We start from the raw sequence: 50478 nt of genomic DNA on the forward strand, positions 1-50478 counted from the left end.
ATAAAATCACGTACGTTAATTTCTCCTTGCCATTGTTTTCCTTTAAATCCTTGCCAAGCGTTTGTCTGTAAATCTACTGTCTTTTGCATTTGTCAATACTCCTTTATTTTTAAATAATTCCCATTACACTTGCGACAATTGGAACTACCGCGGCTGTTGTAATTCCGACAACGACAACGGAAATACTTGCCATCGCTGTTTCTGTTTCCCCCATCTCCATACTAACGGCAACCCCTAAAGCATGACCCGCCGCGCCGAGTGCTAAGCCTTTAGCGATTGGATTTTTAACTTTAAACCATTTCAAAGCAATAGCACCTAATGCATAAACTAAAACACCATTAAAGATAACCGAAAAAGCTGCGATAGAAGCGATACCACCAACTGAAGTAGCAACAGGAACCGCAATTGCTGTTGTTGCCGCTTGGGGAAGTAAAGAGGCAATGAGTTGGGGATGCATCTTAATTATGTAACCAGCTAAAACCACAGAACCGGCTGAAACGACCGACCCAATTGTAATGGCTACCATAATTTCCATAAAGTATTTTTTTAAGATATCGCGTTTTTTATATAAGGGAATGGCAAAGGCGATTGTGGCAGGTTCTAAAAAGAACATGATAATTTTGCCACCTTCATTGTAGTCGTCATAGCTGATACCTGTGATTTCTAGAACTATAACACCTAATATCATCGCGACAAACAACGGAGTAAATAAGAAGAAGCCTTTGCTTTTTTTAAATAAAAATGTACCGATACCAAAAACGACTAGAGAAATGATAATACCAACATATGGTGTCATATTAAGAAACCTCCTTTAAACCTTTGTTAAGTGATTTTTCTTCATCTGCTTGTGCATGGCGATCTTTAATACCCAATAATAAACTTGAGCCCCAACCTGTCGCTGCCATTAAAGCTAAAGTTGCAATGAGAATGACCACTAGAATTTGGATGCCAGAGCTTTTCATAATCCCTAATGAATTAACAAGCGAAATACCTGATGGCACAAATAAGAAAGTAATCACACTTGATAAGCTGTTAGCTAATCCTTCAATTTGTTCTAATTTAACAATGCCCGTACATAAAGCACCAAATAAAAGTAGCATCCCGATTAATGAAGGTGGAATTGCAAGAGGTAATACTTTAGCAATACCATTTGAAATGAGCATAATTAGTGCAAATACGAAAGCCTGTTGTAAGAATGAATAAACTTTTTTTTCCATGTTTTTTCGCTCCTTTGTTTTGTTTACATGCTTAGTATACGAGAATTCCCAACTTTGTTACCGCTTTCTTCATAAGTTGCGTCATTTGAATCATGAAATGCAAAAAAAGGCACATGACTTACACCGTCATGTGTCCTCTTTACAAATGCACCGCGTTTCATCAGTTTCTACAACCTTTTATCGCGATTTTTCACACCTATTTATTCTAAGTTTAACCGCTCTTTAAACGCTTTTAAATAGGAGCGGCTAACAGGAACTTTTTCCCCATTTTCCATCGTAACTTGCAATGTATGATTAAACCAAGGCTGGATTTCCTTTACCTTTGTCACATTAATAATAAAACTACGCTGCGTTTTAATAAAAAGGGCTGGCGGTAATTTTTGTTCAATCCCACTTAAGGTTCCTGTTGTCACGTACTGTTTTTCATCGGTAAAAATGCTGAGACTGCGTTCATCCACTGAAACCATTTGAACAGTTTCAGGATTAATTAAAAAAATACGATCGTCGCTATGAATGGGGAACGTTGAAAATTGTTCTACGCTTTTGGTTGTTGTTCTTTGGTTTTTATTCACCTGTTTTTTTGCTTTATCAATAATTTCCATCACTCTTTTTTCTTCAAAGGGCTTTAATAAATAGTCACTCGCGTTGACTTGAAACGCCTGCAATGCGTAATCATCATAGGCTGTGGCAAAAACCAAGTAAGGTGGATCACTGAGGGTGACGAGTTTTTCTGCTAATTCAAAACCACTTTCGTCAGTTAAATGAATATCTAAAAATAGAATATCTGGTTTTTGTTCCATCATTTTAGTCATCGCCTCTAACACACTTTCTGCCTGCGCCACACTGGTCACAGCAGGATGTTGACTGACCAAATAATTTAACTCTTCTCTTGCTAAGGGTTCATCATCAACTAAAAGCACATGCATTATTCATTTCCTCCTTCAAGCTCCAATGGTAGGCTAATGGTAAAGACCGCACCATCAGCTGCTTTATTTTCCGCTTTTAACTGACCGGCATCGCCATATAAGCTGTGTAAACGTCGATTCAAATTTTCCAACGCTGTCCCCGTTCCTTTTTCAGAAACAACAGCTTGTTTGCCTAATTGCGACAATAACGCAGCTTTTATTCCCACACCATTGTCTTCCACTTGTAAAATTAAAACATCTTTTTTACTGGTAATGGTTACGTGAACATGATTATTTTCTTTACGATTAGAAAAAGCATGTTTAATCGCATTTTCAACCAAAATCTGGACAGCATATGACGGAATCAAAGCTGATTGAAGCTCGTCTTTTATTTTCACATCGATTTGGTAACGATTAGGAAATCGAGCTTGTTCTAATTGTAAATAGGCTGCTAAATGTTGCAATTCTTGGCTTAAAAGTAGCTTTGTTTGGCGTGCACCAGTCAAATTCCCCCGAAAATACGTACTCAGCTGTAATAATAAACTGCGAGCCTGATTGGTATCACGGCGCATTAAAGCGGAAATTGTATTAATGGCGTTAAAGAAAAAGTGGGGATTTACTTGAGCTTGCAGCGATTTAATTTCGGCATCCTTTAACAGTTGACTTCTTTCTTCTGCTTCCCCTAGCTCGATTTGAGAAGAAAAAATCGTTGCTAGACCCTCTGCCAGCTCTTCTTCCACATAAGTCAATTTTGTTTCATCGGTAAAGTACATTTTCAGAGTGCCCACAACTTTTTCATGAGCAAAAAGTGGAATAACAATCGCAGCAGCCAAAGGACAATTAGGATTTTTACACCCAATTTGTTCTTTACTATGGGCAATTAGCATACTTCCAGATTGCAAAACTTTTTTAGAAAGTTCAGTAATCACTTCAATTTCTGGAATATGGTGATCGCTGCCTGCCCCCACATGGGCTAGAATTTGATGTTTATCGGTAATACTGATTGCGGCTAATTTGGTATAGCGTTGAATAATTTCTGCTGCTGCTTGGCTGGACTCCCGCTTTAACCCTGCCCGAAAATACGGTAAAGTTTGAGCTGCTAAATTTAATACATCATGAGTTTGAACCGCTTTGGCTTGTTCTTCTTGTTTTAGGGTGATATTAATAATGGACATGAAAATAAACGTCCCAATGCCATTAATCATAATCATTGGTCCAGCAATCATTTGCGCTAATGCTGGTCCGCTAAAAAAAGCCACGAAGACCATTTGAATGGATTCCATCAAAATACCCACCATCGCATAGACCCAAGCTTTATTTTGCCACTGCTTTTTAATTAGTAGTAATCGGATTAAGCCTGAAACAAGACCAATCAAAAAAGAAGAAAAGATATAAAAGCTACCTTGCCCGCTACCTTGGAAAAAGCGATGAATCCCTGCAATCCCACCCACGGTTGCGCCAACACTTGGGCCGCCCACTAAACCGGCAACACTGATCACTAGCGTACGGGCGTTGGCGATGGAGGTGTTCTCTGAAATATGGGTTAAAAAATTGCTTGGTACAATCTTATTACCCGCAATTTCAATTCCGGTAAAATTCGTTAAAATGGCAAACAGCCCGAAAACAACAATCAAAATGACTTTAGAAGAAAACTGTTCCCGATTTTCTAGTAGGCGCTTAAAATAGGAGACATTTACTAATAAAAAGGCTAATAAAATAATTAAGCCTACTCGCTCCATCATCAAAATAAATAAATCCAACATATGTATGCCCTCTTTTATTTTCCATTTTCCTAATAGTAGTGGTGAAGGACCCTGATTGTCAATTTTCAATAAAATAAAAATAGCCCATTAGCTCGCATCAATTTCAGAAAAACACAAAACAAACCGCCCTAAGCCGTAGCTCAAAGCGGTTTGTTTTCCTGTTTTTAATACAACTCTAAATATTGTTCTCTTTCCCATTCAGAAACAGTTTGACGGAACGATGCCCATTCCAAACGTTTTGCTTCGACAAAATTTTGGTAGATATGATTCCCTAAAGCATCAACCATTACTTCATCTTTGCGTAACGCTTTAATCGCGTTGTGTAATGTTGAAGGTAAATCTTTAATTTGCGCTTCTTCTCTTTCTGTTTCATTCATGACATAAATATTGCGATCAACTGCTGGTGGCGGCGTCAATTCACGACGAATACCGTCAAGACCGGCTTCTAATAATACTGCCATTGCTAAATATGGATTAGCTGACGGATCAACTGAACGTAACTCCAAACGTGTTGATAGACCACGAGATTCTGGCACACGAATTAACGGTGAACGATTGCGACCAGACCAAGCTACGTAAACCGGAGCTTCATAGCCGGGAACAAGACGTTTGTATGAATTGACGATTGGATTGCAGACAGCTGTATAGGCCCGGGCATGTTCAATTAATCCGCCTAAGAAATGATATGCAGTTTGGCTCAAGCCCATTTCTCCAGCTTCATCATAAAAAGCATTTTCTTTACCTTTAAACAAGGACATATTACAGTGCATCCCTGAACCATTAATCCCAAATAATGGTTTTGGCATGAAGGTCGCGTGTAGACCGTGTTTGCGGGCAATTGTTTTTACTACTAATTTAAAGGTTTGGATATTATCACAGGCATCGACAACGTCGGCATATTTAAAGTCGATTTCATGTTGTCCAGGAGCCACTTCATGGTGAGATGCTTCCACTTCAAAGCCTAGACTTTCTAATTCCAACACAATATCCCGGCGGCAATTTTCACCTAAGTCTGTCGGGGCAAAATCAAAATAACCACCAGCATCATTTAATTCCGTTGTAATTTCACCATCTTCATCTAGTTTGAATAAGAAGAATTCTGGCTCTGGCCCTAAATTAAACGAAGTGAAACCTAATTGTCTCATGTTTTCCATAGCGCGCTTCAAGTTACCACGGGGATCGCCAGCAAACGGTGTACCATCAGGATTATAAATATCACAAATCAAACGTGCGACTTTACCATGTTCACTTTCCCAAGGGAAGATCATCCAAGTAGATAAATCTGGATACAAATACATATCGCTTTCTTCGATGCGGACAAAACCTTCAATCGAAGAACCATCAAACATCATTTTGTTATCCAAAACTTTTTCCAATTGACTTACTGGAACTTCAACATTTTTGATTGTTCCCATAATGTCTGTGAACATTAGACGTAAGAAACGAACATTTTCTTCTTCGACAATACGTTTGATATCTGTTGCTGTGTAATTTACGCGAGGCATATAATCCCACCCTTAATTAGTTTTTTTATTTTCAAACAACGCCTACATTCGTGGACCCTGCTTAAATGGATTTTGTTGTGTTAAACCACCTTGGCTTAGTAGTTCATCATAAAAAATTTGTCGAACATCTTGGTCAGTCAGCGGTTTTTTATTTTTTGCAATTTTTTCCTGCTGCTTTTGCATTTCATAGGCATGTTTGATCCCTGCCATATTTAAACCTTCAGACAAGTAATCCTTGATTTCAAGTAAAATGTCAATATCATTCAAAGAATACATACGACGATTGCCTTCACTTCTTTCGGGATGAATTAAATCTTGCTCTTCGTAATAACGAATTTGTCGCGCAGTAAGATCTGTTAGCTTCATTACCGTCCCAATCGGAAAAACTGACATTGATCGGCGCAACTCTTTTTCTCGCATGAAACTACTCCTTTCCGGTTGGTTTTTTAACTTGGGATAACTATACCAATCCCATTTTTGAAAGTCAAGGCTATATGTTAGCTTTTCTGACATAAATAATAAAAAATTTTCTGACAAATAAAAAGAACCTTGAATTAACAAGGTTCAGTTGAAATTAAAAAAACTAAAATTATTTTTTATTTTGATGAAAAACAGCATTTACTGCGTTAGCGACTGCAATTTTAACATGTTCATAAGTTAGACCACCTTGAACGTACAATGAAAACGGTTCCCGCAAAGGACCATCTGCACTTAACTCAATACTCGCACCTTGAACAAAAGTTCCTGCTGCCATAATAATATCGTCTTCATAACCCGGCATATAAGAAGGTACCGGGGCAACAAAGGCATCTACTGGTGAAAAACGTTGAATAGCTTGTGCGAAGGTAATCATCGCATCTTTTTCTTTAAGTTCGACTAATTGAATCAAATCTGTTCTAGGATCGTCCCACTTAGGGGTTGACGCAATAGCATATTCTGCTAATAACGCTGATGTGAAAACTGCACCTTGAATAGCCTGGCTAACGACATGAGGGGCTAAGAAAAAACCTTGGAGCATATCGTATACATTGCCTAACATGGCGCCGCCTTCTGCCCCTACACCTGGTGTAGTTAAACGATAAGCACACTTTTCAATTAAATCTTTTTTCCCAACTAAGTAGCCACCCGTTTTGGCAATACCACCGCCAGGATTTTTAATCAAAGAGCCTGCCATTAAATCAGCTCCTACTTGTGTTGGTTCTAATAATTCAGCAAATTCGCCATAACAATTATCAACAAAGATAGTGACATCTGGCGCAATTGTTTTAACAAAATCACACATTTCCTTAATTTTTGCAATGGTAAATGAAGGTCTGGCAGCATAGCCACGGGAACGCTGAATAGCAACCACTTTGGTTTTTTGATTAATTTTTGCTTTTACAGCATCAAAGTCGACTTCCCCTGAGTCTGTCAAATCAGCTTGACGGTATGAAATGTCATACTCTTTCATTGAACCAATTCCATTTCCGGCTAAACCGATTACCTCAAGCAAGGTATCATAAGGTGTCCCCGTAATATAAAGTAGTTCATCCCCAGGACGTAACACCCCAAATAAAGCCGTAGCAATTGCGTGGGTTCCCGAAACAATTTGTGGGCGCACTAATGCTGCCTGTGTACCAAACGTTTCTGCATAAACGGCTTCTAAAGCACCCCGTCCCATATCATCATTTCCATATCCTGTTGAAGGTAAAAAATGCGTTTCTGAAATATGCTGATTTGAAAATGCGCGTAAAACTTTATTTTGATTGCTCAAAGCAATTTGCCGTAACTCTTCTTGTCGTGGCGCAATTTTTTGCTCAACTCGCTCAATTGCGGCTACCAAAGACGGATCAAATTCATCTGTCCAATTCATCTTCCATTCTCCTTATCACACTGGCTTCAGGTAATGCAAAACCTTTGACCAAGTATTTTTCTGATTCTGGCAAAAACTCTTCGTGCACCAGTAACGTTTCACTTTTCAGTTGTGCCAGTAATTTTCCTTCATTTTGTTTTAAATAAACATTGTAAGGTTCTAAGTTTTCCATCAGTTGCAAGCGCACAGCCGCAGTCAATTCAGCTTTACTGCGGCTACTCTTAGCTGAAATTAATACGTTGGGAAATAGGGTTGGCACAAATTGTGCTTTATCAATTTTATCAGCCTTATTGTAGACCGTTAAAATCGGGGTTTTATCAAAATCCAATTCTTTCATCAGCTCTAAAACCGTCTGCTCTTGTTGGGTACGATCAGGTGAACTGGCATCAACAACGTGCAACAACAAGTCCATATCGCGACTTTCCTCTAACGTAGAGTGAAAAGCATCAATCAACTGCGTTGGTAAATCTTGAATAAAACCAACCGTATCCGTTAACGTAACCTCAAAACCTTCCGGCAGTTTCCAGCGTTTTGTCAAAGGATCTAATGTTGCAAAAAGTTCATCTTGTTCATAAGTTTTTGCTTCTGTTAATACATTCATAATCGTGGATTTGCCAGCGTTGGTATAACCAATTAAACCAATTTGAAAGCGATTGTTTTTTCTTCTTTGACGCGTACGTTCCCGATGGGCCGCCACGTCTTTTAATTCTCGCTTAATCGCTGTTATCTTATTACGAATATGGCGTCGATCTGTTTCTAACTTGGTTTCACCAGGCCCTCTTGTACCAATCCCTCCACCTAAGCGAGATAAATATTTACCTTGGCCCACTAAACGGGGCAATAAATATTCTAATTGCGCTAATTCTACTTGCAGTTTTCCCGCCTTAGACCGTGCCCGCAAAGCAAAAATATCTAAAATTAACTGCACGCGGTCAATAACTGGCACTGCCACAAAATCGGCAATGGTTTGGCTTTGACGTGGTGTCAGTTCATGGTTAAAAATTACCAAATCTGCTTCATAACTTTCGACTAAATTTTTTAATTCCGTCAATTTTCCTTTTCCGATAATTGTTTGACGATCCACTTGGGGCCTTTTTTGAATTAACGAAAAACAAACTTCTCCTTTAGCCGTTTTGGTCAAACCTTTTAATTCTTGCATAGATTCACCAAAATTTTTCCAAGTCTCTTCGGTTTCTACCCCGACTAAAATAACTTTTTCTTGTTCCATGCTACTCCTCCAACCACGCTTGTATTTTCTGCTGCAAAGCTTCAATTGCTTCAGGTTGCGTAATCAAATCGACCCAAGTTGTCACTTCCATTCGGTTACGAAACCACGTTAATTGTCGTTTTGCGTAACGTCTTGAATCTAATTTAATTGCCTCTTTCACCTCATCCAGACTAATTTCACCTTTAAAATAAGGGAAAAATTCGCGGTAACCAATCCCTTTTGCCGCTTGGACATCTTCATAATCTTCTAAAAGGGTTGCTTCTTTTGCTAATCCAGCAGCAAACATCAACTCTACCCGCTGATTAATACGCTCATAAAGTACCTCTCGCTCTGTGGTTAAAGCGATTAAAAAATCATCGTAAAGCTTTTGCGGTTCATCTTTAGGTTTTGTAATGCTATGACCGGTTAAATCAAAGACTTCTAATGCACGGATGACTTTTCGCTCATTATTAAAATGAATTTTTTCAGCGGCTAGTGGATCTTTTTTTAAAAGCAGCTGCCACAAAGCCACTCTCCCCTCTTTTTGGGCGTAAGCCTGATATTTTTGTCGCAAATGCTCCCCTTGTTGCCCGAAATCTTCTGACGCGCCTAATTTATAATCATAAAGCAGTGCCTGGATATAAAGACCTGTTCCGCCAACAACAATGGGCAGTTTACCTTTGGCTGAGATTGCCGCAATTTTTGCTCGCGCTTGTTTTTGAAAATCAGCAGCTGAATACGCTGCCGTAAAATCACAAATATCAATCAGGTGATGGGGAATGTCCGCGGCTTCTTTTTTGGTTACTTTGGCTGTCCCAATATCCAATTGACGATAAACTTGTAATGAATCCCCGCTAATAATCTCACCATTGAATTTTTGGGCTAGCTTAATACTTAGTGCTGTTTTTCCCACACCAGTTGGCCCTGCAATCACTAATACTTTCATTTTTATCCTCATTTATTTGGCTTATTTCGTGCATTTTTTACATATTGCTGTACTTTTTCTGGAAAATTGGTAATAATTCCTGCCGTATTTAACGCAACACATTCTTTCACTAGGGTTTCATCATCAATCGTCCAAGGACGCACAGCTAATGGTAAATCAGGTAATGTTGCTTTGTTTTTCAAAACCCAGTCGATTTTAGGATGGATACCTTCAATATATGGCCGATCCAGTGCTTGAAGTACCTTTTTATCACTGGTGCTTAAAATCAAATCCAGTTGTGTGTCAGGTTCTAATTTATGAATAATATCTAAGGAATCAATATTAAAACTACAATACCAATGTTTAAAAGGCCAAAGACGACTTGTCATTAAAGTAGCTGTTTTCATTTCGATTTCAGGATAATGGTAGTGATCGGTTTTTAGTTCAATTAACAATACTCCTCGGAAATTGCGCATGACTAATAAATCCAACACTTCTTTTAAGGTTGGTACTTTAGTATTTTGATAGCTTTCAGAAAACCAACTACCGGCATTTAATTTTTTTATTTCAGCCAGGTTTTTTTCTCGAATCAAGCCTTTTCCATTTGTCGTTCGCTCAACGTCTTCATCATGCATCACAATTAAGTGACCGTCTTTTGACAAATGAACATCTAACTCAATCACGTCACTATCTACCCGCACTGCTTCGGCAAAAGAAGGTAGTGTATTTTCCGGTCGGCTACCACTGGCACCGCGATGGGCTACGATTTGTGTCATCACCGTTGCCTCCTTATCTTTTTCTTCATTAGTAATTGTACCACTTCTATCTGTATTTTATGTACCAGACAGCTACTCTAACATGAAAGAAATACCGCAAAAAAGATGAGAAGACACCTTGCATCAGCTTCTCATCTTTTTTTAAAATTATTACGCGCTAAAATAGGTCAACGTACTATCTGAAAGTCGCTTTAACTCTGTTTTTCTTTCATTGATCAATTCTGTTAAATCGTCGGAAAAATGCTCCATAATCACACGACCACCCTTATAAGCGTAACCTCCAACTTTAATCGTTTCATCTGGTGACAAAATAACTTTTCGTTGCGCAATATTTTTGAAAAATTCTTCTAAAATGTAGTTTGGTAAATAAAAATTATTTTGAGCTGCAAATGATTGCAAGTAAGCATAGTCATCAATTGTGATATAACAATCATCAAAGGCATCAAAGCTGACATATTCTTCCATTAAGACGCTACGCTTTTGTAAAATTTCATTGATTTTTTTATTTAATTGGTTTAAGGTTTCAATTTCTTTTACTTTGTGTTCCAAAGTTCGTCTTTTTTGCTCTTTTTTCTCGTCATAACGAATACGTAAATTAAAAGCAATGGTAACGATTAAAGCACCCACCAAAACACCAAAAAAACCGGCTGCTGCTACTGCTATCATATTTTTCCTCCTTAAATTCTCTTGTCTTTTATTTTAGCATAACTTCTGTGGGATTCGCATTTTTTAACTGTTTTTAGCCACCCTTTTGTTATCTATTTTGATCTGCTATTTTTGTTAGCAAAAAAATATTCATTCTCCGAGTTTTTCATTTGACCTATTTTGACCTATTGGTTATACTTCTTTTTAGAGGTTATCGCTTAAATGTGCTAAACTTGAGACGTACAATAATTAACGTCGATTTGATTAAAGGAGGACTTTACATTATGAATTTAATTCCAACAGTCATTGAACAATCATCCCGCGGCGAAAGAGCGTATGACATCTACTCACGTTTATTAAAAGACCGCATTATTATGCTAAGCGGTCAAGTTACTGACGACTTAGCAAACTCAATCATCGCCCAATTACTTTTCTTGGACGCACAAGATTCTGAAAAAGATATCTATGTATACATCAACTCACCAGGTGGTAGCGTAACAGCTGGGATGGCAATTTACGATACAATGAACTTTGTTAAAGCCGATGTGCAAACAATTGTAATGGGCATGGCTGCTTCAATGGGCTCATTTTTATTAACAGCTGGCGAAAAAGGCAAACGTTTTGCTTTGCCAAATGCCGAAATCATGATTCACCAACCATTAGGTGGTGCACAAGGCCAAGCAACTGAAATCGAAATTGCAGCGCGTCACATCTTACAAACCCGTGATCGTTTGAACCATATCTTAGCCGAACGCACAGGTCAACCACTAGAAGTCATTGAAAAAGATACTGATCGTGATAACTTTATGACCGCTGAACAAGCGAAAGAATACGGTTTGATTGACGAAATTATGGTGACAAAATAATTGATAAAAAAAAGAATTGAGACTTTTGTCTCAATTCTTTTTTTGTTTACCTTTTATTATAGTCACCAAAAATTCAATTTGTTAGATTACTTGTGCTGTTTTCTTTTTTTAATTAAAAGAGTGCCCTTTTATCATTTAGGATTGGGCGATAACAATTTTGCCAGCAGCTGGATGACCCGCAATTTTTTCGTGAGCCAAAATGACGCTGCGCAATTCAAAAGGCAAAACTTCTGCAATATTAACAACCAATTTGCCATCCCCATAAGCATTTAGCAAATATTCAAAAGCAGTTTGGTCCTGGTATTCTTTTTTAGGGGCAAAACTTAAATACGTCCCATCTTTACGATCTGCTGGATTTGGCAGCTCATTTAAAGCAACGTATGTTCCGCCAGGTTTTAAAATTTTCAGACCTAGATCTGCACTTTTACTCCCTTTTGTCGCGTCAATTACAATATCCGCCTGTTCAAAAAATGTTTTTGCCGGACTCGCTGTATCATAGGCAACAAACTCATCTGCTCCCCAGTTTTTAATTTTCGCTTCATTTTTTTGGGCCGCACTTGCTAGAATATGATTTTTATTTTGATGCAACATTTGTACAAGTAAAGACCCCACTCCACCAGAAGCACCTAACACCATCACGGTTTGACTACTATCAACCTGTAGGAGTTCAAAAAGTAAATTGTACGCTGTGATTCCGGTTGTAACTATGCTTGCTGCTTTGGGAAAACTCATTGTCTCAGGGATTTTTGCCGCTTTTTTATTTGGCAAAACGACCTCTTGCCCATAGGTTCCGCTAATTGGGTGAATCACTACGCGATCGCCAACAGCAAAATCTGTTTCACCAGGAAAAATTTCTGTCACGATTCCAGCCGCATCATTGCCCATTACATAAGGAAATTTCAAACTGCGAAATTCTTGCTGCGCCCCACTTCGCAAAGAAATATCGTAAGGATTAACGGCAAAAGCCTGCACTGCTACTCGGATATGGCCTGGGGTAATTTCTCTTGGTTGGTCTGTAATTGTTTCAAATACATCATGGGGCTTTCCATAACCAGTTATAGCAAAACGTTTCATCAAAAATTCCTCCTTTTTACCTTTGTCTAAAGTGTAGCGAGGAAAGAAAAAAAGCGCAACGATTTGCGCTTTAACTGCTTTCACAAAAGATGAGTCAAATTTGATCTCCAAACTTGCAATAAGATCTCAGCTTTCGTTTAAATATTGAAACTTTGTTAAAAGAGCCCTTATCTTTACTGACTTACCTCTGAATATTTTCCTGCTTGAAATTCTTGGCCCAATTGACAATAGTGGGTGATATTGGCTTTATTTTTAGCAATTTCAGCTTGTGTTAAAGGGCGGATAACTTTGGCTGGTCGTCCAAAAGCCAAAACATTTGGTGGGATAACCATACCTTGTGTTACCAAAGAACCTGCGCCGATTAAACTATTTTCACCGATAACGGCGTGATTTAATACAATCGAACTCATGCCAATTAGTGCACCTTGCTCAATTTTGCAGCCATGAAGCATGCATTGATGTCCCACTGTAACATCCTTTGCAATTTCTGTCGGTGCGTCATGGTCAACATGAATAATCGTACCGTCTTGAATATTGGTGCGATCACCAATCTTGATAAAATTACTATCCCCACGAATCACGCTGTTAAACCAAACAGTGACATCATTGCCCAAGGTTACATCCCCAATGACAACAGCATTTTTTGCGATAAAGTTTTTCATAATTTTCTTGTCATCTCCAAAAATTTTTCTACATTATATCATAAGCAACTCCCGCTAACGCGAAAGATAATGAAAGCTTATATAAACCAAAATAAGAGCAGGTCTACTTGCTTTACTTTTCAAATGACGCGGTGAAAATCTATACATTTTTTATAAAAATACCGACCGGATTTCTCCAGTCGGTAGTGATCTAACGATGAGCATTCACTTCATGCTCTCATTTTTTATTTAATCGTAATCTCCATCTTCAGCAAACTGACTTTGATAGAGCTTGCTATAAAAGCCGCCTTCAGCTAATAAGCTTTCATGGGTGCCTTTTTCAATAATTGAACCTTGGTTCATCACTAAAATTAAATCAGCATCACGAATAGTAGATAGACGGTGGGCAATAACAAAACTTGTGCGCCCTTCCATGACTTTGTCCATTGCCTTTTGAATTAAAGCTTCCAAACGGGTATCGACAGAACTTGTCGCTTCATCCAAAATTAAAATCTTCGGATCTGAAATAACTGCCCGCGCGATGGTCAACAATTGTTTTTGCCCCAAGGAAACATTATTTCCTTCTGCATTAATCATCATTTCATAACCGTCTGGCATCGTGCGGATAAAATGATCCACGTTAGCCGTCTTAGCGGCATCCACTATTTCATAATCCGTTGCATCTAATTTCCCAAAACGAATGTTTTCACCGATAGTTCCTTCATAAAGCCAAGCATCTTGCAATACCATCCCAAAAACCGAACGGACATCGCTACGCTTCATTTTTTGCGTATCGACACCGTCAATTTTGATGGCACCAGCATTTACATCATAAAAACGCATCAATAAATTAATTAGCGTTGTTTTCCCAGCTCCGGTTGGCCCAACAATTGCCACCGTTTGCCCTGCTTTTACAGTAAAATTCAAATCTTTAATCAACGGTTTATCTAACGCGTAACTAAATGAAACATGGTCAAATTCCACATCACCTTTTACCACTGCTGGTAAAGGAATATCAGCATCATTTAATACTTCTTCTGCTTCATCTAAAATTTCAAAAACGCGGGTTGAAGCAGCTGATGCGCTTTGTAAAACAGAAGAAAGCTGTGTGATATTACCTAAAGGCTGACTGATTTGCCAAATATATTGAATAAAGGCTTGCAGTTGTCCAACAACAATTACACCGCCAATAACGTAATAGCTTCCTAAGACCGCCATTACAATATACGTGATATACGCAGTCAGCGAAACAAGCGGCATCATAAGCCCCGAAATAAAGGACGCTTTAAACCCAAAATGTTTTAATCGGTGATTGACCGTTTTAAATCCGTCTAAGGTTTCTTTTTCCCGACCGTATACTTTTAGCACACTAAAACCGGTCATATTTTCTTGGACGTAACCATTTAAATCTCCCAAAGCATTTTGCATTCCTTGGAAATATTTTTGGGACATTTTAATAATTCCTCGTGAAATCAGCATTGAAGCCGGAATCATAATAATCGATATCAAGGCCATTGGAACGTTGATGTAAAACATCATTGCAAGTGCCATAATAATTCCCAAAACCGCGTTGACAATTCCGATTAAGGCTTGTTGCATCGCACCACTAACCGCATCGACGTCATTGGTTACACGGGATAAAATATTTCCTTGTTGATTTTTATCAAAGTATGAAACTGGCAGACGATTAATTTTTTCATCAATATCTTGCCGCAGGTCATACATTGCACTTTGGACCACATTGGTTATCAGCAATCCTGACAGCAATTGGGCGATACAATAGCCCACCCCCACTGCAGTAATCCAAATCAAACATTTAAAGACATAATCAAAGTTAATCTTTTGTCCCTCTGCAATATTTTTAGCAACTTCTGTTGTGGGCAAACCTGCAACATAGGGCATTGCCGCATTTAAGGCCACCGTCAAGACGACAAAAAATAAAACGAAAAGAGCCGTAATTTTATAAGGGCTCAAGTAACGAGCCAAACGTTTTAAAGAAGAGAATGATTTCATTGTGCCAATTCCTCCTCTGACAGCTGAGAAGCTGCAATATCATAATAAATACTGCAATTTTTCAGAAGTTCTTGGTGCGTTCCCATTCCAACAACATTGCCTTCATCTAAAACAATGATTTTGTCAGCATGCATAATTGTCCCAACTCGTTGCGCAACAATTAGAACTGTCGCGTGGGTCGTTTCTTTTTTCAAACGAGCCCGTAATTTGGCATCTGTTTGATAGTCCAGTGCCGAGAAACTATCGTCAAAAATATAAATTTCTGGATCGCGAATAATCGCGCGGGCAATCGCTAAACGTTGCTTTTGACCACCAGAAAAATTAGTGCCGCCTTCTGACAATTCGGCATCAAAGCCCTTTGGTGTTTGGCTAATAAAATCGGCAGCTTGCGCAATATCAACTGCCCGCTGCATATCAGCTTGGGTAGCGTCTAATTTTCCATAACGTAAGTTTTCAGCAATCGTTCCAGTAAATAAGAGCGCCTTTTGGGGAATGTAACCAATTTTTTGCCGTAAACTTTTTAAGCGGTAATCCTTTACATTGACCCCATCAATGACCACTTCTCCTTCACTTACATCGTAAAAACGCGGAATTAATTGAATTAAAGTGGATTTACCAGAACCAGTACTGCCGATAAAAGCAACTGTTTCACCGGGTTGTGCGGTAAAACTCACATTACGAATCACTGGGCTTTGGGCATGCCCCGGATAAGCAAAGGTAACATTTTTAAATTCGACATAACCCTTTGTTGCTGTTGTAGTGACGCCATCTTCTTTTTCAACAATTTCAGAAGTTGCATCTAACGCTTCTTGAATACGGCGAGCAGAGACAGCTGCTCTTGGATACATCATAAAGACAGAAGCAAACAGCATGAAAGAAAATAAGGCATGGAAAATATATTCGATAAAAGCAATTAAGTCCCCAATTTGCAGACTGCCTTGGTCAATTTTGATTGTCCCATTCCAAATAATTAAAACCATCACGATATTAAATAAGAAGAAAAATCCTGGTTGTGCTACTGCCATTAAGCGAAACAAACTTTTTGAGCTAGATGCATAAGCCTTATTTACTTTTTCAAATCGATTTTCTTCAAATTTTTCATTAACAAAAGCACGAATTACCCGCAAACCAGACAAATTTTCTCGTAAAATAGCGTTGATTTTATCCAAATTTCCTTGTTGTTTTGTCGATAAAGGATCAGAGAATTTAGCAATTGCAATCACCGCTAAAAGTAAAATCGGTAAAGCCGCTAACACGTACCAGCTTAAAGATGGGCTCGTTCGAAAAATCATATATAAACTGACAATAAACATCATAGGTGTCATAAAACCAGTTCGCAAAATATTTTGCATGAATAACATAATTTGATAAGCGTCATTAGTCACTCTGGTAATTAAAGAAGACACCCCGATTTGTTCGTATTCATAATGGGAATATCCTTGTGTTTTTTCAAATAGATCATCGCGAATATCCGCCGTAATGTTGGTTGTAATACGGGTCGTGAAGTAGCCCAAGAGAATATTCATCACCACTCCCAACACAGTAATAATAACCATTAACAGCCCCAACTGCTGTACTTGACTAAAACTTTTGGCTGGAATAGCTGCATCAATCATCCGCGCTAAAATAGTTGGTAAACCCAGCTCAATGATAATAAAACCAAAGACACAGATGAAATCAAAAAGTAATAGTTTTTTGTAGCGCATTGTATAATGCCACATCAATTTCATTTCTTTTCCCCCTTTATTAAAATGAAGACAGGCACTGCCTGTAAACGCGTAAAATTAAAACAGATAGCTAATGAAAGAAAAATGGACACCCCTTTTAAAAACCTCAAAGGGTGTACCTGAGCATGAATAAATTTTCGCATTACCTTCACTATACCACAGTGAAATTTTTAATTGTAGATAAAATCAGCAGAAATTTACTGAATGTAACCCCTTTATGCCCTTTGCCTTTTCTATACTTATTGAAAAATCTATGCTAAAATATCAGTAATTGGGCGCAAAAAACGCCAAAGGAACGGTTGAATTAAAAAATAAGCGGAAAGTAAAGACGAGACTTTCTCTTTTTGAAAATCAGCTGATTTTCAAAAAGCATCCAAAATTTAGCGGAGAATTTGCTGACAATAAAAAGTTATTTGCTTTATCTATGCAAAAATTTTTTTCAAAAGTTGCTCCCCTATTTTTTGATTGCCATAATTCTCGTATTTGCCATCATTTAGATGCCATTTTTATACCGTTTAATTAATAATAAAGGAGTCAAACAGATGATCTACAAAATTTATTATCAAGAAACAAAAGTACGCAATCCAAAAAGAGAACAAACCCTATCGATTTACGTAGAGGCAGCCGATGAAGTCACTGCCCGCGCATTAGTTGAAGAACATACCCCATACAACATCGAATTTATTCAAGGACTAGACGAAAATCATCTAGCTTATGAAAAAGAAAATGCCGACTTCAAATTGACGGAGTTTTAAAATGAAAGTCTCTTTAAAGAACAACGAAACCGGCGTCTTCGGAATCGGTGGTCTCGGTGAGATTGGAAAAAACTGTTATGGGGTACAATTCCAAGATGAAATCATCATCATTGACGCTGGGATCAAATTTCCAGAAGATGAATTACTTGGAATTGACTATGTCATTTCCGATTATAGTTACATCGTGCAAAACTTGCCAAAAGTTAAAGCCCTTGTAATTACTCACGGTCACGAAGACCATATTGGGGGAATCCCCTACTTATTGCGCCAAGCCAATATTCCAATATACGCTGGCCCACTTGCTTTAGCTTTAATTACCAACAAATTGGATGAACACGGACTACTGCGTGATGCCAAACTTCATGAAATTAATGAAGATACGATCATTCGTTTCCGTAAAACTTCCGTTAGCTTTTTCCGCACGACACATAGCATTCCAGATGCTTTAGGGATTGTGGTAAAAACACCATCTGGTAATATCGTTCAAACGGGTGATTTTAAGTTTGACTTTACACCCGTAGGAGAACCTGCAAACTTGCACAAAATGGCACGAATTGGGGAAGAAGGCGTTTTATGCCTTTTATCTGATAGTACCAATGCGGAAATTCCAACTTTTACCAAATCAGAGAAAATTATTGGTACGTCAATTTTAAAAATCTTTGAAAAAATTGAAGGACGAATCATTTTCGCCTCTTTTGCTTCCAACATTTTTCGACTGCAACAAGCTGCTGATGCTGCCGTTGCAACCGGACGCAAAATTGCAGTCTTTGGTCGGAGTATGGAAAATGCCATGATTAACGGTCAGAAATTAGGCTATATAAAAGTTCCCGATGGCACTTTTATTGATGCCCATGAAGTTAATCGCTTGCCAGCAAATGAAGTTTTAATTTTATGTACCGGCTCCCAAGGTGAACCCATGGCAGCTTTAAGTCGCATTGCCAATGGTACTCACCGACAAATTCAAATTCAGCCAGAGGATACCGTGATTTTTTCAAGTTCACCAATTCCAGGAAATACAACGAGTGTTAACCACTTAATCAACTTGTTGATGGAAGCTGGCGCAGAAGTAATTCATGGTAAAATCAACAACATTCATACTTCTGGTCATGGCGGCCAAGAAGAACAAAAATTAATGTTACGTTTAATGAAACCAAAATACTTCATGCCTATTCATGGGGAATATCGGATGTTAAAAATCCATACGCAATTGGCCCAAGATACTGGTGTACCAAAAGAAAATTGTTTCTTAATGGAAAATGGTGATATGCTAGCTTTAACTGCAGACAGTGCCCGTATTTGTGGTCATTTCAATGCTGGAGATGTCTATGTTGACGGTAGTGGTATCGGTGATATCGGAAATGTTGTCTTGCGCGATCGCCATATCTTATCAGAAGAAGGATTAGTTTTAGCCGTTGCAACGGTTGATCTTGCTAAAAAAGAAATTTTAGCTGGTCCAGATATTTTATCCCGCGGTTTTGTTTATATGCGGGAATCCGGTGAAATGATTAACGAAGGTCAAACACTGCTTTTCAAAGCCTTAAGAGAAGCCATGAATCAGCCTGATTGTAATGAGTTCAAATTAAGAGAAGCAATGTCGAATGCTTTGCAACCTTATTTATTTGAAAAAACCGAGCGTCATCCGATGATTTTATCCATGATTATGACACCGGAAAATTAATTTAAAGTAACGACTACGGCACAGTTTAATATTTAAAATACCCCAGTACAAAAGAAAGAGCAAAGCTTAACACAGCTTATTCTTCTTTTAGTACTGGGGTATTTTTATTTAGCCTTAAAATAAGCCCTCCAACTCACCATTATTAAATAAAAAAATCCTCAGAATAAATTCTGAGGATAAAATGCCTATTTAAAAATAGTTTAGGCTTTTTCTACGTTAGTAGCTTGAGGACCGCGGTCTGATTCTTCAACGTCGAAAGTCACTGCTTGACCTTCTTCTAAAGTTTTGAAACCGTCGCCTTGGATTGCAGAGAAATGTACGAATACATCGCTGCCATCTTCACGTGAAATGAAGCCAAAACCTTTTTCTGCGTTAAACCATTTTACTGTACCATGTTCCATGGGTGAAAACCTCCTTGTGCTTTGCACGAATTGATGTGTAACGTTGTTGGCAAAGAATAGAGGTGACCCAAATGTTTCAACTTCTATCGCTAAACCGCTAAACAAAATTACACTAATATTTTACACTTGCCCGATTTTTTTTGCAAGCCTGCTAATTCCATAAACCTTCTTCCCGCAAGCTAATGTATTCGCTACCACCAATCACCAAATGATCCAATAATTCAATTCCCATCATTTCACCACATTCCTTTAGTCTTTTAGTAAAAACGATATCATTATGAGAAGGGGTTGGACTACCAGAAGGATGATTGTGGCAAATCACTATCCGGGCAGCCGCAATTTTAACTGCTATTTTAAAAATCTCACGGGGATGGGCAATCGATTGATTTAACGATCCAATAAAAATTGTCTTTTTTTGTAAAATTTGATTTTTTGTATTTAAATAAATACACAATAAATGTTCCTGCTCGTAATCTTTCATCTCCTCGGCTAACATACAACCCAATTCATAACTTGAAGAAACATGCCCGATTTTAGGACATGACGCCTTTCCTATTCGCTGTCCCAATTCAATTGCAGCCAGTAATTCTGCTGCCTTTGCTTCTCCAATTCCTGAAATTTTAGTTAATTCCTGTAGTTCTGCTCTTTTAAATTGATATAAATCACCAAAGTAATGCAATATTTCTGCAGCAAGCTCTCCTGCAGTGGCGCCTTTATAACCTGTTCGCAAAATAATAGCTAATAATTCTTGTTCTGAAAGCACTTTTGCTCCTTTTTCCTTTAAACGTTCTCGTGGACGCATACTAAGTGGTAATACTTTTTTTCCCATCAAAAAACTCCTTTGCACTCTTTTAAATAAGATACGCAAAGGAGTTGTTATTCATTTTTAACTTAGATAGTTTTTTACTTCATGTAAAGAAGGTAAAACAGCGCGTGTCTTTGCTGCTAACACTTCATCTGGAGGAAGTAAATCCGGAATCATAATTACCGGAATATTCGCTTGAAATGCGGCTAAAACGCCATTTTGTGAATCTTCTAAAACTAATGTTTCTGCCTTTTTGGTCCCTAGAATAGCTTGTGCTGCTAAAAAAATTGCCGGATCAGGTTTAGCCCGCAGTACATCTTCACACGAGACAATCTTAGGAAAATGCTTGCTTAAATCGGCTCGAAACAATAATTCATCGATTACTTTACGTTGATTACTAGAAGCGATGATCCAGTCTATTTTTGCCGCTTGCAGATAAGCTAACAGCTCCATGACCCCCGGCTTTAAAACCGCCTGACCACTAGCAAACATCATTTTCGTATTCTCATAGGAAGCTGCAATAAAATCTGACACTTTTGTTTTACCGAATTTGTGATCAAACATTTCGTGATAGCGTTTTATTACTTCTTCATCTGAAATGCCGAGTAAATCTAGATACAAGTCTTTATCATAGGGAATGCCAAATTTATCAGCCGCTTTTTGGGCACCGGCATAATAAAGTTGCTCTGTATCAAAAATTAATCCGTCCATATCAAAGATAACACCTTTAACTTGCATGTGCGCCCCCCATTTCTAGCAATAAGCTTCTTACCTCTGAAACAAAATACAATGAGCCAGTTACAAGTAACAACGATTCATCATCCATTTTTTCTAAAATCTCGGCCAAGCCAAATTGCCATAAAGAAACAATCGACACCCGCTTATCATCGATATTGACAAAATCATCATCTAATTTGATTGCTCTGGGGTAATCAAATGTCGTTAAATAAATATGACCATTTTTTAGTTTTAGTAATTCTTGTAGCATTTCAGTGACATTTTTTGTCTCTAAAGCTGAAAACAAAATTTGCAATTTGCGACCTTTGAATTCATCTTGCATGGATTCAACTAAGCGCTTCATAGCATGGGTATTATGTGCGCCATCTAAAATAATTAATGGTTCTGAGCTAAGTCGCTCCATGCGAGCTGGCCAAAACGTCTGTTGCAAAGCTTTTTTAATTTCTTTTTCCTGCCAATTAATCTTGTTTAATGCACAATACAATTCAAATAACTGAATTGCAACCCCCGCATTTTCCGGCTGATGACGTCCAATTAGCGCTGTTTTTAAATTTTTTAATTTTCCGTTTTGATTACGAAAATCAAACCATTCGCCCCATTTATCATCTGGATGCAAATAAGTGACCGCGTATTCTTTACCAAAGCGATAAATTTCGGCATTATTTTTTGTGGCGGTATCTATAATGACACCTAATGCATTATCTGCAATATTCCCTGTTACAACTGGAATGTTTGGTTTAATAATCCCGGCTTTTTGCGCTGCAATCTCCTCTAAGGTGTCTCCTAGGATTTCGGTATGGTCATAACCAATCGTCGTTATCCCAGTCAACATCGGCTCCACGATATTGGTAGAATCTAACAATCCGCCTAGACCTACTTCAATAATTGCAACATCGACTTTACCGACAAAGTAATCCAAAGCCAGCGCTGTTAATACTTCAAATTCCGTAATGCCGCTAACTGCCTCTTGCTGATCTAATTTTTCAACTAATGGTTGGTACTTATTTACCAATGTGACCAATTCTTCATCCGTGATAAATTTGCCATTAATGGCAATTCTTTCGTGGAAACTTTCAATATAAGGTGACGTGAAAGTGCCAACGACAATCCCTGCTTCTTGTAACATTTCTTTTAAATAGCTAACAGTTGAACCTTTCCCATTGGTACCGGCAATATGAATTGTTGGTACTTTTTTTTCAGGATGATCAACTAAAGCTAATAATGCTTTAACGCGCTCTAACCCTGGTCTTTGGCCAAAGGGTCTGCGACTGTGAATCCATTCAATTGCTTTACTTCCCGTTTCTACCATTTTTCCCACCTCACCGCTTCATTATAACAAACTCCTAGGTAAAGAAAAAAACAAATCGTTGCCATTAGAAAATACAGCTTAGTTTCATCTCACATTTTTACAACTAAAACCATTGCATCACCAGACACTTATTTTGTCTAATTTCATCACTGAACTTTCATTGACCATAGTGCTACTCCTTTTTAATCTCGATAAAAAGAGAGTAAGGACCTGTGCCCTTACTCTCTTATTTATTTGACGCCGTATTTTTCGTTCTTTTAAAAATAAGCGATTTATTCAAATAGGTATAAAAATCACCTTAGCTTTTTTATTGCTAAAACAAAACACCCATTTCTAATTTAGCTTGATAATACCAAGTGCTTTACTTAATCGTCCGCAATTGTTCAATTCGTTCACTAACTGCCTTTTGTTTATCCAAATAATCGGCTTCTTTGGCCCGCTCTTCTGCTACGACAGCCTCAGGAGCATTTGAAACAAAACGTTCGTTAGCAAGTTTACCTTGGACGCGTTTTACTTCATTGTTCCATTTTGACAATTCTTTTTCTAAACGTTGCAATTCTTCATCAATATTGATTAGACCTGTTAGTGGCAAGTAGATTTTTGCTCCCGTTAAAACAGCAGACATCGCAAGTTCTGGCGCGTCAACTTCCCCTGAGATCACCAACTCTTCTGGGTTGCAGAAGCGTTCAATATAGTTTTTATTGGCAACTAGAAATTCATCAATTTCAGCATCTGTGGTATGAATTAACAAAGTAATTGGTTTAGATAATGGTGTATTCACCTCGGCGCGAATATTTCGTACCGCACGAATCAATTCAATTAAGAATTCCATGCCTTTTACAGCTGCTGCATCGTTAAATTCTGGTTGAACAACTGGATAAGCTGCTGTTACTAGTGACGTTCCTTCATGAGGTAATTTGCTCCAAATCTCTTCTGTTACAAATGGCATGATTGGGTGCAACAAACGCAAGATTTGATCTAGTGTGTAGACCAAAATACTCTTGTTCATTTGTTTAGAACCTTCATCTTCTCCGTATAAAACTTCTTTACTCATTTCAATATACCAATCACAGAAATCATCCCAAATGAAATTGTATAATTGACGACCAGCTTCACCAAATTCAAAGCGATCAAACAAGTCGGTTACTTTTTCAACTGTCTCATTTAAACGGGTTAAAATCCAGCGGTCTGCCACTGTTTTTTCCCCATTTAGATTAATATCTGCAGCGGTCATGCCTTCGACATTCATCAAAACAAAACGAGCAGCATTCCAAATTTTATTGATAAAATTCCAGGCAGCATCCATTTTTTCATAACTAAAACGCACATCTTGACCAGGAGCAGAACCATTGGATAAGAACCAACGCAGGGCATCTGCCCCATATTTGTCAATGACATCCATTGGATCAATCCCGTTACCAAGCGACTTACTCATCTTCCGCCCTTGTTCATCCCGAATTAGCCCATGAATTAAAACGTTGTTAAATGGACGTTCACCAGTAAATTCCAAACTTTGGAAAATCATCCGGCTAACCCAGAAAAAGATAATATCATATCCGGTAACTAATGTATTGGTTGGGAAATAGCGCTTGTAATCTTCACTATCTGTATTAGGCCAACCCATAGTTGAAAATGGCCACAAAGCAGAAGAGAACCACGTGTCCAATACATCTGGATCTTGAACCCAGTTTTCACTATCGCTAGGTTCTTGCATACCGACATACATTTCTCCGGTTTCTTTGTGATACCAGGCTGGGATTTGATGTCCCCACCACAATTGGCGCGAAATTACCCAGTCATGAACATTATCCATCCAACGCAAGAATGTTTGATTAAAGCGGGGTGGGTAAAATTCAACGGCATCTTCTGTTGCTTGGTTTTCAATTGCTTCTTTGGCAAGAGGTGCCATCTTCACAAACCATTGTGTTGATAAGCGGGGTTCCACCACTACGCCGGTCCGTTCTGAATGCCCAACATTATGATTCATTTTTTCAATTTTAACCAAGCGACCGATTTCTTCTAAATCTGAAACGATTAATTTTCGAGCAGCAAAACGATCCATACCAGCATATTTTCCTGCTAAGTCATTCATCGTCCCGTCATCGTTCATGACATTTACCCGTGGCAAGTCGTGACGATTTCCTACTTCAAAGTCATTGGGATCATGAGCTGGCGTAATTTTTACAACCCCAGTTCCAAATTCACGGTCAACATATTCATCGGCGATAATTGGAATTTCTTTATTCACTAATGGCAAAATAACGGTTTTGCCAATATATTGTTGGTACCGCTCATCTTCTGGGTGAACCGCAACCGCAGTGTCTCCTAACATAGTTTCAGGACGGGTTGTCGCAATTTCCAATTCACCGGTTCCATCACTTAAAGGATACGTCATATGATAAAAAGCACCTTCAATATCTTTATGAATCACTTCAATATCTGATAAGGCAGTGCGGGCTTGCGGGTCCCAGTTGATAATATATTCACCACGATAAATCAAATCTTTTTCGTATAAGGTAACAAAAACTTTGCGGACTGCTTCTGACAATCCTTCATCTAAAGTAAAACGTTCCCGAGAATAATCTAAAGAAAGACCCATTTTAGCCCATTGCTCACGAATATGATCGGCATATTCATCTTTCCATTCCCAAACGTTATCAATAAATTTTTCCCGACCCAAATCATAACGAGAGATTCCTTGTTCCCGCAATTTTTCTTCTACTTTGGCCTGCGTTGCAATACCGGCATGATCCATTCCTGGTAGCCATAACGTATCAAAACCTTGCATCCGTTTTTGGCGAATAATCATATCTTGCAAGGTTGTATCCCAAGCATGACCTAAGTGTAATTTTCCGGTAACATTTGGTGGTGGGATCACAATAGAATAAGGTTTTGCTTTTTTATCCCCACTTGGTTTAAATAAATCTTCGTCCAACCATTTTTGATAACGGCCTGCTTCCACTTCTTGTGGATTATACTTTGTTGATAAATTATCAGACATTTTTTTGCCCCCTTAAATTTTAAAAATTAACTAGCCTTTGCAAATCAAAACTTTAATCTCAACCGCCTGTAAACTAAACAATAAAAATTCAGCGCTTGATTTCTCGTATGAAAAATAATTTTTCATGCTAAAACATCTTCGCTATAAAATGAATCCTTGCTACTTTAATAAACCAATAAAAATTATTCTTAAAACTTAAATCTGTTTAACAATAAAAAAAGTCCTAAGATGCCAAGCATCTTAGGACGTAAATTTACGCGGTACCACCTAATTTGTAGATCACTCTACCTCTTAAGCGTGAGTTAACGGTCACGAAACGTTTGATTTTACTAAAATTTCCAATCAAAGACTCCCAAGCTACCTTCACAAAACTTACGTGGAAATCTCTCAGCTGTGATTTCCTCTCTCAAACGCAGTCTTCTGCTACTCCTCTTGTTCAACGTCTTGGCTTATTCTACAATGAAGCATACCAAGTGTCAAATCAGAATTTTTAAATTAAACTTTTCGCCGCTGCTAGCGCTTTTTCATAATCTGGCTCTTGACTAATTTCTGGTACGATTTCCCGATATTGAATCACGCCTTCTTTATCCAAAACAAAAATAACGCGGGCATAGTGATCGGTTGCTGGAATTAATAAATGATAGTTTTCATCCATCGTATTATCCGGATCATGAAGCATTAACATATCTACGCCTTCTTGCCCACACCAAGCAGCTTGTTCTACTTTGGTATTATTTGAAATAGTGGCAAAATTAAGCTCTTTTATTTGGCTTGCTTCCATATTAAAACGTTTGGTTTGAATAGCACAAACACGGGTATCAATATCTGGCACAACACTTAAAATTGTTGGTTTATCTAAAAAATCGGTAACCGTATGTTTAACATCTTGTAAATCTGCTAAAGTAAAAGCTGGCGCTTTTTCACCAACGGCTGGTTGTTCACCGGGTAATGTTACGGGTTGACCTTTTTTTGTTAATTTCATTTTATCTTCTCCTTTTACTGATGTTGTAAAATATCTTGCTACATTCAGTATAGATAAGGATCGGTAAAAAACCAAAAATACTGCTTAACTATTTGCCACCGCTGTTTTATCTTGATACGTTTGATCAAAGAAAATCAATGTCTGTAATTCTGTCGTTAAGTCAATGTATTGCACATGCACATTTCCTGGTACGTCCACACGGTCTGGTGCAAAATTTAAAATCGCCGTAATCCCAGCTTTTACAATCACATTTACTGCTTCTTGCGAGAACTGACTTGGCACAGTTGAAATTGCAACCGTCACACACTTTTCCTTTGCAATTGTGTCAAATTCGGCCATGCTATAAATTTCATGACCATCAATCACTTTTCCGACTAAATCTGGATTATTATCAAAAACCGCAACAATATTCAAATTACTGTTACGCCGAAAATTGTTGTTTGCTAATGCTTTCCCTAGATTTCCAAAGCCAACTAAAGCAATTCTTTTTTCTTCATTGGTATCTAAAATACTATTAAAAACCTCAATCAAATAACTAACATCATAGCCATAACCACTTCGACCCAATTCCCCTAAATGGGAAAAATCGCGTCGAATAGTAGCAGAAGGAACTTGTGTGATCTCTGCAAATTCTTTTGATTTAATTCGTTTAATACCGGAGTCTTGTAACATATTTAAATAGCGTAAATATAAAGGCAAACGTTTCGCTGTTGCCTTAGGAATCTGTTTTAACTTACTATCTTCGACCATGATTGGCTCCTTTGTTCGTTTTTTCACATAGTCAGTGTATCATGCCACAGACATCCTCGCAAGTTATTTTGATAGCAAAACAAATTCACAAAATTTTTTTAATAACAAAAAATGATAGATCTATCTGTTGGTCACAAAATTTAAAAAAAATATCAATTCAATTTGCCTCATATTTTTGCCATAATCTCGCAGCAAGGCTTTTTTACGCAAAAAAAGGAAAGCCGCAGCTTTCCTTTTTCAAGTATTAAATTTTATACTTCTTCGTTCACTTTAGATTTGCGGTACCAGATGAATGCACCTGCCATCAATGCCGCACCTACTGCTAGGAATGCGATGATACCAGTGCCACCAGTTGAAGGTAAAATACCCTCTTCGATATTTTCCACTTTTGTCGGAACTACTGTTTTACCTTTAGCATGTGCAACGGTAAATTTAACAGGTTCAGTCAATGGAACATAGCCACCTTTGGCTTTAGTTTCATGGAAGTCGTAGTCACCATAAGATAGCCCCTTGACTTCAATGCCACCTTTTTCATCAGTTACTAATTCTGTCGTAGCACCTTCTACACCCTTACTAGATAAAGACCAAATACCAGTAGTATCGTCTTTCTTAAAGTAAAGTGCATCTTCAGGTTTGCCATCGCGAGCTGTAATGGCAAATTCTACTCCAGCTAATGCTTCACCTGTATTTTTGTCAACTTTTTCAAATTTATGACCGCCATAGACTAAGTTAGGTGTGTTATACTCAAAAGATTCATCCCCAACTTTAACAGTAGCCTTATTGGTAAATGTTTGATCTGTTTCAGCTTTATCCGTAACTTTCATTTTGTAGGTAATTGTTAATTGTTTCCCACGATTTGCAAAGAGTGCAGCAGAATCAACCTTGAAATCAATTTTAAAACCACCTGTAGCATTATCCTTGGTCACAACATAATCTTTATCTTTGCCCTCTTCCAGAGTAACTCCTGAAATAGCAAGAGATCCTTCTTGGAAATCTAAGCTTCCAGCAGGTTTTGGTGTATCGGTAACTACATAATCACTAGCATCAGCAATACCTGCAGGAATAGTCGTTGTAATTGTATAGTCGTGAATTGCCCCTACTTGTGTACCATAAGTTTTATTTCCATTACCAGCATCTGACACTGTTACTTCGGCTAAACCTTCTGTCTTTAATTCTTTCTTGCCTTCTTCAGCAATTTTATTTTTCGGATACAAACTAATATCGTCTAAATATTGGTAAACGCCACTTCCTTTTTGTGTTTCAACTCGTACAGGCATCGAAACAATTAAAGGTGCAGCACTTTGAGTAACATTTGCAGGTTTAAAGCTTTCAATAAACATATAAACCTTATACTTGCCATCTGCTCCTTTAGTTGGAAGACTGTCCCAAGTAGCTTTCCCTTTATCATCAGTTACCTTTTCAGCATCCACTAAAGTACCGATTTTTTCTAAAGTATCGTAACCTGTTTGAGGTGTTTTCTCCTCAATAGCATTCGCCATGCCTTGAATTTTTTGAATAGTAGCTGTAGCTGATAATTTTTCTTCTTTCTGAATCTTATAGAACGTATCTGAAATATCATAGGCTTTGAACTTAACGTCTTTTAACGCTTCTCCTGGGAAAACCATTGGTTCCCCAGTATTCTGAATGTCTTCTGCAGGATAACCAGCTTTAAACGCTTTTTTGAATAAAGAAACCTTAACATTTTCAGGTACCTCATCAACTCGGTCAGCCCCTCCAACAATTCCGCCAACAAACAATGGTACTAACATCGTAATAATTGCCAACAGTCCAAACAACTTCGATTTGTGTTTCATTTTGTTTCCCTCCCTCTTTCTTTTAGCTAGACTTCATCATTTTTTTTTGGATTTCTAACCTAAATTAATCATATCAGAGGATTTTATAGGGGGCAAAGTTTAGCCAAATGGTGATTCATCAACTGTTTTAAGCGCTTGCGTGTTTTTTTACAAAGAAAAAAAGAGGCGGGATGCCTCTTTCATCATTTTCTAATTGTTATTTAATTTTAGATAAATATCATTTCAAGCAAAATCAAGGAAAAATATTTCTAACTTTGATTGAAAATAACGTCATTTTTGCTGACATATTTTTTTATTATTTCAAATAAAAATCACGCATTAACGCACTTTTTCGTACTTTTTACCTATAATAGATCAGCAAATTCTGCTTCTTTTTCACGGGTGGCATTGGAGGTGATTTCTTCAATTTTAAGACCGTTTAATGCGCGTAGAATCATACCATCAATATCTAATGCTTTCTCATAATGATGAACTTTGTCTAAATTCGGGCGTGTTTTCGGTTGGGGTGGGGCAAAAATTGTACAGCAGTCTTCAAAAGGTTGAATCGCCAATTCAAAGGTGTCGATTGCTTGTGCGATTTCAATGATCTCTAATTTATCCATTGTAACAACTGGACGAATAATCGGCGTTGTGGAGACTTCATTAATAGCCACCATACTTTGTAATGTTTGAGAAGCAACTTGTCCCAATGACTCACCATTTATAATGACTAACCCTTTACGCACCTCACGAATTGCATCGGTTAAGCGTAACATCATTCGCCGCGTTAAAGTCATCCAGTAACCTTGTGGCACTTTTTTCTTGATTTCTTCTTGAATTTCAGTAAATGGTACTTCGATAAATTGAATATTGCCGACATAAGGTGTCAATTTTTCGGTTAAGTCTTTGGCTTTTTGCAATGCCTGCTCACTTGTATAAGGCGGACTAGCAAAATGTACTGCTTCGATTTCAACGCCGCGTTTCATAGCTAGATAACCCGCCACTGGTGAATCAATTCCGCCAGAAAGCATCAACATTCCTTTGCCACTGGTTCCAACCGGTAAGCCGCCAGCACCTTTTATGGTTTCATAAGACAAGTAGACACCATCTAAGCGAATTTCCACCCGCAAATTAATATCTGGCATTTTCATTTGGACTTTAATATCCGGATATAATGAAAAAACATAGCTACCTAATGTTTGATTTAACTCATTACTTGTCAATTCAAAATCATGGTCTGAACGTTTGGCGTTAATTTTAAAAGTTTCACTGCCAGTGTAGGCATAGGCCATAATTTGCGCGATACCTGCTTTAATTGCAGCGATATTTTTTTCAACCCGCAAGCTCGGTGAAAAATTTTGAATGCCAAAAACTTTTTGCAACCGCTCAATTACAGGTTGACTATCTTCGCCATTTAATAAAATGTGCATCCGGTCTCGTTGGGCGTCAATTTTTAAATTGGGATAAGCAGCCAGTGCGCTTTTTACATTGTCTGCTAATTGCCGAATAAAGCTGCGGCGGTTTTTCCCTTTTGTGGAAAGTTCCCCGTACCGCACCATGATTTCTGTGTAGTTCACCTTAAAACTCCTGTTCTATTAATTGATTTTACTGAATTTTTGATAAAGCTGATGGAAAACAATTAAAAATTGTTCCACTTCAGCCATTGTGTTGCTTTCATCTAGACTAACGCGAATCGCAGTAGTTGCCAAATTAGCAGGTACATTCATCGCGTGTAAGGTACTGCTTTCAACATGTTTAGGACTTGAGCAGGCACTTGTAGTAGAAACAAAAATTTGTTTTTCTTCTAAAGCATGAACTAAAACTTCGCCACGAATGTCTTTAATTCCAAAACATAAGATATGCGGTGCGTAATTTTCTTCCCCGCTAAAAATCGTTACCTTCTCATATTTTACTAAAGCTTCATATAAGTATTTACGTAATGTTGGCACATGATCAGGCCGCTTAGCTTTTTGCTCCAATGTTAAGCGCAATGCTTTTGAAGCCGCAACAATCCCTGGCACGTTTTCTGTACCACTCCGTTGATTATTTTCTTGGCCGCCTCCTGTTAATAGCGGAGCGATTCTGCGACCTTTGCGCCAAAAGATAAAGCCTACGCCACGAGGACCGTGAAATTTATGTGCCGAAAAAGTGGCGAAATCTACTCTTGGTGTTAACCACTCTTCTTGAGAAACTTTTCCAATAGCCTGCACGGCATCTACATGAAAGTGAATTTTCGGATAATCTTTTAAAACTTCACTAATTGCTTGAATTGGCTGTAGGGCACCAACTTCATTATTAACCGCCATAACAGAAACTAAAATTGTATCTTTGCGAATTAAATCTTTTAATTTTGTAACATCAACTAGTCCATCTTTTCCTACGGGAGCTACACTAACTTCAAACCCATTTTCTGCTAATTGAGCGGCCGTTTCACTAACTGCCGGATGTTCAACACTGGAAATAATAATATGGCGTCCAAAGTCCTTTTTATCCAAAGCGGTACCTTTTAAAACCCAGTTATCTCCTTCTGTTCCCCCAGAAGTGAAATATATTTCATTAGCCTGCACTGCTAGTAGCTCAGCGATTTGCTTACGAGCTTGTTGCAGTAAACGATTTGCCTGATTGCCTAAATCGTGAAGACTAGAAGGATTTCCAATAATCCGTTGACTCGTCTTCAGATAGGCATCCAGCGCAAGTGGTGCGATGGCTGTCGTCGCACTGTTGTCAAAATATATCATGAAAAAAACTTCCCTTCTCAAATTCTTTCCTATTATAAACGGACATTCGTCTGGTTTCAAGGTAACGTACTTTATCTTTTCCTAAAGAAAGTAGTTTCGCTGTGCATGTTGCCATTTTTAATCGTTACTTTTTTATAAATATCTGATAAAACTTACTTTTTGCGCCAAGCCGTTGGTGTCATGCCCGTTTTTTGTCGGAATACATTGGAAAAATAATGCTCATCAGAAAAATTTAACCGCGCAGCAATTTCTTGGACACTTAATAGTGTTTCTTTTAGCAATAATTGCGCAGACTCAATTTTTTTACTTAGATAATAGGCATACGGCGTCTGCTGAAAGTAGCGCTTAAATTGCCGTGTAAGCTGTGATGGCGATAAACTGGCTACATTTGCTAACTCGTCTAAGGTAACATTTTCTTGCAGATGATTATCTAAATATTCTTTGACTGCTTGTATGTTGCTTGGTACCAAATGGTGTTGCTGTGGTTGCCCTTCAGCTAAAATAAGTAGAATTTCATGAAATAGTAGTGCGCATGTAGCACTGCGTTCTTGTGTCGTGCCTTTTTTTTCGCAGGCAGTGAGCATTCTTTGCAAAACATTAAAAGTATCCGTTTGAAAGAAAACATATTGTCTTTGTAATTGATAGGTTTGCATCAATTGCTGGCACAACGCTCCAGAAACATTCACCCAGATTTTATGAAAAGGTTCCTTATCATCAGACCAATAGCGATGTTGGTGCCCCAGTGGTAATAAAAAGCTATCCCCGGCTTTGACTTCGTGTAAAAGCCCATCTACTTCGATCATTCCCTTGCCGGCGATAACATATTCCAAGCTATAGAGTTTTGAATCAACGCGATTCACAAAATAGCCTTTAAAAGGAAAAGTAATGCCAGCCAGTTCAACTCGAAATTGATCAGGGTTGGAAAACTGACTGGGTAAAAAGCTCAAAATATATTCTTTCATTTGCGTGTATTCCTCACTTAATTAGCTCTATTCTGCATTTTTTTAAATCCTTATGATTGTATACTATACATAACACAATAAATCGTCAATGGAGGAAAAAAATGACTACAACAATCCCTAGACCAGAACATCCCAATCCACAAAAAATGCGGGAAAATTGGCGCAATCTAAACGGAACTTGGAATTTTGCCTTTGATTTTGGCCGCAGTGGCCGCGATCGTAATTGGCACAAAGTCACTAATGATACGAAAAATACCGTCTTAAATACAAATGAAAATATTTTTGAGAATTGGCAAAGTGCGCCAAATGAAAATCCTTTTACGCAGCAGATTACCGTTCCTTTTTGCCCTGAAAGTAGCCTTTCTGGCATTGGCTACCAAGATTTTATTCCTGCTTGCTGGTACCAACGAGAAATTATTTTAACGAAAGAAGAAGTCACAAAATGCTGTCATTTACATTTTGGTGCTGTCGATTATTTTTGCGAAGTATTCGTTAACGGACACTCAGTTGGAACCCATCAAGGCGGCTACGCTTCTTTTTATTTTGATATTTCAAAAGTGATGCACGCTGGGAAAAATACTATCATTGTTTATGCTGAAGACAATATGAAGGAAAATCGTCAACCGGTTGGGAAACAAAGTCGCTTTTTTTACTCCCGCGGCTGTGATTACACCCGTACAACTGGCATTTGGCAAACGGTCTGGCTCGAATTTTTGCCACCAAAACATATTAAAACATTGCGCTACTTTCCTAATATTGCTGAAGGTAAAATTGCAATTGAAGTCATTACCAATGGCAGCGGCAAGTTAAACGCAACTGCTTTTTATCAAGGTGAAAAGATGGGAGAAGCTACTAGCGTTTTAACAGGTAACCAGACCATGCTTGAAATTTCCTTAGCAAAAACCCACTTGTGGGAACTAGGAGCCGGTCGGTTATATGATATTACTTTTACTTTTGAAGAAGATATTTTACAAAGTTATTTTGGACTACGAGAAGTTGCTATGTCTGGTTATCGCTTTTTGTTAAACGGGCGTTCTGTTTTCCAGCGGACTGTCTTAGATCAAGGATTTTATCCAGCCGGAATTTATACTGCTCCTAGTGATGAGGATTTAAAAAAGGACATTGAACTTTCGCTTGCTTGTGGTTTCAACGGCGCACGTCTGCATGAGAAAGCTTTTGAATCGCGCTTTTTATATCATTGTGATCGCGCCGGTTATCTCGTCTGGGGTGAGATGGCCAATTGGGGATTAGATTTATCGGAGTCTGAAGCTGTTTTCCACTTTTTACCAGAATGGCAAGAATTACTCCAGCGCGATTTTAATCATCCAGCTATTGTAACTTGGTGTCCTATGAATGAGACTTGGGATGTCAATGGGCGCAAACAACGTGACGAGATCGTTGAACTCATTTATCATACGACCAAACAATTTGATTCTACCCGTCCAATTGTTGACACCAGTGGAAATTATCATGTTGTAACCGACATTTATGACCTTCATGATTATTGCCAAGACCCGGCAGTATTTAAGGAACATTTCACTGGTTCACTACAAGAAAATGGCGAGTTTTGGGATGAGCATCACCTGCGTCAAAGTTATCAAGAAGGTCTGCCTTATTGCGTAAGTGAATACGGTGGTATCAAATGGGACCCAGATAATAAGCCAGAAAACGCTTGGGGATATGGCGACGCTCCCCAAACTGAAGAAGAATTTTTTGCACGCTATCGCGGATTAACCGATGTTTTGTTGCAACATGAAAAAATATTTGGTTTTTGTTATACCCAACTTTACGACGTTGAACAAGAACGTAACGGACTTTATTATTACGACCGAAAGCCAAAATTTGATGTACAAAAATTCAAAGAGATCAATTCCCAACACGCCAGAATTGAAGACTGAGCTGTTATATGACACCAGTAGCTTTCTCTTATTTTACTAAAAGACTTTTTACTAATAGATTTGAAAGTGACTAAAAACAAGCGACAGGTGATTTGAATTTAATTTTATTTGTCAAAAAGAGCCAAGGAACAATGAAAATGTTCCTTGGCTCTTTAAATAGAAAAAATGCGAGTCACTTTTAGACTCGCATTTTTATTAGACTAAATCACGATTTTTAAAATAGAAGTTTTCGATTCGTTTAAAAGCACCAGGCTCAACTCGTTCTAAGGCTGCCCCGATTTCATCTAAGGCATCTTGATAACGATATTCTTTATTGAACAATTCCAAAGCACCTTCAATTGCAGCTTTAATTTCTGCATGTGAATGACGATATCTGTTTGCGTATTGCATCATTTGTTCTGTTAAAGCAGCTGCATCCACTAAATCATGAGTGTAGCTATCCAAATCTTTAATATCGGCTTCACAGTTTTTCATGATTTTATTAACTTCTTCCATGTTCACCCGGATTTTATTTAACGCTTTACCTAAATCTTCGACCCGATCTGTTGCCATGAAGAAAGCTTCCAAGTAATCATTAGGTAAACCTGGTAAGCGTTGTTTTTCCACGAAGCGTTTTAAATTGCGTAATTGGAATTCAAATTGTTCCACTTTTTCTTGGGCAACTTTCTCACCTTTGCGCAATTCACGTAATTCATGGTCAATTTCAACTTGTTGATTTTCCAAATCATCCAAAATTTTATAAGCATCTTTGTAGAAGGCTTGAATTTCAGAAAATGGCATTTCATGAGCTTCCATTTTAGGTTCCAAATCTTTGTTACGACGGATCAATTCGTCGATTTCAGTTTGGAAGCCACGGACACGTCCTAATTCATTATGATTTAAAGTATACGTTTGTGCGGTATGATCAATTTCAATCATCAATTGGTGATTGTTACGATGAGCATGGGTAATATAATCTGCAATCACTGGTTTGTTTTTCACGACATAACGACGGGCATTGATTTCTCTTTCCATTACTGCATATAAAGAATCAATTCCACTAGCTGTATCGCGATTGGCAACTTCAACTGTATCCACTTCTGTTTTTTCCAAATCACCCATTGAAGTTTCAACGCGTTTTTTCACACGATCAATTTCAGCTTGGAAGTTTTCTTCAGGGAAAACGTAATGGTCTTCTAAAAGTTTTTTATAGCCATCTTGAATTTCTTTCAACTGATCTGGGAAAGTTTTGTTTAATTCTTCGTAAGCTGCTGGAATACGTTTCATACGGTCATCTAATTCATACGTGTGTTGTTCAGCACTTTCTAGCACTTCTCTGGCTTCAACTGGATCACCAGATGTATTTAAGGTAACAAATTGAGTAAATTCAATTTCAATGTTTTTAATTTGCTTTTGTAACTCAGAATATGCTGGACCAAACTCTTCCCCTTGCTCCCGCAATTTTTTCTTCAAGTCTTCATAGATGTCTAAAGCCTTTTGAACTTCGAGTGAATTACGTTCTTCACTTTCACGTAATTCTTTTAGACCAGCGCGAATTTCTTCAACTTCTTTTTCCATCGTATCCATAGTTTGTTCTGCATCAACAATGGCATTTTTGGCTTTGAAAAAGCGGAAAGTTTCATTTAAACTTTCAACTTCAAAAATTTGACTTTCAAGTTCGGCAAATGAAGAAGTAGAGATGTCATTCCATTTCTGGCTCCACTCACGGAAAGTATTTTGGCTTTGACCAACCAAATGCATCTTCTTAACATCATCAACTTCTTCTAAGACCGGCAAATCAAACAAGTGCTCCCTGCGGTCTTCCAGTGCTTGCAATCTTTCCTGATTTTTCTTTCTCATGAAATAACTAATCAGATACAAGATCGCTGCCACAACGATGATGGCGATGACTATTCCAATGATTACATTACTACTTCCCATTGATGGTTCCTCCACTTTCAAAAATAAATATCCGTATAATATGCTGTCTAGCAGCTTTTTTTATCCATTGAATACTATTTTTCTTCTATAGTATTTAAAATTTATCCATCGGTCCACAAGACGTCTACGCTAGATTATAACACAAAGAAAAAAGACTGGCACTAAAGAATAGCAAAATCTTTACAATTTTTTTCAGAAGCTTATTTTCACAAGCCTTTATCAAAAAAACTCTTTATAAACTCTTAAAAAGCTTTTTACCAGCTTTGACTTTGTGATTTTTTTAATAATAACCCTTGCTTTTTTTTACAGTTTTTTGTACCCTTATAGGAAATAATCTCGGCGTAACAAAATAAAAGTAGGTTTTTCAGCCTGAAAATTGCAAAAAGGAGATACTATTATGAAAGTAGTGAAGTTTGGCGGAAGCTCTCTTGCTTCAGCAACCCAAGTTCAAAAAGTCATCGATATCATTACCGATGATCCAAAAAGAAAATTCGTGGTAGTATCTGCCCCAGGTAAACGGGATAAAGAAGATACAAAGGTTACTGATCATCTGATTGCATTTTATGAAGCAAAAATAAAAGATCAAGATGTTAGCGAGTTAATTGCAACCATTGCGGCACGTTATGCAGCTATTGCCAAAGTCTTTAATGTGGATGCCAAAATTATTGAAGACATTACCGCCCGCTTACAAAAGCTAGCAATACTTCCTGTTGAGGGCAACGACTTTTTAAAAGATGAAATTTTGGCAAGTGGTGAAGATAACAACGCCAGACTAGTCGCTGGTATTTTACAAGCACAAGGTGTAAACGCGCGCTATGTAAATCCCAAAGACTTTGGCATCATTGTCTCAAGTGAACCTGGCAATGCCCGAATTTTATTTAAGGCTTATCAAAAAATGAAAAAATGGGCTGACACAAAAGAAGTTTTAATTATCCCTGGTTTCTTTGGTTATACCGAAGGGGGTCAAGTTTGTACTTTTTCCCGTGGCGGTTCAGACATTACAGGTTCCATCGTTGCCGCTGGGGTGAAAGCTGAGTTATATGAAAACTTCACCGACGTCGATGGTATTTATGCCGCTCATCCAGGTTATATTCACAAACCAGAAATTATCAAGGAGCTAACTTATCGTGAAATGCGTGAACTTGCCTATGCTGGCTTTACCGTTTTCCATGATGAAGCCTTAATGCCTTCTTACCGCGCCAAAATTCCGGTGGTGATTAAAAATACAAATAATCCTCTCTGCCAAGGAACAAAAATTACGACTACTCGGGATGCAGTTGATGAACCAGTAGTGGGAATTGCTAGTGATGAAGGTTTCACTATGATTTACATTAGTAAGTACCTTATGAATAGAGAAATAGGTTTTACACGTCGCGTCTTGAGTATTTTGGAAGACTTTGGCTTGAGTTATGAACATATGCCTTCTGGAATTGACGATATTTCAATTGTTCTACGGGCTAATCAGCTAGACAAAACATTAGAAGAAGAACTTTTGCGAACACTTGCCTATGAGATTGATCCCGATGAACTGCGCATCACCCATGATCTTTCGATGATTATGGTAGTTGGTGAAGGCATGCGTCAACGAGTTGGTTGTACCGCAGAAAGCACTGCTGCTTTAGCCCGTAAAAAAATCAACTTGGAAATGATTAACCAAGGTTCTTCTGAGGTCAGCATTATGTTTGGGATTCATAAAGAACAAGAAAAATTAGCGATTCGTACCCTTTATTACACATTCTTTGATTAGTAAATAAAAAACGTAACCCAACAGGAATTAACTTCCTCTTTGGGTTACGTTTTTTTGTCGTTTCAGTTCTGCTTTTATTTTTTCTTCTGGAGCATAATTTTCTTGCCAACTTGCTGGTTTTAATACCTTGTTGGTGATGGGATCATAATGGGGTTTGCCATCTGGAAAAAGTTTATTCATATTGGCGTCGTGCACAATTTCCATCATCGGTTGCGGGTCAACTTTCATTAAAGCAAATGAGCCGTAAGTTAAATAAAGTAAATCAACCAATGCATCTACCTGGCCTACTAATGGATCTGAATCAGCTTGGGTTTTAGTAGCTCGTTTTTGCAATACTTTTTCTTGTGCCGCATCAATGGCTTCATGTAATTTCTCAATACTACTTACAAAGTCACTGGAATTATCCTTTGTACTTTCATAGAGAAATTCAACTAATTCTTCTATTTTAAAACCAGAGCGAAAAATTGCTTCCGTCGCTGTGAATGCCGTCGGTTTTGCGGGGATGCGGGGATCAAAAATTTGGTGAAATTCCGTTGCCATTTCATAGGGGTTTTTCATAATTTGTCTGCCTCACTTTAGCTATCTATTAAAAATCTTCTTACGAAATAATATGATAATAGCGCAATGCTTGCGCAATGCCATTGTGATTATTCGTATCAGTCACATAATTAGCAGTTTCTTTAGTAATTCGCTTGGCATTGCCCATCGCAACTCCGACTCCTGCACCTTTGATCATAGAAATATCGTTGTAATGATCACCAAAAACCATCGCTTCAGAAAGCGCAATGCCTTTATGCTGCAAGAAAACTTCAATCCCTTTTAATTTTGAACCACCCTTTGGCACAATATCAACCGAAAAAGAATTGGAACGGTGAAAACCACAGTCAGGTAATTCTGTTTTTAAAAGTTCTGTTTCAGATTCTGGACTCAACATCATACATTGATAGATTGGCTGATTTAAGATTGTCATTTTTTCATAGTGATCATCTTTTTTATAAAAGCTTAAAACCTGCATAACATTTTGCATCGCTTTAACGGGGAATTTGCTGGGAATAAAACGCGCCAAGCGCTGAACAACAGCTGACTGCCCCAAGCGCATAAGACGACTGCCAGATACAACATTGCGGGTCCCAAAATTAATCGAACGATTATGAGTGTCAGCAAAACGCGTCACTTGTTCTAAAACTTCTGGTTTAAAAGACTGGGCATAAATGGTTTGCTTCGGCGTATAAACTAATTGGCCATTATAGGTGACAAACATATCTAATCCAACATCACCTAATAATTCTTTGACTTTTACGGGATCACGTCCCGTTGCTACGCCAACATATATATTTTTTTCTTGCGCTTTTTTTATCGCATCTTTACTACTAGCCAAAACCTTTCCATTATCTGCTAATAGTGTTCCGTCAATATCAAAAAAAATTGCTTTAATCATCTTTTTTTCCTTTTCATTTTACTATGTTTTAGTTTACCATACTGCTTCAAAATTGCACCAATTCTTAGAAGAGGAAAATCTAATTTCTGACTAGTTTATCTCAAAACAATCAGCTACAATAAACACTGTAAATCTTTTATTACTATTTAAAGTAAGGAAGGAAAAATCATGAAGAAATTACTTGTTTTGCATACAGGTGGCACCATTGCCATGAAAGAAGACCATTTAACGGGCGGCGTTAGTCCTGATGTGGCGAATCCTTTAATGGATGCTAATTTAGAAATTCCTGCTGACGTAGAGTTAGTAGTAGAAGATATCTTTAATTTACCTAGCCCTCATGTAACACCAAATGAGATGTTGCAACTAAAAGAAAGAATCCAAGATGCCAAACTTAGCGGTTTTGATGGTGTTGTTATTACCCATGGGACAGATACATTGGAGGAAACGGCATTTTTCTTAGATACCACAATTGGAAATTTACTACCCATTGTCATCACGGGTGCCATGCGTTCTAGTAACGAACTTGGTAGCGACGGCCTATATAATTTTTTTTCGGCTATTCGCGTAGCCGCATGCAAAGAAGCTAAAGAAAAAGGTGTCCTAGTAGTGATGAACGATGAAATTCATTCTGCTCGCTATGTTACAAAAACACATACAACCAATGTCGCTACTTTTCGAACCCCAACATTAGGTCCTGTCGGTTTAGTAACAAAAAGTCGGATTATTTTTATGCAAGAGGTTTTACCTGCCACCCATATTGATGTGGACAGCGTCACGGGGATGATTCCAATTGTTAAAGCTTACGCCGGCATGCACGGTGACTTATTTGAAGCATTGGCCCATAGTAATATTGATGGTTTGGTCATTGAAGCTCTTGGTGCAGGAAATTTGCCTCCCGACACGATTCCCCCCCTCAAAAAATTATTGGCGCAATCAATCCCAATTATTTTAGTCTCCCGCTGCTTTAATGGTATCGCCGAAGCGGTTTATGATTATGAAGGTGGTGGCGTTCAGTTGCAAAAAATGGGCATTATTTTTGCGAATAGTATCAATTCGCAAAAAGCCCGCTTAAAATTACTTATTGCCAAAAACCGGCAGCTTACCACTGCCGAGTTAAAAGATTTTATTGAAAACTAATCCTCTTTAGACAATAAAATACGTCAAACTTATTCTAGCAGTACATTTAAATAAAATTTTACTAACCCTAACTTTTACAGACACATAAGACCTGTGACAAAATTATTGCCACAGGTCTTTTTTTACTTTTATTTTTCTATCCAACTGATATTGGCTTCACAATAAAGTTGTGTACCAATTTTAATTTCGTGACGACTTTCAATTGTGTCTTCTGCAATAATTTCATAATGACTCATGACTTCATTGCCGTATTCTACTTCTTTGTCAAAGCGGATATTTACTACTTGTGGGACATGGGTAGTCAAAAAATCAAAGCCCAATACATCAATCATCCAGTTAAAATACATCGCGTTATTCACGTGTTGATTACTATCGATGTCGTAAAATCTGACTCGATAAGGCAGGCTCTGGCCATTCGTTACTTTTGTAATAGCTGGGAATCGTTTAATACGTTTAATTTTTTCACTTTCAAAAGGGGCAATAATTTCCTCTGGCACGCTAGCCATTTTACGGTTTTTTATATCCATTAAGACAAATACCGATTCAATCATTAATAATTCGTTGCCTTTTTCATCGTAAAACCAAAAATTTCGATAACAAAAATACTTGTTATACTCCATCGCCTGTGTCGCAATTTGAATAACTTCTCCAACCTTTGGTAACCGATTGATCTTAAAATGATAATTGGTAATCACCCAAGTCAGTCCAAATTGATGAACAAATTCTGCACTACGATTCAATGTATCACTTTGTTCTTCTGATGTCTTAATCGCAACCCCAATCATTGCGGGAAATGTCATTGTTTGATTTACATCACACTCGTAATAAGCGACTTCATGAGTGCGCGTATATTTTACTGCCACAAAAAATTCCTCCTAAATTGAAACCTAGCCTTAAAAGCGATAAATTTTAGTCCAAGTTATCTTCTAAAGGGAGTAAAACTTTCCCCTCTATAAAGTAGCGCTAACTTTAAAAATATAAATTCAGCGATTACGCGATTACTTGTACCTGATTGTTGAAACTTCTAAGTCAAAATTAACTTTTTCTCCGGTTTTAAAAAGCTTGTAAAATTTCATCTACTTGCTCACCATAACTTTCACCAAACTGATTTAAATGAACGAGTAAATAATATAGTTGATAAATCGGCTGCCGCTGTTGCCAGCCCTCCTCTAAGGGAAATAAATCTTCATACGTCGCGATAAACTCCTGACGAAAACCACCAAAAAGCTGGCTCATAGCAATGTCCATTTCCCTGTCTCCATAAGAGACTGCCGGATCAATAAAAACCGGCTTACCCGTGGTATCAAAAAAGTAATTGCCACTCCAAAAATCGCCATGTAATAAACTAGGCATAACCTCGCGTTTTTGCCACGCCTGGTAAATATGTTCTTTTAGGCGTAAGTAGTGCTCTTCTCGTTTGAGATTCCAAACATTGTGCAATTTAGCCAACTCTACTTGTACATCTAACCGACAAGTTAAAAAATAATCAACCCAGTTATTTGTCTGGGCATTTACTTGTGGCAAGACGCCAATATAATTATCTTCGTAAAAACCAAATAATTCTTGCGTATGGTGATGAATCATGCTTAAAGCAGCCGCTAATTCTTCTTGGGTACCTTCTCCTGGTTCAATCCATTCCATGACCAAATAAGAACCTTCTGCCGTCTGTCCCCAATTGTACACTTGCGGCACACGGATGAAGTCTGTGAGTTCTTTTAAGCCATTGACTTCTGCTTGAAAAAAAGACTGGTCAACCCCAGGATGAAATTTTAAAAAGTAATTATTTTCCGCAGTAATAATCCGGTATGATTGATTGACATCCCCGCCGGCAATCGGAATCGCTTTACCATCTAAAGCCAAGGAATCTAAGATTTCTTTTGGCAGCATCTTCATCGCCCCCTTTTTATTTGATTAAATACAATTTTTGTAAGTCTTTTATTTCCCCTTCAGTAAAACCAAGTCCTGTTTTGACGTAATTTTTTAAACTACCGTAATGTTCTCTGGCAGCTGTATAACTTTCCTTTAAATAAAGAGCATCAGCTTTCATCAAGTCTTTAATCCCAGCTACTAATAAGTCTGGCGCCCCTTGTTCTTTGGCTTTTTTTACCATAGCAGATATCCGCTCATTTAAATAGCGATTGGTGGCTAAATAATCTGCCATAATTGTCTGGGCATCTACTTCTAATAAATCCAATACTAATGCCGCACCAAATCCCGTCCGATCTTTACCAGCAGTACAATGAAACAAAACACTCGTATTTTCTGTGTCGTTTTCTAATAGAATTTGCAAAAACTTGCGGTATGCTGCTTGGGCATGCTCATCTTCAATAAAATGACGATAAACTTTAATCATTTGCGCTTTGGCGGTCATTCCCTGTTCCAATTGCTTTAATAACTCTTTGGGTGAAATGGAGACTTTGGTTTCATCATGACCAAAAACCGGTAAAAAATATTCTGCTGCTTGGGGAATTGTTTTATCCGGTGCTTTGGTGGCTTCACTCGGTGAGCGAAAATCCACGACATCTTTTACGCCGTATTGTTGCAATTTTTCTTGATCGTTGAATGACAATTCAGATAAACTTGCACTTCTGATGACCTTGTTCATTCGGACAATACCATTAATAGCCTTATAACCACCTAAATCGCGGACATTGGCTGCTTTTTCTAATTGAATAATCTGTTCCATTTTTTTCTGCCTCCTCTAAAGACAGGGATTTCCCTTGCGTCTATTTAATAAAAAGTATAACAGAAAAATCAAAGTGGCGTATTTATTTTCCTTTCCGGTAAAAGAACTTCTGCTATAAAAGAAGTAATAAAGATTCCTTCTTCTAGCTTTCATAACAAAAAGGACTTATGATTGCCAACAATTGTCCACAATCACAAGTCCTCTGCTACACTAATCGTAGCTTAGTCTTTGTTTAACACTTCTATGCAAGAAAATTACGCTTATGCCAAAGCGCCCATTGGGTCCCAAGGTGCCAAAACAGTTGGTGCTTTTTCATAAGCGGCCAATTGTTCTGGTGATAATAAATCTTTACGAACGACGATTTGATACGTGTATTCGTCCATCCATTCATCACTCATTACAAAAAAGCCCTTTGTTCCAACTTTTTCACCCCAGCTATTTTCAACTTTCCATTTTGTTGATTTGCCAGCTACTAAATCAACACCTGTTAAAACCATGGCATGCGTCATTAAGCTTTCGCCATAATCTAGGCGTTGGGCTTTTGTCATAGTAAAATCGATATCAAATAGATCATTCACATCATAGGCATCTAGTGCCATAATTCCAGAATCTCTTGTTGAAGATTGACCTACGTCACAGCCAAACCAGACAGACTCTCCTTGCTCTAATTGAGCAATTGCCAATTTTTTAAAAGTAGCCATATCAACGTTTAAATATTTTACTTCTTTGCCTGCCACTACGTTTCCTAACATTTCCACCGTATACGACTGATTGTAGGGTTTATCTGCAGTTGGTGCATTGATAATGCTGACATAGTCATTTAAGTTAACCCCAACATATTTTTCATAAAAACTTTGGGGCGTTAAATTTTGATCCAGATGATAATTTTTTTCTTCATCACGGTATTCAAAATCAAATGTTTCTGGTGGATTTCCTAAAGAAATCGCCAAAAAGTTATAAACTTCTTCCAACATTTTTTCTTTAACACTTTTAATTTCTGCTGCATCTTTTCCTTGGGCTACCAAGTTGCGTAGCGTCACCGCATCTTTACGTAATTTTTTGTTTAAATAATTGTTCAAATCACGAGAATTAGAAGAATTGCTGCTTTCAGGCATAGCTGTTTTAGGAACGACGCCGTATTTTTCAAAAATAGAAACGATCATATCCCATTGCCCACCATCTTGTTGCGGTGTTTGCAATAAAAAGGCCACTTTACGGCTATTTAACTCTTCTGTTGCAGTCGCTAAAATATTTTCATAAAAATAGTTTGCTTTTTCATACTTATCCCAGAAAAAAGTGTAGTTTTGGGATAATTCAAAATCTTTTAAATTAAAAGCATTCAACATTTTATGGCGGAAAGTGTTTAGTGCAGCAAACATCCAGCAACGTCCTGATTGCATTTGATTTGCAACTTTCCCAGTGGCAAGATCAACAGAAAAGACTGGCACGTTATTTACGTGCGCGCTCATATTTTCTGCTGAGGCGCTGATCCCATTTTTTACTACACCTCGTTGTAATGCGTTTTGCTTATTATTTTCTTTAAAGGCAGCAGCAAATTTGGCTGTCAATTCTTTTTTAATCGCTGACATTTTCTTCATCCTCTCGATTGAAATAACATACTTTTTCATTCTACCCCTGACAATTGAAAATTACAACTGATGTGAAAATTCTGACAAATCAGTTTCCTTTTATGACACAAAAAAAGACAAAAGTTTCAACCTCCCTTCATTAAACACCAAATTTAATCCCGCGATCTTGGTCATGTACATAGAGTACTTTGGTATTTTGCAAAGTAGAAGGGTAACTTTTGTCTTATTTTTTATTCGCACCTTTTAGCCGTATTTTTTTAACGCCTTCTTTTGTAGTCCTACTTTAACTTTAAGGTACAACTGCTGCCATTTAGAAGCTGCAAGTAAAAACGTTAAAAGGATACTAAAAAGAAGTACCCCGATAAAACCCATAATTCCTAAATTAATATCCGCAATATTTAGTGCCCGCAGCCCTTTTACGATAAAACCTTGTAATAAATAGACAGTTAACGTGTTTTTCCCCAAATCTGTATAAAAGGTCCTTTGTCTTGGCACGAGTAAGAGAAAAGACAAAATCCCAACAAATCCCAATATCATTACTAATAAACGAACAAAAGCTCCTAGTTGGGGCGCACTTAAAAAATCTTCATAAGGTTTTGAACCAAAAACTAAATACTTATTAAAGGTTTCAAATTGATCGATAAAAGCAAAGATACTCCCAAAACCAATTAAAGCTATGGAATAGCGGTGGTGTTTTCGAATTGCAACTAGTTTTTCCCACGAGAAATAATGGCCGATTAAAAAGAAGGGTAAAAAAACAAAGGTGCGCTGCATGGCAAGATTACGATCAATAAATGGTAAATATCCCACAATTAAAGCGAGCATGGTACCAATGGTAAGTGCCAACCAAGGAGGCATTTTATTAAACAAGCCCAATGAACACTGCCAACAAAAAAGGCTGACTAAAAACCACAATGACCAATTGGGGACAAGAACATCCCAGGAAAAACGATTTTCTAATCCTATTAAGGCATAATAACTGGAATAAACCAATTGAAAAATCAGATACGGGAGTAACGTCTTTTTCATTACTTTCCCTACTTTTCCCTTTTGCAATCCTTTCGAAAAATAGCCCGCAATCAAAATAAAGGCAGGCATATGAAACATAAAAATAAAATAGTACAGATTGTGATAACCTTGCCAATCTTCAATAAAAGGTTCCAATAAATGGCTAAATACCACCAAAACCATCAAGATAAACTTCGCATTATCAAAAAAAGCCATACGCTGCTTCATAACGCTCTCCTTTTTTTTCATAGCTTAATTGTAATCAAAACTTGATTTGTGATGCAATTAAAAGGATAGCAGAGAAAACTTAAAGTTATCTTCAATTTGAATATCATTTACTTAACAGCTTTTTTACGAAAAAGACAAATACTTTACCTATGTTTTCAACTGTGCCAACAGACAGAAATTAGCCAATGAAGAACAAAAAAACTCTCGATTAAAAAATCGAGAGTTAAACTCCGGCAGTAGGACTCGAACCTACGACATCATGATTAACAGTCATGCGCTACTACCAACTGAGCTATGCCGGAATAATGTAATATTATGATAGCAATACTTTTAAATTTGCGCAAGATAATTTTAAAAAATTTCTCCAGTTTTTTTAAAATACTTTTCTTTTCGCTCAAAGACGAGTAAAATGAATTGAATTTTGGAGGTTGAATTATGCGCGGACGTCATTTTAAGAATAAGAAAAAAAGATTGATTTATCCTATATTATTTTTGTTAATCTTCACTTTATTAGGCTACTGGCTGTACGGCAATCGACACAATCTCTTTTTTGCTACGGCTAGTACCACCGAGGCTAGTAAAGAAGCAACAATTGAAAGTAGCACCACAGAGCAGCCTGACGCTGAAAATAATCCGACGATCACCACGCCTCTTGCTGCGAATGATTATCAAAACCTAGATAAAGATGTTTTACTTGCCAGCAGCGATAACTATGATAATAGTTTAAAACTGGGCAACTTTGTCGGGACGGCGCTGATTGTAAAAAATGGGCAGATTATCTTGCACCAAGGATATGGTTATCAAAACTTTGCTGAACAAAAACGAAATAGTATTCACTCACTTTACCAAATTGGTTCTGTTCAAAAAAGTTTTACCGCTACTCTGATTTATAAGCAAATTGAAGCGGGCCGCTTAAGTCTAGAGACACCTTTAAGTCAGTTTTTCCCGCAGGTTTTTGGCAGTGAAAATATCACAATTCGTCAAATGCTACATATGACGTCAGGACTTACATTGTCAGAAATTCCTTTGACTGTGACCAATGAAGCTGAAGTTGTAAATTTTGCTGTCAATAATGCACAGTTAAAATACAGTGGCCGTTTCTTCTATTCTCCGGTCAATTATGTCTTATTAGCTGGTATTTTACGCCAAATTACCCATACTAGTTATGCACAACTTGTTGAAAATACTTTTAAGAGTCAATTAGGCCTTAGACAACTAGTCACCTATCCAAACTGGTATCAAAATGCTAATCATACCGTTTCTTATGGCGGTAAAGATGCAGCTGATTATAATCAAGTCGTGACAGAAAAGACTGGGCAATTTGTCCGTGAATTAGGTACAGGTAATCTGGGCATGACAGCTGGAGATTTATATTGGTACTATCATCAGTTACTATCCGGAAATTTAGTAACGCCAGATGTTTTGAATGCAGCATGGCAGAGAGAAACCAAAGCAACTTATACTGGTGGACAGTATGATAAGGGCATGTACCTGCGAGCAAATGGCATGATTGCCTCCCAACATTGCATGGTACTTATTAGTAAAGATGGCAATGATGCCGTTTTTCTTTTGAGTAATCACGGGAATGTAACAAATTATCAAACCTTGATCGCTAACCTCTACACTGACTTAACCGGCGTATCGGCTAAGTTTTAAAAATCTTATTTTTAATAGCTAACAGCAACTCTTCTACTTCATGAGTTGCTGTTAGCTTTTCTAATTTAGAAACATGTCATGACTTAATAAACTTTATCGATTATACCCAATCACGTAGCGTGACTAATTTATCAGCAAAAATTATTGACTTTATGATTTTGCTTAGCTATAATATTTCTTGTGCTTGAAAGAAATAACAATTTTGCCGCCTTAGCTCAGCTGGTAGAGCACCACCATGGTAAGGTGGGGGTCGCCGGTTCAAGCCCGGCAGGTGGCTCTTCTAAGAACCTTGATATATCAAGGTTCTTTTTTTATTTACAACTCCTTCAAGTTAGATAAAATGACATAAACTAATAATAATTTATCCCGCAGAAAAATATAGTCTGTTAACTTTTTAATTTTTTTAGTTTTTATATAGTTAAATTGTCGCTATATTCACAATACTATTACAATTATAAAGCCTAATCATTGTCAGCTAATCTATTTGCTTTTTCTTTCACAAAGGCTTCGATTTTCATTGTAAGCGCATACAGTTATTGTTATGCTCAATTCGTAAAAAAGAATAAGAGGAGTGAAAAAAATGTTCAAAACAAAATCGTTGAAGAAATTGGGAATAACTTTGGCAATAACGGCCGCATCCTTAGCCATCTCTTCAACAGCAAATGCTTGTACAACGGTGTTAGTAGGAAAAGATGCCAGTAACGATGGCTCAACAATGATCGCCCGCAATGAAGATATGGGGACTGCTTGGGCCAAACACTTTGTCATTCGTCAAGCTAACACAAATCCGACTAATTATGTTTCTAAGGGAAATAAAGTTGCCCTTACACTACCAAGCAAACAATTAAAATATAGTGCTACACCAGAATGGGATACTAGTGAGGGCCTTTACGAGGAAGCTGGAATTAACAGTGCTAACGTTGCCATGAGTGGTACAGAATCTGCTACCACAAAAGAAAAAGTATTAAAACTAGACCCGTTAGTTGAAAACGGCATTGCAGAAGATTCAATTGTAACCGTTGTCTTGCCTTATATTACTTCTCCTAAAGAAGGTGTTGCACGCTTAGGGAAAATCGTTGAAGAAAAAGGCGCTGCTGAGGTAAATGGGGTAATTTTTTCAAATAAAGAAGAAATTTGGTATATGGAGATTGTCTCTGGACATCATTGGGTAGCCGTTCGCGTACCAGATAATCAGTATGCTGTCATTGCCAATACCCTGACGATTGGGGACATCGATACAACAGATCAAGGAAACGTTCAAGTTTCAACCGGCTTAAAAAACTTTGTTGAGACGAATAAACTCGCAAAAAATTCCGAAAAATTCTCTGTCCGGGATATTTTTGCAGATACAAAAGAAGATGCTCAGTACAATTTACCACGAATGTGGGACGGACAACGGATGCTGACACCATCTAAAAAGAAAAAAATCACCGATACTGATTTCAATCTATTTGAGAAACCAGATGAACCAATATCTTTTGCAAAAGTTGCATATATCCTAACCCTTCATTTCAACGGGACAAAATACGACACCATGACAGGATCAAAAGCTGATAAATATCGGCCGATTTCAGTACCGAATACGATGGAGTCTCATATTTTACAATTTCGTAGTGACGTTCCTGAAGAATTAAGTGGTATTCATTGGTTGGCATTAGGTGTGACAGATACAAGTAATTATGTCCCATTTTATAGTGGTATTACCAAAACGCCTGCCTATTATCAAGCAGGGACTGATCTTCCAGATGTAAATTCTGCTTACTGGACTTATCGCGTAACAAATATTTTAACAAAAACAAACTATCAAGAATTTAAAACAAAAGAAACATTACCGCTACGCCAAGAAGTACGTGACTATTTGGCAAAACAGGTAGCAAAAACCGATACAGAAGCTAAACAAATTATAAAAGATACTCCTGATAATCTTCCAACTTATTTAAATGAGCAAACTGAAAAATTTGCGAAGTACTCTTTGGAGAAATACAAAGAATTAAACAAACAACTACTTGTTAAAATGACCGAACTAACCCCAACAAAACACAATGACAATCTCTAATGCCAGATAGTTGTTTCTATTTACAATTTTACTATAAAAAAAGCCAAGTCAAACTGACTTGGCTTAACATTTGCGTGGCGACGTCCT

At 37.7% G+C, this 50478-nt stretch carries 43 protein-coding genes, 2 tRNA genes and 1 other annotated feature; of the genes, 10 read left to right on the plus strand and 35 right to left on the minus strand.

Annotated features, from left to right (window positions below):
• Positions 1-109: 109 nt before the first annotated feature.
• From lrgB to JZO76_RS10930, 11 genes are all read right to left on the minus strand, one after another.
• Positions 110-796 (minus strand): antiholin-like protein LrgB, encoded by a 687-nt coding sequence (gene lrgB / locus JZO76_RS10880; RefSeq protein WP_206904223.1) that lies wholly within the window; start codon positions 794-796, stop codon positions 110-112.
• Position 797: 1 nt separating this feature from the next.
• Positions 798-1217 (minus strand): antiholin-like murein hydrolase modulator LrgA, encoded by a 420-nt coding sequence (lrgA, locus tag JZO76_RS10885; protein WP_206904231.1) that lies wholly within the window; start codon positions 1215-1217, stop codon positions 798-800.
• Between the two features lie 200 nt (positions 1218-1417).
• Complete coding sequence (locus JZO76_RS10890; protein ID WP_206904235.1) at positions 1418-2143, minus strand: LytR/AlgR family response regulator transcription factor; 726 nt, start codon at positions 2141-2143, stop codon at positions 1418-1420.
• Positions 2143-3885: a sensor histidine kinase gene (locus JZO76_RS10895; protein ID WP_206904239.1), complete on the minus strand. Its 1743-nt coding sequence runs from the start codon at positions 3883-3885 to the stop codon at positions 2143-2145. Before JZO76_RS10895 ends, JZO76_RS10890 begins: the two co-directional genes overlap by 1 nt.
• Before the next feature lie 164 nt (positions 3886-4049).
• Positions 4050-5390: a type I glutamate--ammonia ligase gene (glnA, locus tag JZO76_RS10900; protein ID WP_206904245.1), complete on the minus strand. Its 1341-nt coding sequence runs from the start codon at positions 5388-5390 to the stop codon at positions 4050-4052.
• 42 nt (positions 5391-5432) lie between these two features.
• Positions 5433-5810, minus strand: a complete 378-nt coding sequence (locus tag JZO76_RS10905; RefSeq protein ID WP_016172695.1) for a MerR family transcriptional regulator — start codon at positions 5808-5810, stop codon at positions 5433-5435.
• 169 nt (positions 5811-5979) lie between these two features.
• A complete protein-coding gene (locus tag JZO76_RS10910; RefSeq protein ID WP_206904252.1) occupies positions 5980-7242 on the minus strand; it encodes an aminotransferase class I/II-fold pyridoxal phosphate-dependent enzyme in 1263 nt (420 codons plus the stop codon).
• Positions 7226-8470: a GTPase HflX gene (hflX, locus tag JZO76_RS10915; RefSeq protein ID WP_206904256.1), complete on the minus strand. Its 1245-nt coding sequence runs from the start codon at positions 8468-8470 to the stop codon at positions 7226-7228. Before hflX ends, JZO76_RS10910 begins: the two co-directional genes overlap by 17 nt.
• 1 nt (position 8471) lies before the next feature.
• Positions 8472-9395, minus strand: coding sequence for a tRNA (adenosine(37)-N6)-dimethylallyltransferase MiaA (gene miaA / locus JZO76_RS10920; protein ID WP_206904259.1), 924 nt, complete (start codon positions 9393-9395; stop codon positions 8472-8474).
• 8 nt (positions 9396-9403) lie between these two features.
• Entirely contained in the window at positions 9404-10150 is a 747-nt protein-coding gene (locus JZO76_RS10925; RefSeq protein ID WP_206904260.1) for a glycerophosphodiester phosphodiesterase family protein, read from the minus strand.
• Between the two features lie 150 nt (positions 10151-10300).
• Positions 10301-10813 (minus strand): hypothetical protein, encoded by a 513-nt coding sequence (locus tag JZO76_RS10930; RefSeq protein ID WP_396140065.1) that lies wholly within the window; start codon positions 10811-10813, stop codon positions 10301-10303.
• 266 nt (positions 10814-11079) lie between these two features.
• Between JZO76_RS10930 and clpP the strand changes: the two genes are divergently transcribed.
• Complete coding sequence (gene clpP, locus JZO76_RS10935; RefSeq protein WP_206904265.1) at positions 11080-11661, plus strand: ATP-dependent Clp endopeptidase proteolytic subunit ClpP; 582 nt, start codon at positions 11080-11082, stop codon at positions 11659-11661.
• Positions 11662-11796: 135 nt separating this feature from the next.
• Here clpP and JZO76_RS10940 read toward each other — a convergent pair whose 3' ends face one another.
• The 4 genes from JZO76_RS10940 to JZO76_RS10955 form a co-directional block, all read right to left on the minus strand.
• Positions 11797-12735, minus strand: a complete 939-nt coding sequence (locus JZO76_RS10940; protein WP_206904267.1) for an NADP-dependent oxidoreductase — start codon at positions 12733-12735, stop codon at positions 11797-11799.
• A gap of 173 nt (positions 12736-12908) precedes the next feature.
• Positions 12909-13397 (minus strand): gamma carbonic anhydrase family protein, encoded by a 489-nt coding sequence (locus JZO76_RS10945; protein ID WP_206904269.1) that lies wholly within the window; start codon positions 13395-13397, stop codon positions 12909-12911.
• A gap of 228 nt (positions 13398-13625) precedes the next feature.
• Positions 13626-15389 carry an ABC transporter ATP-binding protein gene (locus JZO76_RS10950; protein ID WP_206904271.1) on the minus strand — a complete coding sequence of 588 codons (1764 nt, stop codon included), beginning with the start codon at positions 15387-15389 and terminating at the stop codon, positions 13626-13628.
• Complete coding sequence (locus JZO76_RS10955) at positions 15386-17119, minus strand: ABC transporter ATP-binding protein (RefSeq protein ID WP_206904277.1); 1734 nt, start codon at positions 17117-17119, stop codon at positions 15386-15388. Before JZO76_RS10955 ends, JZO76_RS10950 begins: the two co-directional genes overlap by 4 nt.
• A gap of 268 nt (positions 17120-17387) precedes the next feature.
• Between JZO76_RS10955 and JZO76_RS10960 the strand changes: the two genes are divergently transcribed.
• From JZO76_RS10960 to rnjA, 3 genes are read left to right on the plus strand one after another with little or no spacing between them, the layout of a single operon-like run.
• On the plus strand, positions 17388-17639 hold the full coding sequence (locus tag JZO76_RS10960; RefSeq protein ID WP_206904280.1) for a hypothetical protein: 252 nt from the start codon (positions 17388-17390) through the stop codon (positions 17637-17639).
• Positions 17640-17658: 19 nt separating this feature from the next.
• Positions 17659-17871, plus strand: a complete 213-nt coding sequence (locus JZO76_RS10965; protein ID WP_206904283.1) for a DNA-directed RNA polymerase subunit epsilon — start codon at positions 17659-17661, stop codon at positions 17869-17871.
• Position 17872: 1 nt separating this feature from the next.
• Entirely contained in the window at positions 17873-19549 is a 1677-nt protein-coding gene (rnjA, locus tag JZO76_RS10970; protein ID WP_206904288.1) for a ribonuclease J1, read from the plus strand.
• Positions 19550-19749: 200 nt separating this feature from the next.
• On the opposite strand, the gene JZO76_RS10975 is transcribed toward rnjA, so the two are convergent.
• The 11 genes from JZO76_RS10975 to JZO76_RS11025 form a co-directional block, all read right to left on the minus strand.
• Positions 19750-19950 (minus strand): cold-shock protein, encoded by a 201-nt coding sequence (locus JZO76_RS10975; protein WP_016172708.1) that lies wholly within the window; start codon positions 19948-19950, stop codon positions 19750-19752.
• 151 nt (positions 19951-20101) lie between these two features.
• Positions 20102-20779 carry a RadC family protein gene (gene radC, locus JZO76_RS10980; RefSeq protein ID WP_206904289.1) on the minus strand — a complete coding sequence of 226 codons (678 nt, stop codon included), beginning with the start codon at positions 20777-20779 and terminating at the stop codon, positions 20102-20104.
• Between the two features lie 57 nt (positions 20780-20836).
• A complete protein-coding gene (locus JZO76_RS10985) occupies positions 20837-21493 on the minus strand; it encodes an HAD family hydrolase (RefSeq protein WP_206904292.1) in 657 nt (218 codons plus the stop codon).
• Positions 21483-22802 carry a bifunctional folylpolyglutamate synthase/dihydrofolate synthase gene (locus JZO76_RS10990; protein ID WP_206904294.1) on the minus strand — a complete coding sequence of 440 codons (1320 nt, stop codon included), beginning with the start codon at positions 22800-22802 and terminating at the stop codon, positions 21483-21485. The genes JZO76_RS10985 and JZO76_RS10990 overlap by 11 nt, the downstream gene beginning before the upstream one ends.
• A gap of 361 nt (positions 22803-23163) precedes the next feature.
• A complete protein-coding gene (locus JZO76_RS10995) occupies positions 23164-25803 on the minus strand; it encodes a valine--tRNA ligase (protein WP_206904299.1) in 2640 nt (879 codons plus the stop codon).
• Between the two features lie 238 nt (positions 25804-26041).
• Positions 26042-26252 (minus strand) — a binding site (T-box leader).
• Between the two features lie 41 nt (positions 26253-26293).
• Complete coding sequence (gene tpx, locus JZO76_RS11000) at positions 26294-26785, minus strand: thiol peroxidase (RefSeq protein WP_206904302.1); 492 nt, start codon at positions 26783-26785, stop codon at positions 26294-26296.
• Positions 26786-26869: 84 nt separating this feature from the next.
• The gene (locus JZO76_RS11005) at positions 26870-27535 is read right to left on the minus strand and encodes a redox-sensing transcriptional repressor Rex (protein ID WP_206904304.1); all 666 of its coding nucleotides are present in this window, start codon (positions 27533-27535) and stop codon (positions 26870-26872) included.
• A 251-nt stretch (positions 27536-27786) separates the two neighbouring features.
• Complete coding sequence (locus JZO76_RS11010; protein WP_206904306.1) at positions 27787-29349, minus strand: SpaH/EbpB family LPXTG-anchored major pilin; 1563 nt, start codon at positions 29347-29349, stop codon at positions 27787-27789.
• A 344-nt stretch (positions 29350-29693) separates the two neighbouring features.
• Entirely contained in the window at positions 29694-30905 is a 1212-nt protein-coding gene (thiI, locus tag JZO76_RS11015; RefSeq protein ID WP_206904309.1) for a tRNA uracil 4-sulfurtransferase ThiI, read from the minus strand.
• Between the two features lie 18 nt (positions 30906-30923).
• Positions 30924-32066, minus strand: a complete 1143-nt coding sequence (locus JZO76_RS11020) for a cysteine desulfurase family protein (RefSeq protein ID WP_206904311.1) — start codon at positions 32064-32066, stop codon at positions 30924-30926.
• A gap of 152 nt (positions 32067-32218) precedes the next feature.
• Positions 32219-33028, minus strand: coding sequence for an AraC family transcriptional regulator (locus tag JZO76_RS11025; protein ID WP_206904313.1), 810 nt, complete (start codon positions 33026-33028; stop codon positions 32219-32221).
• A gap of 101 nt (positions 33029-33129) precedes the next feature.
• On the opposite strand from JZO76_RS11025, the gene JZO76_RS11030 reads away from it, so the two are divergent.
• Positions 33130-34926, plus strand: coding sequence for a glycoside hydrolase family 2 protein (locus tag JZO76_RS11030; protein ID WP_206904315.1), 1797 nt, complete (start codon positions 33130-33132; stop codon positions 34924-34926).
• Positions 34927-35121: 195 nt separating this feature from the next.
• Here the strand turns inward: JZO76_RS11030 and ezrA are convergent, their stop codons facing one another.
• Positions 35122-36846: a septation ring formation regulator EzrA gene (gene ezrA / locus JZO76_RS11035; protein WP_206904317.1), complete on the minus strand. Its 1725-nt coding sequence runs from the start codon at positions 36844-36846 to the stop codon at positions 35122-35124.
• 397 nt (positions 36847-37243) lie between these two features.
• Between ezrA and JZO76_RS11040 the strand changes: the two genes are divergently transcribed.
• The gene (locus tag JZO76_RS11040) at positions 37244-38593 is read left to right on the plus strand and encodes an aspartate kinase (RefSeq protein WP_206904318.1); all 1350 of its coding nucleotides are present in this window, start codon (positions 37244-37246) and stop codon (positions 38591-38593) included.
• Positions 38594-38620: 27 nt separating this feature from the next.
• On the opposite strand, the gene JZO76_RS11045 is transcribed toward JZO76_RS11040, so the two are convergent.
• Together JZO76_RS11045 and JZO76_RS11050 are read right to left on the minus strand one after the other, a co-directional pair.
• Positions 38621-39151: an HAD family hydrolase gene (locus JZO76_RS11045; protein WP_206904319.1), complete on the minus strand. Its 531-nt coding sequence runs from the start codon at positions 39149-39151 to the stop codon at positions 38621-38623.
• Positions 39152-39191: 40 nt separating this feature from the next.
• On the minus strand, positions 39192-40031 hold the full coding sequence (locus tag JZO76_RS11050) for a Cof-type HAD-IIB family hydrolase (RefSeq protein ID WP_206904320.1): 840 nt from the start codon (positions 40029-40031) through the stop codon (positions 39192-39194).
• Positions 40032-40199: 168 nt separating this feature from the next.
• Here JZO76_RS11050 and JZO76_RS11055 point away from each other — a divergent pair, with 168 nt between their 5' ends.
• Entirely contained in the window at positions 40200-41168 is a 969-nt protein-coding gene (locus tag JZO76_RS11055) for an asparaginase (RefSeq protein ID WP_206904325.1), read from the plus strand.
• 128 nt (positions 41169-41296) lie between these two features.
• Here the strand turns inward: JZO76_RS11055 and JZO76_RS11060 are convergent, their stop codons facing one another.
• The 6 genes from JZO76_RS11060 to JZO76_RS11085 form a co-directional block, all read right to left on the minus strand.
• Positions 41297-42031 carry an acyl-ACP thioesterase domain-containing protein gene (locus tag JZO76_RS11060; protein WP_206904327.1) on the minus strand — a complete coding sequence of 245 codons (735 nt, stop codon included), beginning with the start codon at positions 42029-42031 and terminating at the stop codon, positions 41297-41299.
• A gap of 190 nt (positions 42032-42221) precedes the next feature.
• Positions 42222-43055 (minus strand): fructosamine kinase family protein, encoded by an 834-nt coding sequence (locus JZO76_RS11065; protein WP_206904329.1) that lies wholly within the window; start codon positions 43053-43055, stop codon positions 42222-42224.
• A gap of 16 nt (positions 43056-43071) precedes the next feature.
• Positions 43072-43854: a tyrosine-protein phosphatase gene (locus JZO76_RS11070; RefSeq protein ID WP_206904331.1), complete on the minus strand. Its 783-nt coding sequence runs from the start codon at positions 43852-43854 to the stop codon at positions 43072-43074.
• Positions 43855-44114: 260 nt separating this feature from the next.
• The gene (locus tag JZO76_RS11075) at positions 44115-45443 is read right to left on the minus strand and encodes an aminopeptidase C (protein WP_206904334.1); all 1329 of its coding nucleotides are present in this window, start codon (positions 45441-45443) and stop codon (positions 44115-44117) included.
• 243 nt (positions 45444-45686) lie between these two features.
• On the minus strand, positions 45687-46679 hold the full coding sequence (locus JZO76_RS11080) for an acyltransferase family protein (RefSeq protein ID WP_206904338.1): 993 nt from the start codon (positions 46677-46679) through the stop codon (positions 45687-45689).
• Positions 46680-46907: 228 nt separating this feature from the next.
• Positions 46908-46981 (minus strand) — tRNA-Asn (locus JZO76_RS11085).
• Positions 46982-47114: 133 nt separating this feature from the next.
• On the opposite strand from JZO76_RS11085, the gene JZO76_RS11090 reads away from it, so the two are divergent.
• The 3 genes from JZO76_RS11090 (at position 47115) to JZO76_RS11100 (ending at position 50391) form a co-directional block, all read left to right on the plus strand.
• Complete coding sequence (locus JZO76_RS11090) at positions 47115-48335, plus strand: serine hydrolase domain-containing protein (protein ID WP_206904341.1); 1221 nt, start codon at positions 47115-47117, stop codon at positions 48333-48335.
• A gap of 204 nt (positions 48336-48539) precedes the next feature.
• Positions 48540-48612: transfer RNA gene (locus JZO76_RS11095), tRNA-Thr, on the plus strand.
• Positions 48613-48915: 303 nt separating this feature from the next.
• Positions 48916-50391 carry a C69 family dipeptidase gene (locus tag JZO76_RS11100; protein ID WP_206904347.1) on the plus strand — a complete coding sequence of 492 codons (1476 nt, stop codon included), beginning with the start codon at positions 48916-48918 and terminating at the stop codon, positions 50389-50391.
• The last annotated feature ends 87 nt before the right edge of the window (positions 50392-50478 follow it).

The sequence above is a fragment of the Candidatus Enterococcus myersii genome, assembly GCF_017316025.1.
In the GTDB taxonomy this organism is placed as follows: domain Bacteria; phylum Bacillota; class Bacilli; order Lactobacillales; family Enterococcaceae; genus Enterococcus_C; species Enterococcus_C montenegrensis.

What these genes read in the sequence shown, in the direction of transcription:
- lrgB (WP_206904223.1), bottom strand. Translation starts at nt 796, where the DNA reads ATGACACCATATGTTGGTATTATCATTTCTCTAGTCGTTTTTGGTATC.
- lrgA (WP_206904231.1), bottom strand. Translation starts at nt 1,217, where the DNA reads ATGGAAAAAAAAGTTTATTCATTCTTACAACAGGCTTTCGTATTTGCA.
- JZO76_RS10890 (WP_206904235.1), bottom strand. Translation starts at nt 2,143, where the DNA reads ATGCATGTGCTTTTAGTTGATGATGAACCCTTAGCAAGAGAAGAGTTA.
- JZO76_RS10895 (WP_206904239.1), bottom strand. Translation starts at nt 3,885, where the DNA reads ATGTTGGATTTATTTATTTTGATGATGGAGCGAGTAGGCTTAATTATT.
- glnA (WP_206904245.1), bottom strand. Translation starts at nt 5,390, where the DNA reads ATGCCTCGCGTAAATTACACAGCAACAGATATCAAACGTATTGTCGAA.
- JZO76_RS10905 (WP_016172695.1), bottom strand. Translation starts at nt 5,810, where the DNA reads ATGCGAGAAAAAGAGTTGCGCCGATCAATGTCAGTTTTTCCGATTGGG.
- JZO76_RS10910 (WP_206904252.1), bottom strand. Translation starts at nt 7,242, where the DNA reads ATGAATTGGACAGATGAATTTGATCCGTCTTTGGTAGCCGCAATTGAG.
- hflX (WP_206904256.1), bottom strand. Translation starts at nt 8,470, where the DNA reads ATGGAACAAGAAAAAGTTATTTTAGTCGGGGTAGAAACCGAAGAGACT.
- miaA (WP_206904259.1), bottom strand. Translation starts at nt 9,395, where the DNA reads ATGAAAGTATTAGTGATTGCAGGGCCAACTGGTGTGGGAAAAACAGCA.
- JZO76_RS10925 (WP_206904260.1), bottom strand. Translation starts at nt 10,150, where the DNA reads ATGACACAAATCGTAGCCCATCGCGGTGCCAGTGGTAGCCGACCGGAA.
- clpP (WP_206904265.1), top strand. Translation starts at nt 11,080, where the DNA reads ATGAATTTAATTCCAACAGTCATTGAACAATCATCCCGCGGCGAAAGA.
- JZO76_RS10940 (WP_206904267.1), bottom strand. Translation starts at nt 12,735, where the DNA reads ATGAAACGTTTTGCTATAACTGGTTATGGAAAGCCCCATGATGTATTT.
- JZO76_RS10945 (WP_206904269.1), bottom strand. Translation starts at nt 13,397, where the DNA reads ATGAAAAACTTTATCGCAAAAAATGCTGTTGTCATTGGGGATGTAACC.
- JZO76_RS10950 (WP_206904271.1), bottom strand. Translation starts at nt 15,389, where the DNA reads ATGAAATCATTCTCTTCTTTAAAACGTTTGGCTCGTTACTTGAGCCCT.
- JZO76_RS10955 (WP_206904277.1), bottom strand. Translation starts at nt 17,119, where the DNA reads ATGAAATTGATGTGGCATTATACAATGCGCTACAAAAAACTATTACTT.
- JZO76_RS10965 (WP_206904283.1), top strand. Translation starts at nt 17,659, where the DNA reads ATGATCTACAAAATTTATTATCAAGAAACAAAAGTACGCAATCCAAAA.
- rnjA (WP_206904288.1), top strand. Translation starts at nt 17,873, where the DNA reads ATGAAAGTCTCTTTAAAGAACAACGAAACCGGCGTCTTCGGAATCGGT.
- JZO76_RS10975 (WP_016172708.1), bottom strand. Translation starts at nt 19,950, where the DNA reads ATGGAACATGGTACAGTAAAATGGTTTAACGCAGAAAAAGGTTTTGGC.
- radC (WP_206904289.1), bottom strand. Translation starts at nt 20,779, where the DNA reads ATGGGAAAAAAAGTATTACCACTTAGTATGCGTCCACGAGAACGTTTA.
- JZO76_RS10985 (WP_206904292.1), bottom strand. Translation starts at nt 21,493, where the DNA reads ATGCAAGTTAAAGGTGTTATCTTTGATATGGACGGATTAATTTTTGAT.
- JZO76_RS10990 (WP_206904294.1), bottom strand. Translation starts at nt 22,802, where the DNA reads ATGGTAGAAACGGGAAGTAAAGCAATTGAATGGATTCACAGTCGCAGA.
- JZO76_RS10995 (WP_206904299.1), bottom strand. Translation starts at nt 25,803, where the DNA reads ATGTCTGATAATTTATCAACAAAGTATAATCCACAAGAAGTGGAAGCA.
- tpx (WP_206904302.1), bottom strand. Translation starts at nt 26,785, where the DNA reads ATGAAATTAACAAAAAAAGGTCAACCCGTAACATTACCCGGTGAACAA.
- JZO76_RS11005 (WP_206904304.1), bottom strand. Translation starts at nt 27,535, where the DNA reads ATGGTCGAAGATAGTAAGTTAAAACAGATTCCTAAGGCAACAGCGAAA.
- JZO76_RS11010 (WP_206904306.1), bottom strand. Translation starts at nt 29,349, where the DNA reads ATGAAACACAAATCGAAGTTGTTTGGACTGTTGGCAATTATTACGATG.
- JZO76_RS11020 (WP_206904311.1), bottom strand. Translation starts at nt 32,066, where the DNA reads ATGATATATTTTGACAACAGTGCGACGACAGCCATCGCACCACTTGCG.
- JZO76_RS11025 (WP_206904313.1), bottom strand. Translation starts at nt 33,028, where the DNA reads ATGAAAGAATATATTTTGAGCTTTTTACCCAGTCAGTTTTCCAACCCT.
- JZO76_RS11030 (WP_206904315.1), top strand. Translation starts at nt 33,130, where the DNA reads ATGACTACAACAATCCCTAGACCAGAACATCCCAATCCACAAAAAATG.
- ezrA (WP_206904317.1), bottom strand. Translation starts at nt 36,846, where the DNA reads ATGGGAAGTAGTAATGTAATCATTGGAATAGTCATCGCCATCATCGTT.
- JZO76_RS11040 (WP_206904318.1), top strand. Translation starts at nt 37,244, where the DNA reads ATGAAAGTAGTGAAGTTTGGCGGAAGCTCTCTTGCTTCAGCAACCCAA.
- JZO76_RS11045 (WP_206904319.1), bottom strand. Translation starts at nt 39,151, where the DNA reads ATGAAAAACCCCTATGAAATGGCAACGGAATTTCACCAAATTTTTGAT.
- JZO76_RS11050 (WP_206904320.1), bottom strand. Translation starts at nt 40,031, where the DNA reads ATGATTAAAGCAATTTTTTTTGATATTGACGGAACACTATTAGCAGAT.
- JZO76_RS11055 (WP_206904325.1), top strand. Translation starts at nt 40,200, where the DNA reads ATGAAGAAATTACTTGTTTTGCATACAGGTGGCACCATTGCCATGAAA.
- JZO76_RS11065 (WP_206904329.1), bottom strand. Translation starts at nt 43,055, where the DNA reads ATGCTGCCAAAAGAAATCTTAGATTCCTTGGCTTTAGATGGTAAAGCG.
- JZO76_RS11070 (WP_206904331.1), bottom strand. Translation starts at nt 43,854, where the DNA reads ATGGAACAGATTATTCAATTAGAAAAAGCAGCCAATGTCCGCGATTTA.
- JZO76_RS11075 (WP_206904334.1), bottom strand. Translation starts at nt 45,443, where the DNA reads ATGTCAGCGATTAAAAAAGAATTGACAGCCAAATTTGCTGCTGCCTTT.
- JZO76_RS11080 (WP_206904338.1), bottom strand. Translation starts at nt 46,679, where the DNA reads ATGAAGCAGCGTATGGCTTTTTTTGATAATGCGAAGTTTATCTTGATG.
- JZO76_RS11090 (WP_206904341.1), top strand. Translation starts at nt 47,115, where the DNA reads ATGCGCGGACGTCATTTTAAGAATAAGAAAAAAAGATTGATTTATCCT.
- JZO76_RS11100 (WP_206904347.1), top strand. Translation starts at nt 48,916, where the DNA reads ATGTTCAAAACAAAATCGTTGAAGAAATTGGGAATAACTTTGGCAATA.